This is a genomic window from Alkalihalobacterium chitinilyticum (genome assembly GCF_029028005.1).
GTDB lineage: Bacteria > Bacillota > Bacilli > Bacillales > Bacillaceae_F > Alkalihalobacterium > Alkalihalobacterium chitinilyticum.
This window is the reverse complement of record NZ_JAOTPO010000003.1, coordinates 1-57,671: the sequence shown is the minus strand read 5'-3', so window position 1 is coordinate 57,671 and position 57,671 is coordinate 1. Positions and strand designations below refer to the sequence as shown.

55 protein-coding genes (1 of these 55 running past the window's edge) are annotated in these 57,671 nt (G+C 37.1%); 36 read left to right on the top strand and 19 right to left on the bottom strand.

Features of this window, described 5'->3' with window-relative positions:
• Positions 1 to 34 carry the 5' portion of a DNA ligase D gene (locus N7Z68_RS05215; RefSeq protein ID WP_275117414.1) on the bottom strand. The gene continues 1,778 nt to the left of window position 1, outside the view, so only the first 34 of its 1,812 coding nucleotides appear in the window; its start codon is at positions 32 to 34; the stop codon falls past the left edge of the window.
• Between the two features lie 174 nt (positions 35 to 208).
• Between N7Z68_RS05215 and ku the strand changes: the two genes are divergently transcribed.
• Positions 209 to 1,057 (top strand): non-homologous end joining protein Ku, encoded by an 849-nt coding sequence (gene ku, locus N7Z68_RS05210; protein ID WP_275117413.1) that lies wholly within the window; start codon positions 209 to 211, stop codon positions 1,055 to 1,057.
• A 64-nt stretch (positions 1,058 to 1,121) separates the two neighbouring features.
• On the opposite strand, the gene N7Z68_RS05205 is transcribed toward ku, so the two are convergent.
• Entirely contained in the window at positions 1,122 to 1,910 is a 789-nt protein-coding gene (locus N7Z68_RS05205) for an HAD family hydrolase (protein ID WP_275117412.1), read from the bottom strand.
• Between the two features lie 275 nt (positions 1,911 to 2,185).
• Between N7Z68_RS05205 and N7Z68_RS05200 the strand changes: the two genes are divergently transcribed.
• Together N7Z68_RS05200 and odhB are read left to right on the top strand one after the other, a co-directional pair.
• On the top strand, positions 2,186 to 5,011 hold the full coding sequence (locus N7Z68_RS05200; protein WP_275117411.1) for a 2-oxoglutarate dehydrogenase E1 component: 2,826 nt from the start codon (positions 2,186 to 2,188) through the stop codon (positions 5,009 to 5,011).
• The gene (odhB, locus tag N7Z68_RS05195; protein WP_373323117.1) at positions 5,008 to 6,246 is read left to right on the top strand and encodes a 2-oxoglutarate dehydrogenase complex dihydrolipoyllysine-residue succinyltransferase; all 1,239 of its coding nucleotides are present in this window, start codon (positions 5,008 to 5,010) and stop codon (positions 6,244 to 6,246) included. Before N7Z68_RS05200 ends, odhB begins: the two co-directional genes overlap by 4 nt.
• A 431-nt stretch (positions 6,247 to 6,677) precedes the next feature.
• On the opposite strand, the gene splB is transcribed toward odhB, so the two are convergent.
• Both splB and N7Z68_RS05185 read right to left on the bottom strand, forming a co-directional pair.
• On the bottom strand, positions 6,678 to 7,706 hold the full coding sequence (splB, locus tag N7Z68_RS05190) for a spore photoproduct lyase (protein WP_275117409.1): 1,029 nt from the start codon (positions 7,704 to 7,706) through the stop codon (positions 6,678 to 6,680).
• Positions 7,707 to 7,734: 28 nt separating this feature from the next.
• Positions 7,735 to 7,971 (bottom strand): transcriptional regulator SplA domain-containing protein, encoded by a 237-nt coding sequence (locus tag N7Z68_RS05185; protein WP_275117408.1) that lies wholly within the window; start codon positions 7,969 to 7,971, stop codon positions 7,735 to 7,737.
• Between the two features lie 278 nt (positions 7,972 to 8,249).
• Between N7Z68_RS05185 and N7Z68_RS05180 the strand changes: the two genes are divergently transcribed.
• The 6 genes from N7Z68_RS05180 (at position 8,250) to N7Z68_RS05155 (ending at position 14,228) form a co-directional block, all read left to right on the top strand.
• Positions 8,250 to 9,332 carry an endospore germination permease gene (locus tag N7Z68_RS05180; protein WP_275117407.1) on the top strand — a complete coding sequence of 361 codons (1,083 nt, stop codon included), beginning with the start codon at positions 8,250 to 8,252 and terminating at the stop codon, positions 9,330 to 9,332.
• A complete protein-coding gene (locus N7Z68_RS05175) occupies positions 9,329 to 10,801 on the top strand; it encodes a spore germination protein (protein WP_275117406.1) in 1,473 nt (490 codons plus the stop codon). Before N7Z68_RS05180 ends, N7Z68_RS05175 begins: the two co-directional genes overlap by 4 nt.
• Positions 10,798 to 11,967 carry a Ger(x)C family spore germination protein gene (locus tag N7Z68_RS05170; protein ID WP_275117405.1) on the top strand — a complete coding sequence of 390 codons (1,170 nt, stop codon included), beginning with the start codon at positions 10,798 to 10,800 and terminating at the stop codon, positions 11,965 to 11,967. Before N7Z68_RS05175 ends, N7Z68_RS05170 begins: the two co-directional genes overlap by 4 nt.
• 64 nt (positions 11,968 to 12,031) lie before the next feature.
• A complete protein-coding gene (locus N7Z68_RS05165) occupies positions 12,032 to 12,838 on the top strand; it encodes a DUF169 domain-containing protein (protein WP_275117404.1) in 807 nt (268 codons plus the stop codon).
• Between the two features lie 512 nt (positions 12,839 to 13,350).
• Complete coding sequence (locus tag N7Z68_RS05160; protein WP_275117403.1) at positions 13,351 to 13,938, top strand: hypothetical protein; 588 nt, start codon at positions 13,351 to 13,353, stop codon at positions 13,936 to 13,938.
• A gap of 86 nt (positions 13,939 to 14,024) precedes the next feature.
• On the top strand, positions 14,025 to 14,228 hold the full coding sequence (locus N7Z68_RS05155; protein ID WP_275117402.1) for a DUF6501 family protein: 204 nt from the start codon (positions 14,025 to 14,027) through the stop codon (positions 14,226 to 14,228).
• A 127-nt stretch (positions 14,229 to 14,355) separates the two neighbouring features.
• On the opposite strand, the gene N7Z68_RS05150 is transcribed toward N7Z68_RS05155, so the two are convergent.
• Entirely contained in the window at positions 14,356 to 15,264 is a 909-nt protein-coding gene (locus tag N7Z68_RS05150) for a CobW family GTP-binding protein (protein ID WP_275117401.1), read from the bottom strand.
• A 113-nt stretch (positions 15,265 to 15,377) separates the two neighbouring features.
• Between N7Z68_RS05150 and N7Z68_RS05145 the strand changes: the two genes are divergently transcribed.
• Positions 15,378 to 15,503, top strand: a complete 126-nt coding sequence (locus N7Z68_RS05145) for a hypothetical protein (protein WP_275117810.1) — start codon at positions 15,378 to 15,380, stop codon at positions 15,501 to 15,503.
• 128 nt (positions 15,504 to 15,631) lie between these two features.
• Here the strand turns inward: N7Z68_RS05145 and N7Z68_RS24330 are convergent, their stop codons facing one another.
• Both N7Z68_RS24330 and N7Z68_RS05135 read right to left on the bottom strand, forming a co-directional pair.
• Positions 15,632 to 16,462 (bottom strand): site-2 protease family protein, encoded by an 831-nt coding sequence (locus N7Z68_RS24330; RefSeq protein WP_373323110.1) that lies wholly within the window; start codon positions 16,460 to 16,462, stop codon positions 15,632 to 15,634.
• Positions 16,463 to 16,596: 134 nt separating this feature from the next.
• A complete protein-coding gene (locus N7Z68_RS05135) occupies positions 16,597 to 17,139 on the bottom strand; it encodes a YpiB family protein (protein WP_275117399.1) in 543 nt (180 codons plus the stop codon).
• A 134-nt stretch (positions 17,140 to 17,273) separates the two neighbouring features.
• Between N7Z68_RS05135 and N7Z68_RS05130 the strand changes: the two genes are divergently transcribed.
• The 3 genes from N7Z68_RS05130 (at position 17,274) to N7Z68_RS05120 (ending at position 20,406) form a co-directional block, all read left to right on the top strand.
• A complete protein-coding gene (locus tag N7Z68_RS05130) occupies positions 17,274 to 17,513 on the top strand; it encodes a hypothetical protein (protein ID WP_275117398.1) in 240 nt (79 codons plus the stop codon).
• Between the two features lie 421 nt (positions 17,514 to 17,934).
• Positions 17,935 to 20,004 carry an AMP-binding protein gene (locus N7Z68_RS05125; RefSeq protein WP_275117397.1) on the top strand — a complete coding sequence of 690 codons (2,070 nt, stop codon included), beginning with the start codon at positions 17,935 to 17,937 and terminating at the stop codon, positions 20,002 to 20,004.
• Between the two features lie 6 nt (positions 20,005 to 20,010).
• Positions 20,011 to 20,406, top strand: coding sequence for a (deoxy)nucleoside triphosphate pyrophosphohydrolase (locus N7Z68_RS05120; RefSeq protein WP_275117396.1), 396 nt, complete (start codon positions 20,011 to 20,013; stop codon positions 20,404 to 20,406).
• 58 nt (positions 20,407 to 20,464) lie between these two features.
• Here the strand turns inward: N7Z68_RS05120 and N7Z68_RS05115 are convergent, their stop codons facing one another.
• The gene (locus tag N7Z68_RS05115; protein WP_275117795.1) at positions 20,465 to 20,962 is read right to left on the bottom strand and encodes an arsinothricin resistance N-acetyltransferase ArsN1 family A; all 498 of its coding nucleotides are present in this window, start codon (positions 20,960 to 20,962) and stop codon (positions 20,465 to 20,467) included.
• Between the two features lie 150 nt (positions 20,963 to 21,112).
• Between N7Z68_RS05115 and N7Z68_RS05110 the strand changes: the two genes are divergently transcribed.
• Positions 21,113 to 22,036 carry an NAD-dependent epimerase/dehydratase family protein gene (locus N7Z68_RS05110; RefSeq protein ID WP_275117395.1) on the top strand — a complete coding sequence of 308 codons (924 nt, stop codon included), beginning with the start codon at positions 21,113 to 21,115 and terminating at the stop codon, positions 22,034 to 22,036.
• A gap of 70 nt (positions 22,037 to 22,106) precedes the next feature.
• Entirely contained in the window at positions 22,107 to 22,463 is a 357-nt protein-coding gene (locus N7Z68_RS05105) for a hypothetical protein (protein WP_275117394.1), read from the top strand.
• A gap of 28 nt (positions 22,464 to 22,491) precedes the next feature.
• Here the strand turns inward: N7Z68_RS05105 and N7Z68_RS05100 are convergent, their stop codons facing one another.
• A complete protein-coding gene (locus tag N7Z68_RS05100; protein WP_275117794.1) occupies positions 22,492 to 23,271 on the bottom strand; it encodes a sulfite exporter TauE/SafE family protein in 780 nt (259 codons plus the stop codon).
• An 857-nt stretch (positions 23,272 to 24,128) separates the two neighbouring features.
• Positions 24,129 to 24,512 (bottom strand): DUF2512 family protein, encoded by a 384-nt coding sequence (locus N7Z68_RS05095; protein ID WP_275117393.1) that lies wholly within the window; start codon positions 24,510 to 24,512, stop codon positions 24,129 to 24,131.
• Positions 24,513 to 24,583: 71 nt separating this feature from the next.
• On the opposite strand from N7Z68_RS05095, the gene N7Z68_RS05090 reads away from it, so the two are divergent.
• The 6 genes from N7Z68_RS05090 (at position 24,584) to N7Z68_RS05065 (ending at position 31,015) form a co-directional block, all read left to right on the top strand.
• A complete protein-coding gene (locus N7Z68_RS05090) occupies positions 24,584 to 24,820 on the top strand; it encodes a hypothetical protein (RefSeq protein ID WP_308447210.1) in 237 nt (78 codons plus the stop codon).
• 137 nt (positions 24,821 to 24,957) lie between these two features.
• Positions 24,958 to 27,441 carry a U32 family peptidase gene (locus N7Z68_RS05085; RefSeq protein ID WP_275117392.1) on the top strand — a complete coding sequence of 828 codons (2,484 nt, stop codon included), beginning with the start codon at positions 24,958 to 24,960 and terminating at the stop codon, positions 27,439 to 27,441.
• A 217-nt stretch (positions 27,442 to 27,658) separates the two neighbouring features.
• Positions 27,659 to 28,459: a S1C family serine protease gene (locus N7Z68_RS05080; protein ID WP_275117391.1), complete on the top strand. Its 801-nt coding sequence runs from the start codon at positions 27,659 to 27,661 to the stop codon at positions 28,457 to 28,459.
• 25 nt (positions 28,460 to 28,484) lie between these two features.
• The gene (locus tag N7Z68_RS05075; RefSeq protein WP_275117390.1) at positions 28,485 to 29,225 is read left to right on the top strand and encodes a metallophosphoesterase family protein; all 741 of its coding nucleotides are present in this window, start codon (positions 28,485 to 28,487) and stop codon (positions 29,223 to 29,225) included.
• A 19-nt stretch (positions 29,226 to 29,244) separates the two neighbouring features.
• Positions 29,245 to 30,108 (top strand): UV DNA damage repair endonuclease UvsE, encoded by an 864-nt coding sequence (gene uvsE, locus N7Z68_RS05070; RefSeq protein ID WP_275117389.1) that lies wholly within the window; start codon positions 29,245 to 29,247, stop codon positions 30,106 to 30,108.
• Between the two features lie 43 nt (positions 30,109 to 30,151).
• Entirely contained in the window at positions 30,152 to 31,015 is an 864-nt protein-coding gene (locus N7Z68_RS05065) for a DUF6671 family protein (RefSeq protein WP_275117388.1), read from the top strand.
• A gap of 61 nt (positions 31,016 to 31,076) precedes the next feature.
• Here the strand turns inward: N7Z68_RS05065 and N7Z68_RS05060 are convergent, their stop codons facing one another.
• Together N7Z68_RS05060 and N7Z68_RS05055 are read right to left on the bottom strand one after the other, a co-directional pair.
• Entirely contained in the window at positions 31,077 to 32,678 is a 1,602-nt protein-coding gene (locus N7Z68_RS05060; protein WP_275117387.1) for an ABC-F family ATP-binding cassette domain-containing protein, read from the bottom strand.
• 150 nt (positions 32,679 to 32,828) lie between these two features.
• Positions 32,829 to 33,929: a GGDEF domain-containing protein gene (locus tag N7Z68_RS05055; RefSeq protein ID WP_275117386.1), complete on the bottom strand. Its 1,101-nt coding sequence runs from the start codon at positions 33,927 to 33,929 to the stop codon at positions 32,829 to 32,831.
• A gap of 258 nt (positions 33,930 to 34,187) precedes the next feature.
• On the opposite strand from N7Z68_RS05055, the gene N7Z68_RS05050 reads away from it, so the two are divergent.
• Positions 34,188 to 34,499 carry a hypothetical protein gene (locus tag N7Z68_RS05050; protein WP_275117385.1) on the top strand — a complete coding sequence of 104 codons (312 nt, stop codon included), beginning with the start codon at positions 34,188 to 34,190 and terminating at the stop codon, positions 34,497 to 34,499.
• 80 nt (positions 34,500 to 34,579) lie between these two features.
• Here the strand turns inward: N7Z68_RS05050 and N7Z68_RS05045 are convergent, their stop codons facing one another.
• Positions 34,580 to 35,743: an acyl-CoA dehydrogenase family protein gene (locus N7Z68_RS05045; RefSeq protein WP_275117384.1), complete on the bottom strand. Its 1,164-nt coding sequence runs from the start codon at positions 35,741 to 35,743 to the stop codon at positions 34,580 to 34,582.
• 300 nt (positions 35,744 to 36,043) lie between these two features.
• Between N7Z68_RS05045 and N7Z68_RS05040 the strand changes: the two genes are divergently transcribed.
• From N7Z68_RS05040 to N7Z68_RS05025, 4 genes are all read left to right on the top strand, one after another.
• Complete coding sequence (locus N7Z68_RS05040; RefSeq protein ID WP_275117383.1) at positions 36,044 to 36,580, top strand: RNA polymerase sigma factor; 537 nt, start codon at positions 36,044 to 36,046, stop codon at positions 36,578 to 36,580.
• A 1-nt stretch (position 36,581) separates the two neighbouring features.
• Positions 36,582 to 37,460 (top strand): stage II sporulation protein P, encoded by an 879-nt coding sequence (locus N7Z68_RS05035; RefSeq protein WP_275117382.1) that lies wholly within the window; start codon positions 36,582 to 36,584, stop codon positions 37,458 to 37,460.
• Positions 37,461 to 37,614: 154 nt separating this feature from the next.
• Positions 37,615 to 38,913 (top strand): FAD-dependent oxidoreductase, encoded by a 1,299-nt coding sequence (locus N7Z68_RS05030; protein ID WP_275117381.1) that lies wholly within the window; start codon positions 37,615 to 37,617, stop codon positions 38,911 to 38,913.
• A gap of 21 nt (positions 38,914 to 38,934) precedes the next feature.
• Entirely contained in the window at positions 38,935 to 39,939 is a 1,005-nt protein-coding gene (locus tag N7Z68_RS05025) for a class I SAM-dependent methyltransferase (protein ID WP_275117380.1), read from the top strand.
• A 122-nt stretch (positions 39,940 to 40,061) separates the two neighbouring features.
• On the opposite strand, the gene N7Z68_RS05020 is transcribed toward N7Z68_RS05025, so the two are convergent.
• Positions 40,062 to 41,618, bottom strand: a complete 1,557-nt coding sequence (locus tag N7Z68_RS05020) for an ABC-F family ATP-binding cassette domain-containing protein (RefSeq protein WP_275117379.1) — start codon at positions 41,616 to 41,618, stop codon at positions 40,062 to 40,064.
• A gap of 393 nt (positions 41,619 to 42,011) precedes the next feature.
• On the opposite strand from N7Z68_RS05020, the gene recQ reads away from it, so the two are divergent.
• On the top strand, positions 42,012 to 44,120 hold the full coding sequence (recQ, locus tag N7Z68_RS05015; protein WP_275117378.1) for a DNA helicase RecQ: 2,109 nt from the start codon (positions 42,012 to 42,014) through the stop codon (positions 44,118 to 44,120).
• Positions 44,121 to 44,366: 246 nt separating this feature from the next.
• Here recQ and N7Z68_RS05010 read toward each other — a convergent pair whose 3' ends face one another.
• Positions 44,367 to 44,846: a CarD family transcriptional regulator gene (locus N7Z68_RS05010; RefSeq protein ID WP_275117377.1), complete on the bottom strand. Its 480-nt coding sequence runs from the start codon at positions 44,844 to 44,846 to the stop codon at positions 44,367 to 44,369.
• Between the two features lie 145 nt (positions 44,847 to 44,991).
• Here N7Z68_RS05010 and N7Z68_RS05005 point away from each other — a divergent pair, with 145 nt between their 5' ends.
• The 7 genes from N7Z68_RS05005 (at position 44,992) to N7Z68_RS04975 (ending at position 54,053) form a co-directional block, all read left to right on the top strand.
• Positions 44,992 to 47,178, top strand: coding sequence for a DNA topoisomerase III (locus N7Z68_RS05005; RefSeq protein ID WP_275117376.1), 2,187 nt, complete (start codon positions 44,992 to 44,994; stop codon positions 47,176 to 47,178).
• A 215-nt stretch (positions 47,179 to 47,393) separates the two neighbouring features.
• The gene (locus tag N7Z68_RS05000; RefSeq protein ID WP_275117375.1) at positions 47,394 to 48,401 is read left to right on the top strand and encodes a LacI family DNA-binding transcriptional regulator; all 1,008 of its coding nucleotides are present in this window, start codon (positions 47,394 to 47,396) and stop codon (positions 48,399 to 48,401) included.
• Between the two features lie 167 nt (positions 48,402 to 48,568).
• Positions 48,569 to 49,789, top strand: coding sequence for an ABC transporter substrate-binding protein (locus N7Z68_RS04995; protein WP_275117374.1), 1,221 nt, complete (start codon positions 48,569 to 48,571; stop codon positions 49,787 to 49,789).
• Positions 49,790 to 50,030: 241 nt separating this feature from the next.
• Positions 50,031 to 50,897, top strand: coding sequence for a carbohydrate ABC transporter permease (locus tag N7Z68_RS04990; protein ID WP_275117373.1), 867 nt, complete (start codon positions 50,031 to 50,033; stop codon positions 50,895 to 50,897).
• A complete protein-coding gene (locus N7Z68_RS04985; RefSeq protein ID WP_275117372.1) occupies positions 50,897 to 51,718 on the top strand; it encodes a carbohydrate ABC transporter permease in 822 nt (273 codons plus the stop codon). Before N7Z68_RS04990 ends, N7Z68_RS04985 begins: the two co-directional genes overlap by 1 nt.
• A 20-nt stretch (positions 51,719 to 51,738) precedes the next feature.
• Positions 51,739 to 53,418 carry a glycoside hydrolase family 13 protein gene (locus tag N7Z68_RS04980; RefSeq protein ID WP_275117371.1) on the top strand — a complete coding sequence of 560 codons (1,680 nt, stop codon included), beginning with the start codon at positions 51,739 to 51,741 and terminating at the stop codon, positions 53,416 to 53,418.
• A 182-nt stretch (positions 53,419 to 53,600) separates the two neighbouring features.
• Positions 53,601 to 54,053: a hypothetical protein gene (locus N7Z68_RS04975; RefSeq protein WP_275117370.1), complete on the top strand. Its 453-nt coding sequence runs from the start codon at positions 53,601 to 53,603 to the stop codon at positions 54,051 to 54,053.
• Positions 54,054 to 54,102: 49 nt separating this feature from the next.
• Here the strand turns inward: N7Z68_RS04975 and N7Z68_RS04970 are convergent, their stop codons facing one another.
• Together N7Z68_RS04970 and N7Z68_RS04965 are read right to left on the bottom strand one after the other, a co-directional pair.
• Positions 54,103 to 54,291, bottom strand: a complete 189-nt coding sequence (locus N7Z68_RS04970; protein ID WP_275117369.1) for a hypothetical protein — start codon at positions 54,289 to 54,291, stop codon at positions 54,103 to 54,105.
• Positions 54,292 to 54,302: 11 nt separating this feature from the next.
• Positions 54,303 to 54,563, bottom strand: coding sequence for a DUF2524 family protein (locus tag N7Z68_RS04965; RefSeq protein WP_275117368.1), 261 nt, complete (start codon positions 54,561 to 54,563; stop codon positions 54,303 to 54,305).
• A 210-nt stretch (positions 54,564 to 54,773) separates the two neighbouring features.
• Here N7Z68_RS04965 and N7Z68_RS04960 point away from each other — a divergent pair, with 210 nt between their 5' ends.
• Both N7Z68_RS04960 and N7Z68_RS04955 read left to right on the top strand, forming a co-directional pair.
• Positions 54,774 to 56,066, top strand: a complete 1,293-nt coding sequence (locus N7Z68_RS04960) for a DHH family phosphoesterase (RefSeq protein ID WP_275117367.1) — start codon at positions 54,774 to 54,776, stop codon at positions 56,064 to 56,066.
• 276 nt (positions 56,067 to 56,342) lie between these two features.
• On the top strand, positions 56,343 to 57,278 hold the full coding sequence (locus N7Z68_RS04955; protein WP_275117366.1) for a DUF4349 domain-containing protein: 936 nt from the start codon (positions 56,343 to 56,345) through the stop codon (positions 57,276 to 57,278).
• A gap of 113 nt (positions 57,279 to 57,391) precedes the next feature.
• Here N7Z68_RS04955 and N7Z68_RS04950 read toward each other — a convergent pair whose 3' ends face one another.
• Positions 57,392 to 57,544 (bottom strand): hypothetical protein, encoded by a 153-nt coding sequence (locus tag N7Z68_RS04950; RefSeq protein WP_275117365.1) that lies wholly within the window; start codon positions 57,542 to 57,544, stop codon positions 57,392 to 57,394.
• Between the two features lie 45 nt (positions 57,545 to 57,589).
• Positions 57,590 to 57,670, bottom strand: a complete 81-nt coding sequence (locus N7Z68_RS24325) for an IS3 family transposase (protein WP_371316473.1) — start codon at positions 57,668 to 57,670, stop codon at positions 57,590 to 57,592.
• Position 57,671: the final 1 nt, after the last annotated feature.

Below are 57,671 nucleotides of genomic sequence, written 5' to 3'. Positions count from 1 at the left end.
CAAATGACAACGTCGGACTCATCGGTTTTTTCATGATTTACGATCCTTTCTCTTCCTAATCGTTATTAGTTTACCCAGATGATCGAGTACTAAGTGGTAAAGAACTGAAATTGCCATTAAGATACTGCAATTATCAATGAACGTTTTACATAATTCATACCAAGCACCAAATACTAATGAGTAAAATGACAGAAAGAAGGCGCTATAAATGCATACAGTCTGGAGAGGCAGCATTAGTTTTGGCTTAGTTAACATACCAATCAAGCTTCATGCGGCAACAGAAAATAAAGATATTAAATTGCGTAATTTACATGCAGAGTGCAAATCCCCTTTAAAATACGAAAAAAAATGTCCGGTTTGTGAAAAAGAAGTAGAAAATGATGAAATTGTGAAAGCGTATGAATATGCAAAAAATAAATTCGTTATTCTTGATGAAGAAGACCTTGAAAAATTAAGAAAAGAAAATGAAGATAAAGCTGTTGAAATTATTGATTTTGTAAAGCTAGAAGAAATTGATCCGATTTACTTCGAACGTAGCTACTTTATTGCACCGAATGAAGGAGGTACGAAAGCTTACACGTTATTACGGAAAGCACTTCAAGATTCGGGCAAGATCGGTATAGCGAAAATTATTATTCGTTCCAAAGAACATCTAGCGGTTGTTCGTGTTTATAATAATACACTCGTGATGGAAACGATTCATTTTCCAGATGAAGTTCGAAATGTCGCTGAGGTTCCAAATGTACCGAGCAGTGATGAGGTGACCGATAAAGAACTAGAGACTGCAAAGATGTTAATCGATCAGTTGACGACAGATTTTGATCCCGAAAAGTATCACGATGAGTACCGAAATGCGTTAATGGAATTAATTGAACAGAAGAAAAATGGTGAAGAGGTCGTTACGGCTGCAGATAAGAAAACCCCAGCTGCAACAGGAAATGTAACAGATCTAATGGCTGCCTTGCAAGCATCCATAGACAAAACGAAAACAAAAACGAAACCAGCGGCAACTACAACAACAAAAAAGAAAATGGTGAAAGCAAAAAAGAACGCATAATGAAAAAGAACTAAAAGAGGCTCGCCGTACAATAGGCAAGCCTCTTTATCTTTTTGAGTGTTGTTTAGAGCTGTTTTAACAAAGGTGGAAGCTCTGACAATTCTTTTATCGTGTAGGTTGGAAAAATATCGTCAACGATGTCTTTATTGTCACGGTTAATCCATACATTTCTCATTCCGATTTTGTTAGAACCAATTATATCCGTATGGAGATTATCACCGACCATCACAGCTTCATCTTTCGTTAGTCCAGTTAAATATAAGCAGTGCTCAAATATGGCAGGGTCCGGTTTTCCGCGGCCGAATGCACCAGAAATGATGATGTGGTCAAAATAAGGTATTAATTCAGGGGTCATGTCCAGTTTTTCGTTTTGTAATTCTGGAGAGCCGTTTGTTAGTAATAATAGTTGATAGTCTTCTTTTAAATCTTCTAAGAGTGTGAACGTATCCTCATATAGGAATGGCAATGTTCTTCGGTTTTTCGCAAATAATTCACCGAGTTCAGCGCCGAATTCCGGGTCTTCAATTCCTAGTGTTTTTAACCCTTGTGTCCAAGCATCTGTTCGGTATTGAGGGACAATTTCCTTCATTTTTCGGAAATTTACATCGATCTTATCACCAAAGTTCCCCCATAAACCTTCAAATGGATTGATCCCAATCATTTGCGTGAATTCATACGTTTCATATTGACTGTATAACTGACGAGCTGCTTCTCTTACCGCCTCTTCCAATTGATCAATATTTACATCGTATTTATCCGTCGCTGCCTCACAAGTAGCTTTGAATGATTCCGCTACGCTTTTTTTATCCCATAATAATGTATCATCTAAGTCGAAAATTACAGCTTTTACCACCTTTAACTCCACTCCTTTAGAAATTCTTTATGTCTACTATTGATTGTACTACAAAAAATGAATTTGAAAATTAGAAAAACTTCTAATTTTTATTTTGACTAAAAATATTGTTTGTATTTTGGCATAACGGTAATTGTATTTATGTATTCATTATAGTAATAGTAGAAATTTTATTATTGATTAAAGGCTGTTTTCGTAAATTCTGAGAAAAGAGCTAGTTTAAAAAGAATCATAAAAAGACCATCAAACCAATGTCTTATGATGGAGGAATTGATATGAACAAAAAACAGTCAAAGCAAAAGAAGCTTTGGCAACAGTTTCACGGTCCAAATTTAGGGTATGTTCTAGAAAAGCACGAGGAATTATCAAAGGAGCTTAATGAAGAAACTGACACCTTTTACGAGTGGACCAGTACAGCTGAGCAAGAAAATGAAGGACAAAAGACCGAGTTATCTTCCATTCCGTTTGAAAAGGTAGCATCAGCTATCAAGATGGCAGATGCGATACGACAAAATGGTCACATGGTGGCTAATATTTACCCATTTTCGGTTATGAAAAAGGAAGGTCATAAATTTAATTTAGAGAGGTTTCAGTTAACGGAAGAGGATTTATTAAAGATACCATATCAATTGTTATGTCCTTATGCACCGCCTCAAGTTTCTACGGGGAAAGAAGCAATTGAATATTTAAAGGATGTGTATACAGACACATTGGCCTTTGAGTTTAGTCATGTGCATGAGGAATACGAGCATGAGTGGTTAATGGAAATGGTGGAGTCAGGTGCTATCTACCGTCCGCTGACAACTGAAGATCGGCAAGCGTTGCTTGAGCGGTTGACCGAAGTTGAAGAGTTCGAAGCTTTTTTACACAGAACTTTTGTAGGTCAAAAACGATTTTCGATTGAAGGTTTAGATACGCTCATACCGATTCTTGACAGCGTTGTTGAAGAAGCCGTTCAAGTAGGTGTTAAAAACATTATGGTCGGTATGGCTCATCGTGGTCGATTAAATGTGCTGGCTCATGTCCTAGGAAAACCGTATGAGTTGATTTTTTCAGAGTTTCTCCATGCACCAAATAAAAATCTAGTTCCATCAGAAGGATCGATAGGGATTAATTATGGATGGAGCGGAGATGTGAAGTACCATCTAGGTGCCAACCGGAAAATTTCAGACCGCAAAACGGAGCAAGCGAAATTAACATTAGCGAATAACCCAAGTCACCTTGAATTTGTTAATCCAGTGGTTGAAGGTTTTACGCGAGCTTCACAGGACGTCCGGACTAACCGAGGTTTTCCATCACATCACTCTTCTGAAGCCTTTTCGATTTTAATTCATGGTGACGCTGCATTCCCAGGTCAAGGAATTGTTGCGGAAACTCTCAATCTGAGCCGTTTGCAAGGCTATCAAACAGGCGGGACCATTCATATTATTGCCAATAACTTAATTGGCTTTACAACTGATACTGGAGATTCCCGTTCAACTCGGTACGCTAGTGATCTGGCCAAAGGATTTGAAATTCCCATCATCCATGTAAATGCTGATGACCCAGAAGCCTGTCTAGCTGCCATTCATTTAGCGTTTCAATATCGAATTCGCTTTGAAAAAGATATCATTATTGATTTAGTCGGCTATCGTCGTTACGGTCATAATGAAATGGATGAACCAATGATGACCCAGCCCAAAATGTACTCCAAAATTAAGGAGCATCCTACTGTAAAAACAATTTATGAAAATCATTTATTAAAAAGTGGTGTTATTACGAATGATGAAATGAAAGGGATGGAAACCCCCATTCGTGAAACGCTTGAAAGTGCATATGAAAAAATGAAACAAGTAAAACAACAAGGCAAGCGGGAAATAGACGTACCGAAAAAGATTAGAGAAGGTCTGCCGACAATTGAAACAAAAGTAGAAGCAAAGGAATTGAAAGAAATAAATGACGCTTTATTAACGTGGCCTGAACAATTCAAAGTCAATAAAAAACTAGAGCGTATCTTAAAGAGACGATCACAATCTTTCGAGGAACGAGGAAAAATGGATTGGGGATTCGCCGAAACTCTCGCCTTTGCAACGATTTTAAGAGATGGAACACCGATTAGAATTACCGGGCAAGACTCAGAACGGGGAACTTTTGCACAACGGCATCTTATATTACATGATCGAGAGACTGGAGAGAAGTATTCACCATTGCATCGTTTACCTCAAGCCAAAGCTTCTTTTGCGATCCATAATAGCCCGCTTTCTGAAGCCGCAGTCGTTGGCTTCGAGTATGGTTATAATGTTTTTGCACCAGAAACGTTAGTGCTGTGGGAGGCACAATATGGTGATTTTGCAAACTCAGCCCAAGTGTTAATGGACCAGTTTATTTCCGCAGGGAGAGCCAAGTGGGGGCAACGATCGGGGCTGGTCATGCTGTTGCCACATGGATACGAAGGTCAAGGACCTGAGCATTCAAGCGCTAGATTAGAACGCTTTCTTCAATTATCTGCAGAAAACAACTGGACGATCGCTAATGTATCTACAGCCGCTCAATATTTTCATATCTTGCGTCGACAGGCTGCGATTTTACAGAGGGATGAAGTAAGGCCGCTCATTATCATGACTCCTAAAAGCATGTTGCGTCATTCAAAAACAGCTTCGACTATCGAGGAACTGAGCAAAGGTTCTTTTCAATCATTTATCACCATGCTCCCTAAACAAAAAGGGCGTGAAGACCAAGTGAAGAGAATGATTTTTTCTACAGGGAAAATGTCTGTTGAACTGTTGGAGAAGATCGAAAAGTTAGAAAAAGAGGAACAAGAACCATTGCAACATATTAGTCTTGAAGAATTATATCCTTTTCCATTCGAGTCGTTAAAAGAACTATTGGAGAAATACACTAACGTGGAAGAAGTATTTTGGGTACAAGAGGAACCGAAAAATATGGGAGCCTGGACTTATATTGAGCCGAAATTAAGAAGCCTTTTTCAAGAAAGAAAACCTATTCAATATATCGGAAGGGTTTCGAGATCAAGTCCTGCAGAAGGAGATCCTAATATTCATAAAAAAGATCAAGAACGGATTATAAGTGAGGCGATACAGTTCAAAGAGAAAGGAGAATAAAGGTGGAGATAAAAGTACCTGAACTAGCTGAATCAATAACCGAAGGAACCATAATTAAATGGTTAAAACAGCCTGGAGAATTTGTTGATAAAGGAGAATATGTCGTTGAGTTAGAGACAGATAAAGTAAATGTAGAGATTACTAGTGAAGTATCGGGTGTTATAGAAGAGCATAGCAAGGAAGAAGGAGATACAGTTTCAGTAGGCGAAACGCTTGCTATCGTAAAAGAAGGTAAAAACGAAGATCAGAACAGCACCAATGATGACACTAGTTCTACAGAGGACCGGGAACATACTAAAGATAACAAAGACTCTAAACATAAAGAAGGGGAAAAAGATAAACGTAAGGACCCGATTGCTTCTCCTGCAGCAAGAAAATTAGCTCGGGAAAAAGGAATCAACTTAGAGGAGGTTCCTGCAAAAGATCCTTTAGGCCGTTTAAGGAAATCAGACATTGAGCTCTATGATAAAAGTTCAAGCGAAGAAAAAAAACAACCATATCAAGAAAATCCATCTGTCGTAAAAGAAAATAAGGAAAATATCGAGAGAATACCAATGTCTAGAAGACGGCAGACAATCGCGAAACGTCTCGTTGAAGCTCAACAATCTGCAGCCATGTTAACGACGTTTAATGAAGTCGACATGACAGCTGTAATGGAGATGAGAAATCGACATAAAGAAGAATTTCAAGAAGAGTACGGAATTAAATTAGGGTTTATGTCATTCTTTACAAAAGCCATTATTGCCGCATTGAAAAAGTTCCCTTTGCTAAACGCAGAAATTGAAGGAACAGATATCATTAAGAAAAACTTCTTTGATATTGGTGTGGCTGTTTCTACTGATGAAGGATTAGTCGTTCCTGTTGTCCGAAATGCAGATCAACGGGATTTTGGTGAACTAGAAAAGGAGATTGCAAGACTTGCAGAAGCAGCTAGAAACCAAAGCTTAAAAATACAAGATTTGCAAGGTGGTACATTTACGATTACAAATGGCGGGATTTTCGGATCTTTACTATCTACACCGATACTTAATACACCTCAAGTTGGAATATTAGGTATGCATAAAATACAATGGAGACCTGTCGCTGTAGACAAAGAGCAAATGGAGAATCGGCCGATGATGTATATTGCTCTTTCTTATGATCATCGCATTATAGACGGAAAAGAAGCTGTCAGTTTTCTTGTGAAAGTTAAAGAACTATTAGAGACCCCTGAAAAATTAATGCTGCAAAGTTGAGTGAAAAACAACCTCCATGTGATCAAGCCATGGAGGTTGTTTTTTGATGTTATAAAAAAGGGACAAAATGTAATATAACAATTTTTAAAAACTAGTTGACTATTATATAACAGGGTAATATAATAGAAAACAAGAAGAAGGAATAAATAAAAAATTCAAACAAGGAGTTGTTTTTAATGAGAATGTCAACTGAGAATAAGAATAAAGGCCAATTTGAAGAAGTACAGGAAGAGCAAACAATCCTTGATATGATCAACGATTACTACGCAAGAAACTAATTATTGTTTTCAATTTCCATTTACCATAAATCACATACTTACCTCAACAAAAAAGCCGTCTAATCCAGACGGCTTTTTTGTATTTAGAAGGCTAATGTTGTTATATTATTCTTCTTTTTAATGTGTTAATTGTTTTTCTGTTATATTACAATTCTAAGTAAAATACTCGATTTTTGCATCAGGGAAATATTCATGAATATAGCTGTAAAGCGTCTCTTTTATTTCTTCCTGTTCATCTGTTTGATAAACATACTTCCCAATCCCGTACTTTCCCCATTTGTATTTTCGTTTTTCTTCATCCAATTCTAATTTCGTCATTGGATAATTTTTTTCGATAACACGTTTCGCAGGCTTCGTAAAGCGATGTTGGATTAACTCAAAGGTCACATCTTTTTTTGCTTCTGCTGGTAACGTTTCATTTAAGGTCACAAACATTTTTTTGTATCCTTCTTGCCATCCTTCATGAAGATAGATAGGCGCGACAATAAAACCCAACGGATAACCTGCATGAGCCACTTTAGCGGCGGCTTCAATACGTTGTTGTAACGGAGACGTTCCCGGTTCGAAATTTTTTATAATAAAATCAGCGTTTACGCTAAAGCGAAAGCGAGTACGGCCATTATGTTCAGCATCAAGTAAATGGTCAACATGGTGAAACTTTGTAACGAAACGCAGCTTACCAAAATCAGATTTTCCAAAAAATTCGATCGCTCGCTTTAATGAATGAGTAAGGTGATCAATTCCTACAATATCAGATGTACAAGATGCTTCAAATCGAGTGATCTCAGGAGCACGTTCATCCATATATTTTTGAGCAGCTTCTAGAATTTCATCAGTATTTACATACGTTCGTATATACGGTTTACTGCCCATCGTCGTTTGCAAATAGCAATAATGACAGTGTCCCATACAGCCTGTTGCAAACGGAATAGCATATTCAGCTGAAGGTTTGGACGTATCAAACTTTAACGTCCGTCTCACCCCGACAACTAAAGTAGACTTGGCTGTACGGTATTTTTGAAAGTCATTATCACCAGGGATATTGCGAACTTGGTTATGTGACGTCGTTTCTCTAATTTCAAGCCCCATTTTCTCAAATTTCTCTTTAAGTTCTCTGCCGAGTTCATATTCGAGTGCTTGCGGTTCAATATAGACGAGTTGTGGCACGAATGGTTTGATCATAAGTCACATCCTTCATTGGCCGTATTTATTACATGGTTGGGCCAAAATAATATTCATACATTTGTTCAGCTTCTTCAGAGGTTTGATACATCGCATATTCATCTGTTAGAGGATAGTATGTATCGTACATAAAAAGAGATAATTCATGTGGATTTTCAGGATTAGTTGTAACTGTTGCTTCTTGAACTGTGGCCACATTTTGTGTATGAGGATTTCGGTAGATTACATAGACAGAGTCTCCATCTTGTAACTCGTTAATATTCATCTTTTATGATCATCCTTTCATCAAACCAAACAATGATTTTCTTTTTGAATAGTAATAATTTTTCCTATAGGGCTTGTTTTATTTGTTTAAAATTTAAGTATTTATTGGGATGAAAGGGAGAGATTGAAGGAGATTAATGATGAAGAAAGTATAGCAGTTTACTGGCTTATGATCGGTGTAAGTAAAAGATTTTAATATAAAATTTTTAATTAAAAGTGTATAGCTTACATCATCAAAGAGAAAATAACCATAACTTCCTTGAATTGGGTGAACAAGTTATGAAGTTTTCTCGTCTGCAATTAATGTTTGTTCTTATTTTAACTCTAGGTATATCTAATCATGTTCTTTTACTCCCGCATTTATTAAAAACTGCCAAACGTGATGCTTGGGTTTGCGTTATTATTGCTTATTTCATTTTAATTTTCTGGGGTTGGCTGATACATCTAATCATAAAAAAGAATGGCAAAGAAAAATTATCCAGTTGGTTAAAGTATCGAACAAATAGCTTTACTTCCGGTGTCATAACTTTATTGCTTTTTATTTACATAGCGGTATCAGGAATAATAACTTTTGAGGATTTCATAAAAAAAGTACATATTTATTTTCTTCCGCTTACACCTACTTGGATATTAGTCTTCACTTTTCTCTTGTTATGTATTGGAGCGGCATTCTATAACCTTAAGACGATCGTCTATATGTCAACCGTTCTTTTACCGTTTGTTTGGTTACTAGGGCATTTTGTTGCGGTTGCTACATTGCCCGAAAAAGATTATGCATACCTTTTTCCATTATTTACACACGGAATAGGACCAATTTTAGAAGGGATAGTGATTGTTTTAGGAGGTAGTGTTGATATACTCATTCTTCTTCTCTTGCAACATCATGTGAAAAAATCATTTAATTTTCTATCTATTTTTATATTAATTACTATACTAATGGGATTAGTTCTAGGACCAGCATTTGGCTCGATTTCAGCATTTGGTCCGAATGTAGCGGCTTTAATACGTTTTCCTGCTTTTGAACAATGGAGACTTGTAATGCTTGGGGAATATTTCTCTCATTTAGATTTTTTAGCGATTTTTCAATTACTTAGTGGGGCAACGTTACGAATTGCATTATTTTTATTCTTAATTTATGACTTATTTGATAATTTATCGACCTTCAAACAAAGGACTACTCTCATTTTGTATAGTATTTTACTCGCTATGTTTTCAATTTATCCTACAAGTGATATTTGGATGACCACAGTACTTAGAAACTACTTTTATCCAGTGGCACTTACATTTGGAGTTACTCTAACCTTAGTCCTCGTTGTGTTTAGTTATTTGCCACAAAGGAAAAACGTGGGTGAGAGCGTATGAAGTTAAATTGGAGCCGTGTGTCTCGAAAACACAAACCTGAAGATGAACTTCAAAAAGGAAAGCTCAATCAACAAATATTGAAGAAAATACTTAGTAGTTATGGAGAAATACAATTTATACCTAGTGAACCAGACTCAGAAATTACGGCTTTTTATTGTGAGGGAATGGTTGATGCAACCCAACTTAATGATTACTATCAAGTTGTAGTGAATCAAATAAAACATACAAATACATCACCTGACGAACAACATAACTCTGTTGAGTTTCCACCAATTGAACGTATTGTATCGTTTTCCAAACTGTTTGAAAAAGTCTTTTCGGGATTTCTAGTATTTTATAAAGTCAATGATCATTTCTTTTATGGTGTAGATATATCAAAAATTCCTCAAAGGGTTCCTGCCGAATCTTCTACAGAAGTTTCGATAAAAGGACCGAAAGATGCTTTCACTGAAGAACTGTTTGTTAACATATCACTACTTCGAAAACGTATGAAGACAAAGTATTTATATAATGAAATCTTTACAATAGGTTCACTTTCGCAAACAAAAGTAGCTTTGCTTTATTTGGAAAACAAGACAAATAAAGCTCTAATAAAGTCTGTGAGAAAAAGATTAGAAACATTTGAAATAGAGTCTGTTGTCAGTAGTGGCCAATTAGAACAATGGCTATCTGATCGTACTTTTTCTTTATTTCCATTATTTGACCATATTTTAAGGCCAGATTTTGTAATCGAGTGTTTACTTCGCGGACGATTTATCATTGTAGTTGACGGTTCTCCTGTAGTACTAATCGGACCCATTAATTTCTTTGAACTAATAAAATCACCAGAGGACGTACATTATCCATATTTTTATGTCATTTTTCAACGGCTTTTAAGAATTATTGGAGTAAATATTGCTATTTTTCTACCAGGTTTTTGGATTGCAATCTCTTCTGTGAACCTTGATCAACTTCCGTTCCCGTTATTAGCTACGGTTGTTGTTGCAAGAGATGGCTTACCATTCCCAGCAGCAGTTGAGGCATTCTTTATCCTAGGGTTGTTCGAATTACTTAGAGAAGCGGGGGTTCGAATGCCAAGAGCACTGGGACAAACCATCTCTATAGTTGGGGGGCTTATTATTGGAGATGCTGCAATACGTGCAGGATTAGCATCACCGGCACTTATTGTGGTCATCGCCCTTACAGCTGTAGCGACTTATACGCTTGTCAATCAATCATTAACTGGTACAGTGACGATTTTAAGAATATATTCATTGCTTTTTTCTGCGCTATTAGGGGTGTATGGTTTTTTTGTAACGATGTTTAGCATTCTTATCTACCTGTGCCGACTTGAGTCATTTAAGGTGGCTTATCTTGAGCCAATTACTTCTTTAGATTTTAAAGAATTCCTTTCTGCATTAGTCATCAATCCATTTAAAAGAAGTAAGTGGACAGCATCGATGTTAAGGAAGTGGAGAAAGTCGGAATGAAGCAAAATTACAAGATTCTGGTCATTATTTGTTTGTGTGTCGTGTGCATTTCTGGATGTAAAGATGTTAAAGAAATTCAGCATTTGAGCTATGCAACAGCTATTGGCGTAGATTACAAGGATGGAAAATACCATAGTTATATCCAATTAGTTTCTTTTGAAGGCATTGCGAGGACTGAAGGGCAAACATCAGAAGGGAGTGTGTGGGTCTCAGAAGCGGTAGCTGATACATTTGAAGATTCTTTCTTTGTAGTATACAAAACTGCACAAGAAAGAATTATATGGGCTCATGTCACAACGATTTTATTAAGTGAGACAGCTATTGAGAAAGGGTTTGATAACATATTTGATTCTTTAACGAGATATTATGAATTTCGTTTAACCCCATGGGTTTTTGGTACGAACGAGTCGGTTGAAAAAGTTCTGTCAACACCTGGTTTTTTTGGACAAACGACTTTAGATACAATATTACATGCACCGAAAAGAATATATGAGCAAAGCTCTGTTATTCGTCCGATTAAATTACAAAGGTTGGCGAGAGAAATATTCGAACCAGCAGAAACGACCCACGTTGCTTCAGTTGCCATAGATCATACTATGTGGGAAAAAGATCAAGTAACAGATCCGAAGATTCTACTTAATGGGGCTTATTTCATTAAGAATGATGAATTTAAAGGGTTCTATGAAACGGAACAACTTAATGGCCTCAGGTGGTTAACACCTGAGACAGTTCGAGCAGACGTAGCAGTCCAAGGGGATAATGAGGATGTCGAATACCATGTTGTATTTGAATACCCGTCCGCTAATGTCGAAGTTTTATTTATTGAAAACACCCCTAAATTCAATATCCAACTTGATGTAACAGGGTATTTCGTTAATCGTAACGTCAATGAGACGATGAAGCTACAAGAAATTGAGAAGAAAACGAAGGAAACTATTACGGATGAAATAAAGAACTTATATTTATTAGGGGTGGATGAGGGGGTTGATTTTTGTAACTTAGAGCATGAGTTGTTCCGTAAAAACTTTCCTGCCTGGCAAAGGCTAAAGAAGAATGGCGATCCAATACTCACAGAAACTTCTTTACACGATATAAGTATTCATTTAACGATTGAGCATACAGGCGTAAAGAAAAATCCAAGTGTTGATATAAAGGATATTCGCTAAAAGAAAGGGTTTTCACTGTTGTTTGCAGAATAATCTAACTATTATAGTTGAGGGGGAGAGTTAGATGGAGAATGCAGTAAATCACAGTGGAACGGTAGGTTTATTAGGGAAAGCGATTGAAAAATTTGTAAGACCTGATACGTTTCCTATAGGGATAAGGGTCATGAAAGAAGGCGAAGTACTGCCCGAGAAAGTAAAGCGTCCATTAAGGGATTTAGGGTCGAGGTTTAGTATTTGTCAAGCCATTACAATGTCAAGAAGATACGGCTGGTCATTGGCTATGGGGAGTGAGGACCAGTCCTGTCCTATCGCAAAAGTAGCTTTCGCTTATGAGGATGAAGTAGATTTTTATTCTGATGGGAATCTTGCTCATGGAATGTATGCGAAGACTTGTGAAATAGGCGCAGAAACTGAAAAAGCGGTGCCGAAGTTTTCAAAAGCTGAAGCAGGTACAATAGTGATTGCGCCATTAAACCGGGCAACGTTTGAACCGCAAATTGTGGTTACTTACGGTAATTCTGCTCAGGTCATGCGTATGGTTGCAGCATCGTTATATACAACAGGCGGGGAAATCACTTCGCATTTTTCAGCGCGTGCTGATTGCGCAGATATTATCATTCGAACGATGCAAACCGATAAGCCGCAAGTTATTTTACCGTGCTATGGTGACCGAGTGTTTGGTCAAACCCATGACCATGAAATGGCTTTTTCTTTTCCTTATTCCGGTGTATTGTCTTTTATGGAAGGGTTAGAAGGCACCCACCGAGGCGGTGTTCGTTACCCCGTTCCATCGTTCTTACGGTATGAAAATCAATATCCAGCCACATATGAACGATTAAATGATATGTTTGATGATCGCAGCGGGGACTAGGGGCATGGTATAAGTTAATAGTTGAAAGATCATCAACGAAGCTGATGAAGGACAAACGAAGGAAGAGCTAGAGGGGAAGTGTCCTTCATGAAGGTGATGAGGGACAAACGAAGGAAGAGCTAAAAGGGAAGTGTCCTTCATGAAGCTGATGAAGGACAAACGAAGGTAGAGTTAAAAGGGAAATGTCCTTCATAAAGGTGATGAAGGACAAACGAAGGTAGAGTTAAAAGGGAAATGGCCTTCATAAAGGTGATGAAGGACAAACTAGGGAAGAGCTATAAGGGAAATGTCCTTCATATGAATAACGTACGGACGAGGGTTTCATTTAAATAAGCGCAATAAACATTCAATTTAAAAAGGTTGGGGGAAATACAAGAAACCCTAACCTTTTTTGTAATTAAGTGATAGCTCATCATACTACAGGTGTTATTTTTAGTTAAATAAATAATACTAATCTCCTGATAAAGCAGGTATAATTTTTATAAGTTATAGGAAAAAGGGAGTGTTTTGGTGTGACTACCAATAAATCGTTAATCCTGGTGTTTAGCTTTATATTTATTGTATCGGCTTGTGGTACCGGTGAATCCGTAACAGGAAATAGTGTAGATGAAAAAGATGTTATTGATGAACTAACAGCAGATGAAATGTTAAGTGATCTAAAAGATGAGTTAAAAGAAGAATTGCGTAAAGAGTTAAAAGAAGAGCTTGAAAATGAGTTGCGAGAACAAATGATGGATGAAGAGACAAAATCAGAGGCCATAGAAGACAATGTACCGCACACTGACATTCAAAAAGAAGAGTTGACTTGGGAAGGACAGTGGGAGATTAATGATCACCCAGATGTAGGTGGATACTTACATATTTATGACGAAACTGATGAGGGCTTTAACTTTGATATTCATGTAGCTTATACGCATGTCGGTGAAATTGAAGGGGCATATGCGATTAAGAATGGTAATGTCGCAAAGTCTGTTGAAGACGAATATGGATGTGTAATGACTCTTACGCAAAACGGAAACTTTATTACATCTGAAGAAGGACCAGAATGTTATGTTTGGAGTGGAATGGCGATTGATTTAAATCGGGAATTTACAAGATAAATGCTTTGAGATGATTTGCGGTTATTCTATCTTTTGCCTTTTTTTGATATGATAAGGTTTATACGTACTAAAAGGAGGTAAAAGTCATGATCCATCAAACATGGAGTGAGAGTCAAACGATCAAAAAAGTAAAATGCGTACATACAAATGCAAAAAAATATATGGTTGACCGTGCATTAACTGCTGATAAAGTGTACGATGTAAAAAATGAAACAGAAGAGTTTTATTTTGTTGTCGACAACACAGGTAAAGTTGGCGGCTACTACAAAGATTATTTTCAAGAAGTTTAACTAGTAGAACTTATCGATACTAGGTATACGAATCCGTGTAAAAGACTGACTCCGTCGCTCTCCTTTTCAGGCGTTATTATGTGATCTAACGCTAAAAGAGGTTTGAGGTCAAGGGAGTCAGTCTTTTTTATAGTAAATCTAATGCTTCCTTTAAATCTTCTTTGTTTAAGTGTGAACCGATAAACACAATCGTTGTCGGGTGGTCGGACAGGTCGGGCAAGAGAATGGGTTGTCCATTTGTATATTGAAACGAATATAGTAAGTTGGACTCCTTAAAGCGAATAAAGCCTTTCACCCGATAGGTGGATGCCGGTAGTGTGGAGATAAAATGTTCAAACCGCTCGTGATGAACAGGGTAATTGAACGTATGGACATATGTTTGTAATGCTAATTTATCGATAGTTACTGAAGACTTTTCGTCTTTCTCATTTAATGAGAGGCCAGTTACCATTGCTGGGTTAATATCCGCATTTGATGTGAGTATCGCTAGTGCCTTAGAGTTCAAACCCTGAATTGAATATAGAACAGACCCTTGATCACTCTCTTGAAGCAGCAGATCACTTTTATTTAATAGTAATAAATCGGCATGCTTTACTTGTTCAATGATTAGGTGCTCTACATTGGGGTCAAGTGAATGACGCTGCATCCAAAGTCGGAGATCAACGACCGTGATGATCCCTTTCATTTGAATTTTAGCTGCGACCGATGGAGACATGCATGCATCAAATACTTCTAATGGGTGAGCAGCTCCTGTTGTTTCTATATATATGGCATCGAGTTGGTGTTCCTCAAGTAATTGGGCTAACTGATCTTCAAATTGGTCAATAATTGTACAGCAAACACATCCATCAAGTAATTCTCTCAATGGTAAATCCTCTGATACAGCAGTACTATCAATTGAAACCTTTCCAATTTCATTCATCACCACACCGACGTTTCTGGCGGTTTCTTTTTCGTGCTGTAATAACTTTCTCAATAGAGTGGTCTTTCCGCTACCTAAAAACCCCGAAAGGATGTAAATTTCTGTTTGTTTCATTTATGGCTCCTCATTCATTCAAGTGGATTTTCATTTTATTATACACTAGCTGGTCTTTAGATGTATTGAGACAAACTGTAAATCCCATAAACATATGAGGAGGGGGGATCAGCATGATAAAAGGGATTGACCTGCAAATGCTATCGTTTGTCGGGATTTCATTAGTGCAAGATTACTTAACATACATTCATTTTCCAAAGGTTTATTATTGGAATGTCGAGCCATCCAAAACAGAGTGAGACTCCAAAAAGTCTGCTTTTTTTATAAAACTGCAGGATTGAATATTCTAGGCTAAGGGCTAAGCAGAAGGAACATGACAACATAAAAATAGGAGGGCGATTGTCGCTCTCCTATTTTTATGTTTTTTTTAGCGCTTTCTTAAAACTTCTTGTTTTTCTAAAAAAATATGGATATTCATAAAGATACTTATAAGCAGCATGATCCAAAGGATGATTTCTATAAATGGCAGCCCAAGCTCCAGACTTATCGACCAGATGTTATTAATAATGAATGGTGAAAAAAGAAAAAAGGTTCCTGTTATAAGACAAGCTTTCATACTCTTCTGTAAAAAACTTTCTTTTAAACCGAGCTGAGTTCCGATCTCTTCAAGGAAAAGTAAAACCAACCGTCCGCCGTCAAGGCCAGGGATGGGGAGCAGGTTAATCATCGCATATAGTAAACTTAGAAGTGCTAAACCGAGTACAGTACTGTTCATTAGTTGCGCTAAAGAAGTATATAATTCAAGCTGGCCGATTAAGTCGCGCTCTGGTGAGTAGATCGTAGATATTTTTATAGAAGGTATAAGTAATAATAGATGATAAATCCCTCTTATTGCCTGGACGATGCCTCCCAAAAATGCACCGGTCTGCTGAAAACTGAAGTAACCATAACATAGTACATAAAGCATTAGATTGGCTAGTGAACCCGAAAGAATATACCCTACCTTAATACTTATGTGGGATCGTTGGAATTGTATGGGGTGAACCGACACTTTTCCGCTTACGGGGAACAACTGAAAAGACCATTTGCAATGGTTTTTAACGGTATGATATATGATGGGTCCACGCCCTACGTTGAAATTAGTGATTTTTAAACCAGTGAAACGGGCAAAGCAGTAATGTCCCCATTTGTGAATAAAAAGAATGAGATAGACTGCTAAAACCAATTTCAGGAAGAGGAATATCTCATACCAGGTCACATTCTAATGCCTCCTTATCCCTTTGCTGCGTATAACGAATCCTTCCTAAAGAGAGATAAAGGAAGCCTTTTGATTCGTGATTTCTATTTCATCATATGAAGGCAAGAGAGAACTAAGACTATAATTCAGAGGACTTAATTATAGTTTTGTAGTTGCTTTACGAGCTGTTGAAAGAGCTCTTCATCTTTCTCATCTAAAGCTTTATCGATTTGACGCAGTAATATTTCTTTTTTATTTTCATGGAGGGATTGCCCAATCACTCGTTCGGCTTCTTTCGTGACTTTTTCATAGTATTCATAACGCCTGATATTGTCGATCATTTTGTTCTCAATCAGGTGTAAGTATCGCTGGTTGTTTAGTTTACCGTAAAAATGTAATAAAAGATAAACGGGTTCCGTTGGATTGGTAGTGATGTCATTGTAAGCAACGGCAACCTCTTCATAAACTCGTCCTGATTGATAATATTTAAATCCCATTTCATCTGAGTTGATGCTGGAAATGACAACGGTTTTTCGATTGGTTTTTAACTCGTCTGTGAAATGGACATGGTCTAAGATATGAAAGTTTTTTATTAAAACTTCTAACAGCCGTCTGGCATCCGCTTTTTTTAATCGATGGTTTTCAATAAACCACATTAAGAACGCTTTCTTTTCGTGTGCAGAAACCCATTTGCTCATAAAAAAACCCCTTGATAAAACTTTGATCATTTAATTTTACTCAAGAATTTAGAATTAAGACTACATGATTGTTAGATTTTGTGACACGTTTATTTAGTTAGCCTTCATACCATACTAGTAGTGGAGGGATGATGATGGAAGATGAGCAAGTTGGTGACGTGTTTAAACTTTACGGTTACGGCCAGTTATTTGAACAAATTCGCAGCTATATCCTGCAAGAATCTATTTTGATGAGCGTGGAAGAAGAAGCGCTGGAGTCTTTCTTTAGTTACTTTTCATTTGAAGACTATGATTACTTGTCAATCAAAGAACTTAAAACGTATTTTTCACTTTTCCTATATATTAACGAGAAAAATAACAATGCGTTTATGTAATGCTACCTTCTACACTTTTACGCTTTAACGATTTAAATTAACAGTGGTACCTGACACCCCAAAAAGGTGTCAGGTACCACTGCCTCAATATAAATAATTTTAAAGGTATTTCACGTGACGTGGGGTACCTTTTCTACCGATTTCTTAATAATTCTAAATAATTACTGCGCTGCACTTTTACGTATGGAAGTAGTAGAACCTGATGCCTTCTCCTTGGTTAATTAAAGTAATTTACAGCTTTAGTGATTGTGAATATTGAAAACATTGAAATGGACAGATGAAGTATGGGAGAAAGAAAATTCAGTAAAACGTTACTTTTTATTAGTTTAAACAGTGTGACATTTTTCAATTTACCTGTAAAATACTATAATGGATATAATTAAAACTTTGTATAAGGGTAGACAAGACTGGAGGACTTCCATTGTTTGGATTATTTAAAAAGAAAACAGAAAAAAAGATAGAGAAACCAAAAACAAATCGAGTCATATACATGTCAAACCATGTTTCCAAAAATGATTTAGTTTATTTGCATCGGGAACTTCCGTTACATGTACATTTTTTTATTTTTAATAAAGAAGAGTATGAACTGAATGAAAAGAACTTGGTCGGACGAAAAGTTACATACTTTGAAGAGATTACGCCTGATGTGTTAAAAAAAGCAATCTCGATCATAGAGTCAGAAGAGCCTGTACTTGTATTTCCAGAGATCAGAATTTCACGAACGGGTAATATCATGAAGATCTATGAAGAAATTGCATTTATTGCTAATCGCACTGAAGCGACGATTTACCCGGTTATCATTCAAACGAATGACACCAAGAACGCCTTGATAAATTTCACATCGTTAAATCCATTTTCAGAAAAAGATGCATCGATACATATAGGAGAACCTTTTCAAATTAATATTGAGAAGAAGCCTGGTGTGAATGAAAAGCAACTGGCAACATCTATTATTTACCAAAAGATGACGGACCTCTATGCAAAATCAATGTACAAATATAATGTCAATTTATTTAACGAACTTCTTGAAGCATCTAAGGTACATGATCCAAACAAAATTATTATTAAGGATCCTACAAATGCACTAACGTACAAAAAGTTTTTACTAGGAGTTCAAGTGTTAAGCTCAAAGTTAGAAACGATCTTAGACGAAGAAAGAGTCGGGGTATTCTTGCCTTCCTCTATTGGGCAAGCTGTTTGCTTGTTCTCTTTATTTAAAATCGGTATAACACCAGCGGTATTAAACTTTACGATGGGGCATTCAACCTTGATTGATTGTTGTGAAACAGCAAGTGTAAAAACGATCTTAACTTCAAAAGTATTTATTGAAAAAGCAGAATTAGATGAGATCATTGATGTATTTAAGAACCATGGCCTGTCAATCATTTATCTTGAAGATGTAAAAGAAAGCTTGAATTCAAAAGATAAAATTGTCGGCTTAAAAAATCACGCAAGTTCACAGCGTTCTGCGCATGCTAAAAATGAGGTTATATTATTTACTTCTGGTAGTGAGAATAAGCCAAAAGGTGTTATTTTAACCCACGACAATATTTATGCAAACATACACCAAGCTTTATCTGTAATCGATTTACATACCGGGGATCGAATGTTAAACCCGCTACCGATGTTTCATAGTTTTGGGTTATCAATTGGAACATTCTTACCGTTATTATCAGGTATTCCTGTTGTCATACATCCATCACCAATTCAATATAAGGTCATTCCGGAACTTCTTTATAATGAAGACATTACAATTATTTTAAGTACACCAACGTTTTTAAATGGTTATGGTAAAAATGGTCATCCATTTGATTTTCACACCGTTCGCTATGTCATTGCTGGAGCGGAAAGTGTTAAGGAAGAAATTAAAGAGTTGTTTCAACAAAAATTTGGAATTCGGATATTAGAAGGTTACGGTGCAACAGAAGCTTCACCTTTATTAGCAGTAAATACGCCAATGCATGCAAAAGAACAGTCTGTAGGAAAAATGATCCCTGGTGTTCAATACAAACTCCAAAAGGTGGAAGGGATCGAAAATGGTGGAAGCTTGTTAATCAAAGGACCGAACTTAATGAAAGGATATTTAATTCACGGAAAAGGGTTTGTGCCGCTGAATGATTGGTATGATACGGGAGATGTTGTTGAAATCGATGATTACGGCTACATAACGATCAAATCTCGATTGAAACGATTTGCAAAAATCGGTGGTGAGATGGTTTCATTAAATCTCGTCGAAGAAATTGTGGCCCAATGTTTCGATGATATCGGGTTTGCTGCTGTCAGTATTCCAGATAAGCGAAAAGGTGAAAAGATCGTATTGTTTACGAATAAAGAAGATTTTAATATGCGTGAACTAAAGCGGTATGTCAAAGCTAATAAATATTCGGCTCTATTAATTCCAGCTGAAGTAAAGCAAGTTGAAGAAATTCCACTTTTGGGAAGCGGGAAAACAGATTATGTCACACTGGAAAAAATAGCTAAAAGTGAGTGATTTTAATTGAAAACGATTGAAGTAGTCGGAGCCGTTATGATCAATGAAAACAATCATATTCTTTGTGCATTACGGTCTGAAACGATGTCGATGGCGAATTATTGGGAGTTTCCAGGCGGGAAAATAGAAAAGGGCGAGAACATGGAAGATGCGTTAATTCGAGAAATTGATGAAGAACTGGGTTCTCAGATTGAAGTAGTAGAAAAGATTACGGATACCCATCATCAAACCGACTCCGTGATCGTTCATTTACACACTTACTTAGCAAAAATTATTGAGGGTACGCCTGAACCGATAGAACACGCGGAGTTAAGGTGGGTGCCTATAGAAAACCTTCATCAATTAAACTGGGCGCCAGCTGATATTCCGACAGTTGACCGGTTACAGCAAAAGATGCTCTAGTGATATTGATGGTTATAACCATAAAAACGGCACTTCTCTGAGTGCCGTTTTAGCTATATTATACGAAGCATTTTTCCATTGCCATAATATCAATAAATTTTCCGTCCAATTTGCCCTGGTTGTGGAAGATACCTACTTCGCGATAACCATTTTTACGATAAAGAGATTGTGCCATCCCATTATGAGGAAATGTAAAGAGAACAATTTTATAAAAATCATTTTGTCTCGCGAACTGTTCAATCGCTTGCAAGAGGTGGCTGCCAACGCCTTTTCCACGAAAATCTCTGTCGATGTATATCGATAAACTAGCTACTCCATCATAAGCGGCGCGAGGGGAATATTGATTAAGAGAAGCCCACCCGGCAATCATTCCTTCAGTCTCTGCGACAATGACGCCATATCGCCCTTGGTGGTTGATAAACCAGTCTTGCATATAGGCATGGTCTTTTGTTTCGGTTTCTAATGTAGCAATTCGATCTTCAATTCCTTGGTTATAAATAATTCTTAATACTTCTATGTCTGTTTCAGCAGCTAATCGAGTTGTTACAGTTTTAATCACAACCATGCACCCTTTCATTTTTCTTATCTATTTCATTTTACGATATCATAATTCTAGTGATTCGGGTGAGTTAAAATTAACAATTTGTTTGCAAGTATACATACTAGAATAGGAACAGACAAAAAATGACTGAAAGTAGGGAAAAAAATGAAAACAGCACTAGTATTAGGTGGGACGATGTTTTTTGGGAAAAAGCTCGTTGAACGCTTATTAGAAGAAGGAGTAGCTGTAACGATTGCAACTCGGGGACAGGCGAGTGATGACTTTGGTGACCGTGTGGAACGTTTAATCGTTGATCGTGAAGATAAAAATACATTAGAGGAGGCCCTATCTAAGCGATCATTTGATATCGTCTATGATCAGAGCTGTTTTTCGCCACAAGAGGCATTAGATATTTGTGATACTTTGAATGGCAAGATTTCTAAACTAGTTTTCACATCGAGTGGGGCGGTATATGATTTTGGTGTCAATAAAATTGAGGGTGATTTTGACCCGTATACGTATTCTACTTCTGAGCTGAAAGGAAGAAGAGAATACAAAGGTATCTTTGGATATCAGGAAGCCAAACGTGTGGCTGAAGCCGTTTATTTTCAAAAAGCAAGCTTTCCAGTCGTCGCAGTCAGGTTGCCGATTGTTGTTGGAGAAGCTGATTATACAGAACGCTTAAAGTTTCATGTCGAAAAAGTAGTTAAGGAAGAACCTCTCCATATTCCCAACCTTGATAATATCCTTGATTTCATCACTTCGGATGAAGCAGCTAACTTTTTATTTGAATTAGGGCTCAGTTCGTTTGAAGGTCCGATTAACGGCTCGGCACCTGATGATGTAAGCTTTAGAGACCTTATGAAACAAATTGAAGACATAGTCGGTACTAAGGCTGTTTATACAGATGAACAGAATGAGAACACAATGTCGCCGTATGCTTTACCTGCCTCGTATTCACTATGTTCTAAAAAGGCAGAACAGTTAGGCTTTACCTTCAGAAGTGTGAACGATTATATACCTGAACTTGTACAATTTTATTTTAAAAAAGTAAATGGAACGAGAGATGAAACACAAGAAAATAAATGATATGCTATAAAAAGCTTGTAAAAGAAGCAATAATGGAACAATTGTGGCACCTAGAGGAGGGACTCAATACATGAGCGTAATGCGAACGATAACTGGGATTTGGAAAAGTTCAGAAGAAACGAGTGAACAACCTAAAGTTCCAGAATTAAAAACACGATATTTCAGTAAAAATCAGCGAGCAATGATCGAACATGTTACAACAACGATCAATCAAAAGTTTTCCGATTGGGAGATAAAGAAAGTCGATTTGGAGCGTGGTGAAATTATCGTAGAAAAGAAAAAAGGTACACCTTATCTAATGATAATTACAGTGTTTAAAATAGACCCAGTTAAAAGTGCAATTGATATTCTCTGTTCGAAACAAGGCTCACTAGGCGATCTCGGACAAAGCTATCGGTACATTCAACAATTTTTCAACCAAATTTAAAAACATGGTGCCAGGCACCTTTAACGCTTTATTGTGTTAAAGGTTCCTTTTGTTTATAGATGAGGTAGGTTAGGAAAGCTAGGAAGTATAGGAGCAGTGTGATAACTCCAAATGCAGGCGGGAAAAACAGACGGATAGCCATACTGAGTGCTAATGATAGATAAAGAAAACTTAGCAGCTTTTTCATTTCATTATTAGTAAGGAAATTTGTTAGTCTTGCCCCTAATGGACTGCCGAAAAGCGTCCCTGCGATTAGCAGGAGACCAACCATATATTCAATTGGTGTTGTTAACGAGTATTTAACAAAACCTAAGAGAACAATGAGAACGACAGAAGCGAGACTTGTTCCGACTGCTGTCTTTACTGGGAAACGTAAGAGACCGATTAACAAAGGAACGATAATAAAACCGCCACTGACACCTAACATAACAGAGAAAACGCCAGCAATTAAGCCAATACCAATAAAGTATATGTATTCTGGCATAATAAGCTTCTTCTCCGTATGAGGTTCTTTCTCAGGGCGTTTAATCCATAAAAACAAGGCAAAAGAAAGCAACAGAACGATAAAAACGAGCGGTATAAGAAAATCATCTAACCCGCGACTCTCCAAAAATAACACATACGGTTGAGTGAATTGAACCGCAATCATTCCTGCTACGGAAATGATCCCGGCGACTCTCCACCTAATATTTTTTAAGCGCAGATGGGCAGCTGATCCAATCAAAGATGTGGCTAGTGATAGCATTAAGCTCGTACCAATAGCCACTGTTGGCGGAGTTCCTAAAATAAGCAGTAAAGGAGCTAAGATAACTCCGCCACCATACCAAACAAACCAGAAAAGGTCCCGATCACCAGACCAATTAACGCAAATATCAGATATTCCATAGACCTCTCCTTTCTATAATTACTATTAAAGTACAGTGGATTTATGAGTTGAGTATTAAGCTGGTGTTATTTTTTGTATAAAAATCGTCATGTCCAAGTAATATAGGCTGTTAGAAGATCTTCGTTTGATACTATTATTTAATTGTATGCTAATTTAGTTGTGAAAGAAAGATAGAGGGTGATGAACGTGCGGAGAGGAAGTAAACGAATGAAGGAAAGCAATTTATATAAAAAACCGTACATTACAACGAAACCATAAAAGCCTGTTGTAACTGAGTCTATATCCGTACTGGATGATAATGGTCTACCGACTGGTGTCGTCGGAATGGATGTTAAAATAGAAGGGTGATACGGTCGTATGTAAGAGGGGTTACATATATTTAACGGCACTCATAAACAGAAAAAACGCTACAGATAGTGACATTCCAATCACAAGGCTCTTTTCTTGAAGATCTAGACGTTTCCATTTTGTAATCATTTGACTACCTCCTAATTGGTTTGTTCTAGACTATGAGGGAATCTAGTAATTTATACTTTTATTTTTAAAAAAATTACTAGATTAGATTTGGCGATTTGTGATGAAGGAATTAAAGCTAAATGGTTAGTTCATTCAATGTTGTACATTATTAAAGAGATGTTTACTAAAGCTGTTCTTGTTTTTCGTTGTTAATAGATGATCTATTCAATGCATTTTCTAGATGTATATGAAATTATAGAAAGGCATGGAGAGTTTTTCTCCATGCCTAATTTTGAATTGTGCATTGTTGTATGTTCAGAATATTAATTTGGATATTTAGGGTTATGATGGATATCTTTTCTGTAATTCACCATGTACTTATGAAAAAACCACTCTCCACCTGTAATGAGCAGGGCGGATAAAAAGGCAACGAAAAATGGAATTCGTAAGCCCTGGAACAGAGGTCCAATGATCCAAATTAACCAAGTGGCCATAAAGAGATCTGCCAAGGAAGCGATCACGTTATTTGAAATCTTTAAGATGTACAAATCACCTACAGAATAGCTAACCGCTGCAACCAATATCCCAATCCCAATTGGCGTCCAAAGCGGGTAGTTATAGGCGACAGACATAACAAGAACGAGTACAATGATAGTCATAGCCATTTTTATGAGGATGGGGTTTAAATGTTTAAAAATGATAACCACTCCTTAACTCTTTTTCATTACCGTTAGTATGTACAAATGTCATTGAAATAACTATTCGTGGGGAGAAGCTGATGATACGGAATATAGCGCTTAATGATGCAGTTGAGTACGGCATTCTTTTGAAAAAATTAGAAGAAGAAACAGATTTTTTATTATTAGAACCGAACGAAAGAAATACGTCAAAAGAACAAACCGAAAAAATGATTGAAATGTTTTTAAAGCAAGAAAATTCGACCATACTAGTAAGTAGCAGAAAACAACGGAAGGGTTTGAACTTGAGGGAACGAAACGTCATTCATTACTCGTGAATGGAGAGTATGTGGACGAGTATTACATGTCTAAATTATTAGATAAATAAAAAAGCTTACAGAGCTGCAGATTATCGTTTAAAATAGAAAAGGTTGTTTAATAAAAATTGTTGTGATAATGAAAGGATGGTTCACTCTTGAATCCTTTTTTAAATAAAAGTGTTGAATTATTAGCACCTGTCGGAAATTGGGATTGTTTACGTGCAGCTGTTGCCAACGGGGCAGATGCTGTTTTTTTTGGTATTGGAAAATATAACGCCAGAGTCCGAGCGGATAATTTCCAAATGGAAGAGCTCCCTCATATTATGGCGTACTTACACAAATATAATGTACGGGGTTATGTAACTTTTAACATTTTAGTGTTTGAAAACGAGCTGAATGATGCAAGACAACTCGTTACAGCCTGTATCGAAGCAGGTGTTGATGCATTAATTGTTCAAGATATGGGTCTTATGCAGATGATCCGCGAAATGTCACCTGACTTTCCGATCCATGGCTCTACCCAAATGACAGTTACTTCTGCAGAAGCAGTTGACTTTTTAGCACCATATGACATTGAAGTTGTCGTACTTGGACGTGAAAATAGTTTAAAACAGATTAAATCGATTTCCAATAAGACGGAAACGCCACTGGAAGTGTTTGTTCACGGTGCACTTTGTGTATCGTATTCCGGACAATGTTTAACTTCAGAAATGTGGGGAGGGCGTTCAGCCAATCGCGGCGAATGTGCTCAAGCCTGTCGTTTGCCATATGATCTAATGGTTGATGGGGAAAGAAAAGAAATGGGCAATATCGCTTACGTTCTATCGCCGAAAGACCTGGCAGCCATTGACCTCGTTCCAGAGCTGATTGAAGCTGGAGTTTCATCTTTTAAAATTGAAGGACGCTTAAAGTCTCCTGAGTATGTTGCTAACGTTGTTAGTAAATACCGTAAAGCCATTGATGAATATACGGCAGGGTCAGATTACCGCCCGTCAGTAGTTGATATTCGTGAACTAGAACAGAGTTTTAGCCGTGGATTTACACACGGATTCCTAGAAGGAACAAATCACAAAAAACTTCTAGATGGAACGTTCCCGAAAAAACGTGGTGTTTATTTAGGTACGGTTAAAAAAATATTAAAGGATGCGGTGCTTTGTGACATTGAAGCCCCATTAAAACGTGGCGATGGTATTGTATTTGATGCGGGTCGACCGGAAGAAAAAGAAGAAGGCGGACGTGTATATGACCTTCGAAAACGTGGAGAAAAAGTACCAGGAGAAATCCCGTCTGGTTTAATTGAAATTGTCCCAGGACGTCATGATGTAAACTTAACAAAAGTTAAAGTTGGGGATAAAATTTGGAAAACGAGTGACCAAGAACTTGAAAATCGCTTACGTAAAACATTTGAAGGTGAAATTACGTTTAAGTTATTCCCTGTCCGAATTGAAGCGAGCGGTGCAGAAGGACAACCGCTTGTTGCGAAATGGACCGATGTAGTTAACGGCAATTCGGTCGTTGTTCATTCTGAAAGGAACCTAGAAAAAGCGATGAAGCGACCTTTAACGAAAGAATATTTAGCGGAACAATGGGGGCGTTTAGGCGGGACCGTCTTTGAACTGGCACAGATAGAGCTTCAACTAGAAGGGGAGGTAATTGTTCCGGTAAAAGAACTTAATCGCATGCGCCGGGTTGCAACTGAACAATTGCTTGAACTTCGAGAAAGACCGCGTCAATACAAATTAAATGAAGAGTTACCACTTTCTGATAAAAATCAACGTGCTGATAAAGAAACAACTAGTGAGTTAATTGCGCTTTGCCGTTCAATGGAGCAAATCGAAGCAGCTTGTCAGACGGATGTCCATTATGTGTATGCGGACTTTGAGTTTACGACAGATTATCCGGCTGCGGTTGAAGTCGCAAGAAAATATAATAAGCCAATCGCGCTAGCAACACCTCGTATTCATATGCCTGGCGAAAATGGTATTTTAAATGGAATTTTAAAGGCCAAACCAGATGCTATCCTTGTTCGAAGCTTAGGTGCGGTGCAATATTATACTTCTCAAAATCTAGATTTACCATTGTTTGGTGATTTCTCACTTAATATCGCCAATCATAAAGCAGCTGAATTATTCTTAGGACGTGGATTAGAACGTGTAACGCCTTCTTATGACCTAAATGTTCAGCAAATGGTTGATATGCTTGAGGTGGCACCAACCGATCAAATGGAGCTTGTTATTCATCAACATTTGCCGATGTTCCATACAGAACACTGCGTGTACTGCACATTCTTAAGTGAAGGAACAGATTTTACAAACTGTGGTCGTCCTTGTGAGGAACATCGTATCTCCTTACAAGACCGTGTCGGCTTTTCTCACCCAGTTCGTGTGGATATCGGTTGTAGAAATACGGTCTACAATGCGATAGAACAATCTGGAGCAGAGTATTTACCGCAATTCTTACAATTAGGGATTCAACATTATCGCGTTGAATTTTTAGAAGAAACAGGTGAGAAGGTAAAAGAAGTCTTATCATTGTACCGTGAAGCCTTAGACGGAAAGCGTTCTGGCGGTAGTGTTTGGAGAGAATTAAAAGCTACAAACCAGCTGGGCGTAACAAGAGGGCAATTGGTGAAGAAATAACTTGATTATACTTTCCTAAGACTTGCTACGGTAGCTATTAGCCTTAGGGATACGAAAAGACAGGGGGGAACTCTTGTCTTTTTTTTATGAACAAAAAGTTCAGGATAGGGATTACATTTTTGTTCCTCGATAGCGATAGCGAGTACAGTGATACTTCGTGTTTTCTAAATAAAAATGATATTATTAGAATAGTATTTATAAGAGGGTGGAGGAGCGTATGAACGATAAAGAAAAGGAAAATATAGAAGAGCATCAATACGAGGAACCGTCGCCGGAAGACTTTTTATTTGAAGAAGACGAAGAAGATCTAGATCGAGTTGAAAAGCAAAAAAAGCGTAAAGTCTTTATTATAAAAACAGTTGCAATAGGTGTTTCTTTTTTATTAGTTCTAAACGTGTTAGGTGTATGGTTAAATATGTTTAATTTAAATGCACTGCAATTTTTAAGAACGTCTAACGAACTATCCAAACAAGAAGATATTCAATTATATAAAGAAGCCGTTGTCACCATCCAAGGTAACAGTTCAAGAGGAACGGGCTTCGCTGTGTCACCGGACGGGATGATCATTACCAATCACCACGTAGTGGATGGGAAAGGACAACTTGTCGTTAGTTTTCCAAATGGAGATTTGTACGAAGGAACGGTAATTAATTCCAATGAAGACTTGGATCTCGCTTTTGTATCTGTTCCTGCCAATGATGTTCCGCACCTTACTCTAGATGAAAACAGTGGATCAATTGGAGATCCGATTTATGTCATCGGTAATCCATTGATGCATTCTCAAATTGTGACTGACGGGGAAATCGTGGAAAATGAAGACCGTTTACATGTGCTAAAAATTTCGGCACCGATTTATAGCGGTAATAGCGGAAGTCCTGTTATTAATGAAGATGGAAAGGTTATTGGCGTTGTCTATGCTAGAACGATTCCGCGATTACTTGATGATAAAAACTCAGTAGGTTTAGCCATTCCAATCCAATATGTAAATGATGAATTACAGCAGCTCATTCGTCCATAATTAATAGAAAGAGAGAGGAGATACGATGGAAAAAATCGCAGTCATATCCGATATACATGGCAATACACCAGCTTTAGGTGCTGTTTTAGCCGATATTGAAAGTCGAGAGATATCTCATATTATTTGTCTTGGAGACCTTGTTGGTAAAGGTCCGCATTCCAGTTTAGTCATTGATAAAATTAAAGCTAGTTGTGATCTGACAATTATGGGGAACTGGGATGATATTATTACGAAAGAACCACAGTTTGAAACGCTTCGCTGGCACCAAGCTCAATTACGTGACGATCAAGTCGTTTTTTTAGAACAACTTCCTTTCTCTTATGACTTTTATATGAGCGGCAGGTTGATTCGGCTATTTCATGCTTCACCAAGAAGTGTACATGAACGAATTCAACCGTGGGATCCGATTGAAAAAAGACTGACGATGTTCCATAATTCACACCAGACGGAAAATATTGAGGGTGAAAAAGAGCCAGATGTTGTTGGATACGGTGATGTACACAATGCTTATGTGCAAAACTTCCAAGGGAAAACGTTATTCAACTGTGGAAGTGTCGGAAACCCGTTAGAAATAACACAAGCTTCGTATGCGATACTTGAAGGTCAGTATCAGTCAAAACAAATGAGTAGTTTTTCGATTCAATTTATACGAGTTCCCTACGACATTGAGTTAGCGATAGCGCATGCGAAAGATGTGAATATGCCAGAGCTAGAAGAGTATATGAAAGAATTAACAACTGCAAAGTACCGAGGTTTGAAAGACTGATAAAAAGGATGGAGAATAATTGCGATTAGGGTATGCTTGTCAAAATATTAGCTTGAAATCAAAGATGAGGACATGTCGTTTAGCTACAGTTGAAAAAGAAGGAATGGCAAAGATTAAGGAACTTGCTTTACTTAATTTCAAAGAAGTCTTAAAAATGGTTCAATGGAATGCAGAACATGATATTCTTTTCTTTCGCTTGAGCAGTGATATTATACCTTTTGGCAGTCACGATATTCTCGATTGGAATTGGTGGGAAGATGAAGACGTTCTTCAGCTCACGAATCAAATCGTTGAAATCAAACAAACACATGACATGAGGCTTAGTATCCATCCGGGGCAATATACCGTACTCAATTCACCAAATGAAAATGTGGTAAGTAATGCATTGAAAGACCTAGCGTACCATGCTAAGTTAATGGATCTCGTCAACGGGACAGATATCATTATTCATACTGGCGGTGCTTATGGAAATAAAGAAGAAAGTAAACAAAGATTTATTAAAGTCTTTAATCAGTTAAGCCCAAACATAAAGAACAAAGTTCGCCTCGAAAATGATGATAAAGTTTATAATGTTAATGACGTGCTGGACGTTCATAAAGAAACAGGAGTACCGATATGTTTCGATATCCATCACCACTTTTGTAATCCTGTTGATACTGAAATCCGTGAAGTGATAGCGAAAGTAGTTAAAACGTGGGACGAAGCAGGTAAACCGAAAATGCATATAAGTTCGGGAAGAACGTGTAAGACGGATACGGCTCATCACGATTTCATCCACGAGGAAGATATGGATTTTTTCTTGTCAGTTTTAGACGGTTATGATGTAGACATAATGATCGAAGCTAAAATGAAAGAACAAGCTATCCTGCAGCTGAGAAAGTAGTGTAGATCTTTTTCATTCTGTTAGAAAGTGCAGTTGATATTTAGTGAAAAAAAACAATAATCTATATAAAAATCAAAAAGCGGTCCTAGCAACGATGCATAAAAAAGAACAGGTGATGGCTCCTGTCTTGAAGCGAGAGTTAGGCATTGAAGTAGTAGTTCCTGAACATTTAAATACGGATGATTTTGGTACGTTTACTAATGATGTGGAGAGAGTGGGCGACCAGCTGGAAGCAGCTCGAACAAAGCTAGAAACAGCAATGCTCCAAAGTGGCCTAAGTATAGGATTAGCTAGTGAAGGATCATTTAGTTCGCACCCAATTATTTCGTTTTTGCCTTTTAACCGAGAACTTGTTTTGTTTGTTGATAAGGAACGAGACCTTGAAATTACAGGATTTGTGGCAAATGGTAACACGAATTACGCAGGGAAAGTCGTTGGTAGTTTTGAAGAAGCGTATGAGTTTGCTCTAGCTCAGGGATTTCCCGATCATGGAGTGATTGTAAAAGCAACTGAAGATACTTTAAATCCAAAAGAAATGGAAAAAGGGATTGTAAATGCTGAGCGATTGAAACAAGCTGTTTCTGATATGCTGTCCGTTTCAGGAAAATCAGTTTTTATCCAAACCGATATGCGAGCGATGTTTAATCCGACCCGGATGAAGAATATTGAGTTAGCCACGTTGGATCTTGTCCAAAAACTACAGACGTTGTGTCCGGCTTGTTCAACGCCTGGATATGAGGTCGTTGAATACAAAAAAGGATTAGAATGTGAATGTTGCGGTAACGCCACCGAAGCTGTTCGGTCTCATTTGTATAAATGTAAAAAGTGTACACATGAAGAAGAAATTCAGTTTCCAAATGGTAAAGAGTACGCGGACCCGGCTCGCTGTAATTGGTGCAACCCGTAAAGTTTACAATGTTAGAATACAAAACACACCGCCCAATTGAATTGGGCGGTGTGTGTTTTGACTAAGCACTAGCATTTGCTGCTTCTAAGTACTCATCATATGTCATGAGTTTATCGACAATTGTACCTTCTGATGTAATATCAATAATGCGGTTAGCAATCGTTTGAATAAACTGATGGTCATGTGAAGTAAAGATCATTGACCCTTTATAGTTGATGAGTCCGTTGTTTACAGCTGTAATTGATTCTAAATCTAAGTGGTTCGTCGGCTCATCTAATAGGAGAACGTTAGCACCACTTAACATCATTTTTGAAAGCATACAACGTACTTTTTCTCCTCCAGATAGAACACTTGCTTTTTTCATCACTTCTTCACCTGAGAAAAGCATTCGACCAAGGAATCCTCTTAAGAAGCTTTCCGTTTGATCGTTTGGTGAAAATTGACGTAACCAATCAACCAGATTAAGGTCACAGCCTTCGAAATACTTCGAGTTATCTTTAGGGAAGTAAGCTTGAGAAGTTGTTAAGCCCCATTTATACGTTCCGCTGTCAGCTTCCATTTCACCCATTAAGATTTTAAATAAAGTCGATTTTGCAACTTCATTTGTACCGACTAAAGCAATTTTGTCATCTTTACTCATCGTAAAGCTAACGTTATCTAACACTTTTACACCATCAATCGTTTTAGAAAGACCTTCTACACGTAATAAGTCATTTCCAATTTCGCGTTCTGGAGCAAAGTGTACATACGGGTAGCGGCGAGATGATGGTTTAATGTCATCTAATGAAATCTTCTCTAATGATTTCTTACGAGAAGTTGCTTGCTTCGATTTAGATGCATTCGCCGAGAAACGCGCAATAAAGTTTTGTAGTTCTTTAATCTTCTCTTCTTTTTTCTTATTTTGATCTTGAGCCATTCTTAAAGCTAATTGGCTTGACTCATACCAGAAGTCATAGTTTCCAACATAAATTTGAATTTTACCAAAGTCTAAGTCGGCAATATGAGTACACACTTTATTTAAGAAGTGACGGTCATGGGATACAACGATAACGGTATTTTCGAAGTTAATTAAAAACTCTTCTAACCATTGGATCGCTTTAATGTCTAAGTGGTTCGTAGGCTCATCAAGTAAAAGAACATCAGGCTTACCGAATAAAGTTTGTGCAAGGAGTACTTTGACTTTATCGCCACCTGTAAGATCTGCCATTTTTTTGTAGTGAAGATCTTCGCCAATACCAAGACCTTTTAGAAGGATAGCTGCTTCAGACTCAGCTTCCCAACCGTTCATTTCGGCGAATTCACCTTCGAGTTCAGCTGCTTTAATTCCATCTTCGTCGCTAAAATCTTCTTTCATGTAAATCGCATCTTTTTCTTGCATAACTTCATATAAACGAGCATGGCCCATAATTACACACTTAAGGACTTCATGTTCTTCATATTCGAAGTGATTCTGTTTTAAAACCGCAAGACGCTCGCCTGGATTCATATGTACTTCACCTTGTTGAGGTTCAATTTCTCCAGAAAGAATTTTGATAAACGTTGATTTCCCAGCACCGTTCGCACCGATAAGACCGTAACAGTTACCTGGTGTAAATTTAATATTTACTTCTTCAAACAGTTTTCTATCTCCGTAACGTAAACCTACATTTTGTACTGTAATCATTCAATAATACCCTCCAAAAACAATATCTATAAAATTATACCATTAATTCAGTTGATAAAAAACTATAGTTGACTGCGACAATGGAATAAATGTAAAAAGCCTGATCGATCCAATCAGGCATAACGGGGTTCGGTTGATACTTGTAACTAATTATTTTTCAGTCATAAACTTATCGTCTAGTCGGAATCCAACTAGATTTCGACCAGATCGTTTAGCAAAATATAGGCATTCATCTGCCTCTTGAACGAGCTGTTCAGGTGTCATGTCTATACTTGTTAAGCTCGAAACACCAATTGAAACAGTAACATTAAGTTGTGTACTGTTTATATGAAACAAAGCTCCCTCTACCGATTTGCGGATCCTCTTGGCAATTTGAACAGCATCCTCTTTTTCACAGTTAGGAAGTAAAATAGAAAATTCCTCGCCACCATTTCTTGATACGATATCTGTACCACGGGATTCCAATTGAAGGATCTGGCCTAACCTTTTTAATACAAGGTCACCATTTAGATGCCCGTAAGTATCATTAATCATCTTAAAATGGTCAATGTCGATGAGTAGAAAAGAGTGCTTCTTTTCCTCACTGTCGCGAAAATCACTCATGAACTCCTTCATAGCCTTATTAAACCCTCGAACATTAGTTAATCCTGTAAGCTCATCTTCGTATGAATGCTGCTTCATAGCACGGTAATTCTCATTTGCATCGCGGACATATCGTAAGCAATACATAAGGAAAATTCCAGTTAATATAAAAATGAAGCTGATTTGGAAAAGGATAACCAGATCTTTTACTAGGATATATAATGTGCAAATTCCAATAAGAGTTGAATAAAGAGTCATATACAGCCATTTTCTGCTATGTTGTTTAGCGAAATACTCCCCACAAACACCGCAACCTATTCCGACAAGCAGCATGGTGCTAAAAGCGATAATTCCACCAAGATTTAAGCCCCAAAACAATAAACGTGCAAAACCGACAATAAGAGCTGCGATTATAGCAGGAATAAATCCGGCTATGTAGGCTGCAAGCATAATTGAAAAATAGCGTAAGTCGATGACAGCTTCTGAGATTTGAATGCTATATTGCATCAGAATAATACCTAATAGGCTTGACAATACCCCGACTAGCAATTTTGTGCGTAGTGGCGAGTGCACTGACAACGCAACATCTCTATTTAAATAGCCCGCAAAAAAAATAAAGGACGATAAAATAGCAGCGTTTGCAAACATTTCATGAATAAAGTAGTACATTCAATTATAAATTCTCACTTTCATCTAAAGATAGGACAAGTTCATTATAAACAATTGAGTTATTAAAACAATAGGAAATAATGTGAAAAAATAAAGTGGATTTTTATAAATACGAGTTGACAGGTAGGAATTGTTTGAATAATATATAGTTAGATAAACAACCGTTGGATAAACAGTAATTATAGTAGAAAAAATAAGTGTGTTTAAGATTAAGGGAAAAACAGATAAATTTAGTATGAATTAAAGGGGATGTCTGGTATGTTAAAATCAGTAATTTCTAGTTTACAAAAAATGTTTGTTGAACAATATTCTACAACAATTGCACCTTATCATCTCTTATTTAATGAACAATTTATGGAGCGTTACACTTCGTATTATTCATGGCAACAATTCTTAAGAAATGGCAACTTCGATACAGTCAATATACAAGAAATTATTAAGAGTAATAGAGGAGAATGGGATCAATTTATCGCACAAACAACACATTTTAGTGCATGGAGCGAAATGTTAAATAAAGCTGAGGAACAATATGTGTTGGAGCGTCCCGATGGACCGTATCAATTTATGTAAGCTGCATGAACTGTTGACTAAGAATTTAATACAAACACAAAAAGATGATTCCTAAACTAGGATTCATCTTTTTTTTATGCTTACAGTGATCTTGTCGACTTTGAACTTCTTTGAATTGCACTTTGAGCAAGGATTTGAATTGTTGCGTCGTCCATCGGAGGGTTATGCAGTCCAGCGCGGACATCGCGGTAGTAGCGCTGAAGTGGATTTTTTTCAGATAAACTTCTCGCGCCGACGACCCGCATCGCTTGATCGACCACTTCAATAGCTGAATTCGTTACGACATGTTTAGCCGCGGCAAGATCAGGAATCGTAACTGTTTTATCCGTCAACTCATCCCAATTGTCTGCAACCGATAAAAGAAAGTGCCGTGCGTGTTTTAACTTAAGCTCCATTTCTCCAATCTGTCTTTGTACATTGGGTAATTCGATAATCGGATGATGAAGGCTGTTTGGTTGATAGGACCTAGCAAACTGAATTGCATAGTTACATGCTGCTTGTGCGATTCCTAAATAGCAAGCAGGAATATGAAGCAGCCAACCATTCGCCCTGTTTTTTGGTCTAGAAGAAACCATTTCTAATAAATGATCTTCCTCTACTGTTACATTCTCTAATATTAAATCATGACTTTCCGTTGCCCTCATCGCAATACTATCCCACGTTTCCTCAATACGAACACCTGGTGTATCACGGGGAACTAAAAACTCACCAACATCTTCACTGCCTTCGATAGCTGCTGAAACTAAAAAGAAATCAAGGGCAGGAGCCATCGTTGTAAATGTTTTTCGACCATTCATTCTCCATTGGTCCCCATCTTTTACTGCCGTCGTTTGTGGTTTACCACCTCGTGTAGGTGAGCCAGTTTGTGCCTCTGTGGCTGCACGGTTAAGTAAGGCATTTTCTTTTACCTTTGCCATAACCGCTGCGTAGTTATCTTTTGACCATGGACGAGTGGTGGCCAAATCTAAAATAATTCCAACATGCCAACCAATCGAAAGAGCAGTCGGCCCGCACCCTTGAGCTAATCGCTCATGCAGTAAAATAAATTCATATAAAGAAGCGCCCTTACCACCAAACTCTACTGGCAGTGTTAATGTCGTATAACCGATTTGTTTTAAGTCATTTATATTTTCAATTGGAAATGAACCTTCAAGATCATGCAGTTGAGCTCGTTTTGAAAACTGATCTGCCAATTGACCAATTTGTTCGTATCGTTTCTTTTGTTCTGCGGTTTTAAAAAACATATATATCGCCCTCCCAGGTCCTTACTTATTAACTACCATGAGTTTGTTTGGAATGCAAATCTTAAGAGTAATAATTGTGCTCACAATCTATAGATACGAACAGTTTCAAGTTGATAACTATTATAAAATGGTAAAATAATGAATAACTATTTTGTTGTACGAAATATACAGGCATATTTTTTTGGGAAAGAAATTAAATAATTGTTGTTCGATGTGATTTCAAATTTATTTTAATAGATTGTAACCTTATGAAGCTGAAATAAGACTAATCAGTATCAATGAAAAAGGGGAGGTTGAGTTTTGGAACAAGAACATGTAAAAGAAGAGATTAAACAAATTTACCGTGCACATTACAACGATGTGTATAAGTTTCTTGTAGCTTTTACAAATACGAGAAATGAATCGGAAGATTTAACGCAGGAAGTCTTTATCCGTCTGTTTAAATCGTTGCCAAAGTTTAAAGGAGAATCACATTTAAAAACATGGATATTCTCTATTGCAAGACATGTTGCCATCGATCATTCAAAAAAATGCAGAAGACAGCAGTTGGTGAGTGACATTGTTTTAAAATTTATGCCTTCCAAAGAAAAGACAACCGAAGAGCTGGTTGAAGCGAAAGAAGAGATTGATACCGTGTATGCTTCACTAAAAAAGTTCAAGTATGAATATCGGATGGTGATTATACTAAGAGGAATACAAGAGTTTTCTGTGAAAGAGACTGCTCAAATCATGAATTGGAGCGAGTCTAAAGTAAAAGTTAATTATCATCGAGCTTTAAAACAATTAAAACAAGAACTACAGTCAGATACGAGTCTAGTAAGTGAAAGGTGGGTTTGAAATGGACCGAAATGAAGAATTAGAACTTTTACGAGAATTGAAGAAGAGCCATTCAAACATAACGCCAAACGAAGAGTTTGTAGAGCGATTGGAAGGAAAGCTCGTTCAAAGATTTTCAGCACGATCAAAAAATAAATTAATGCTTCCTGTAACGGGCGCCATTTTTGCAAGTATTTTATTTTTATTACTGGTTTTCAATATAGATGGATTGTTCCAACAGCCTGCTGAGTATGAAGAGGAAGTAGAGGTTTATATTTATCATACTCATACGTGGGAAGCGTTCCTCCCAGAGTTGGAGATAGAAGTAAACGAGGATGACGAATTTCCAGGAGCTCATGCTTGGGACCGTGAAAATAATATTACGGCTGTCGGAGAACATTTAAGTAATGAGTTAACGAAGAGAGGAATTGTTACAATCCATGATTCTACTGATTTTCAATCGATACTTGACGAGCGCGGACTGAAATACACGGACTCTTATGATGTGTCGAGGGAAAATGTAGAGGAAGTACTCACACAGCATGACAACATTCAAATGGTGTTTGATATCCACCGGGATTCTTTATCAAGAAACCAAACAACAACTACTATCAATGGTGAAGAAGTTGCTAGAATTTATTTTAACGTCGGAGGGGAGTTGCAACAAAAGCGCAATCTCGATTTTGCTAGAGAACTTCATCTATTTGCAGAAGAAATGTACCCTGGTTTATCAAGAGGTGTTGTCGAAACAGGAGGGCTAGGACGCAATGGAATATACAATCAAGACCTTCACGATCAAGCGATATTAATAGACATTGGCGGTTATGAAAATTCATTAGAAGAGGCAATGAGAGCGGCTACTTATCTTGCGGATGTGGTAGAGGTGCTTCTTGAAAAATAGCATATTTTATAAGCAGGGGATGAAGAATCTCTTGCTTTTTTTCTTTTTTTTTTTGTTTTAAGTATATAAAAAGGGGGAAGCTTTAATATACATAGATTGTAAATGCATACTTCAGTACTAGGATAATATTCACAGGATTGTAGGAAGTGATGTCATGAATGTTTTTATTTCAGGTGGAGGTATCGCAGGTTTAACGTTAGCGTTGAAACTTCTTCAGAATAACATAAATGTAACCGTCGTTGAAAAAAATGCAAAACCATCACCGAAGTATAAAGGTGAGCTATTACAACCAAAAAGTATAGAAATTTTGAGTCACTTAGGTTTAGGTGACCAATTATTGAAGTATGGTGAAAAAATAGAGCAGATGATAGTAAAAGAAATAGAACCGACACATCAGGTGAAGTATGCCAAATGGGATTATCGTATTTTAGATCATTCTTTTAATTATGCCATGATGATTCCGCATGAAAAATTAAAAGAAATTTTACTAGATGCTTGTCACCAATTGAATGATCATTTTTACTTCGGGGATACAAAGTTTATAACACTCGAACCAGAAGGAACGGGCTTAAAACAAGTAGCTGTAATTGAACAGGCTGGTGAGGAGAAGAGAATACCTAGTGATTTTTTTGTTGGGGCTGAAGGGAGGATGTCTCCTGTTCGTCAAACCCTTGGGATTGGTCTGAAACGCAAGAAATATAATCATCATTTTCTAACAGTATCTTTTCCTAAACCGTCACAATTAAAGGAAGCAACGATTATCACAAAAGGAGATCAACTATTAGGTGTTTTTCCATTGCCAAACGATTTAGTTCGAACCGTGTTGCTTATAAAGTCAGGTGAATATAAACAATTGCTTCGAAGTGGTTTAGACACTCTTCATCAAAGATACATCGATTTAATGCCAGCGATGGATGGGTTTGTCCAAAGTGTCGACAGCTTTAAGAAAATTCAACTGATGATTCCAGTTAATCACCACGCTGAAACCTATGTATTTGAAAATACAGCGATAATTGGTGATGCAGCTCATAGTGTCCACCCAATTGCTGGAGAGGGAATGAATTTAGCGATCCAGGATTCGGATGTACTTGGTGAGCTGTTAACATGGATGGACCGTACAAATCAATTAGATCCAACACTTCTGCGTTGGTTTGAACGTGTAAGAAGACCTAGGGTGGAATACATTTCTAACTTAAGTCACCTTTCTGCGCTCGTATACTCATATGATTTTGCTTTGTGGAGGAAGTTTAGAATGCAAGTCCTGCAAAGAATAGAGAAAAACTCTTATCTTCACTTTAAGCAAATACTAAATATTTCAGGCTTAGGAGCATGGAAAGAAAATATGTTTGATCGCTTAATGCAAGCTGGTTTTCCTTTAGCTCAACATCTAGGCCCATCTTTTAACCAAAAAGAGCATTTTTACACTAAAGAGGACGATTATCCGTGGTACTAGAAACAGGGAGGGGGATTTAAGTTGTTTAAGGAGTGGAAAAGAGTATGGGAAGCAAGGAAGTGGATGAAGAAAAATGAAGGGTTTCTTCCGACATGGCACGCCTATATTGGTTTTAAAATGAAATTATTTGATGAACTTGCTAAGGGTAAGACGCTCACTGAACTTCAACAGTCTACTAGTATGGACGAACAGTTACTCACCTGTTGGGTAGACGTAGGAACGGTTATCGGCCATTTATATATAGGGGATAACCAAAAGATTTATCCTACTAAACATATGATCACGTATTTCTCAGCTACTAGTCGCTATTCTGTTGGCGAATTATTAAGAGAAATGATGGAGTTACACATACCGACTCTATTAAACTACCCTCATTTATTGACAAACGAGGCTGCTAGAAAGAATTATGATCATGACGGATTTGGTCAGACTGTTGCAGAAACTTCAGCACTCATTGAAAAGTTCGCCTTTCCTAAAGTGAAAAAGAAAATAAAGAAGTCAAAGGCTACTTCTGTTTTGGATATTGGTTGTGGTCATGCCGGTTACCTTGTTCGTTTATCTAAACTTTATAAAAATAAGGAGTTCACCGGAATTGATATAAATAGAAGTGTAGTAGACGAAGCACAGAAAAAAGTAAAAGAAAACAAGATTAGTAATGTTAATATTTATCAAAAAGACATTACAACCGGAGATAAAATCAATCAAGCCTTTGATTACATTATGATGAATAACCTTCTGCATTATTTTAGTAGAGAGGGTAGAGAAGAATTGTTTCAATTAACATATGATAGCTTAGAAAAAAATGGTTCATTAACCATTATTACTCCACTGTACTTAAGTAAAAATGGAAAGGCATTTTCGGTAGCATTCAATAGTTTTATGACTGCACATGAAAATTTACACCCGATTCCTACTGAAGATGAACTTAGAGTTTATGCCCAAAATACCGGTTACTACATAGATGAAATTACTCCTGTTGTAAAAGAAGGAAGCTGGTACATGATTGCAATGAAAAAAGAGGCCTAGTAAATTTTTCTTCAGTACTGGACATGCTTATTTAATGCGTTTTAAGCAAACCTAAGAAATGCGCTCAAACCATAAAAGGTTTAGGCGCATTTCTATTTCCAACTAATTTTTAAATGAGAAAATTAAATAACCTTCGTCGTCCAAGTCTCACAATTCCATTTTTCAGTAACGATATCATTATAGAATTCAGGTTCGTGGCTAATGAGAAGAATGCTTCCTTTGTAAGCTTTTAAGGCACGCTTTAATTCTTCTTTTGCATCGACATCAAGGTGGTTCGTCGGCTCATCGAGTACGAGTAAGTTCGTTTCATTGTTAATCAGCTTACATAGACGAACTTTTGCTTTTTCTCCACCGCTTAATACCATAATTTTACTTTCGATATGCTTCGTCGTTAATCCGCATTTTGCTAATGCAGCACGAACTTCAGCTTGGCTATAAGAAGGGAACTCTCTCCAAATTTCGTCGATACACGAATTTTGATTATCTGCTTTTGCTTCTTGTTCAAAATAGCCAATATGCAAATAGTCACCACGTTCAACCGAACCTGAAACAGGTTTAATCTCACCTAAAATGCTGCGTAATAACGTCGTTTTACCGATACCGTTTGCCCCGTACAATGCGACTTTTTGTCCGCGTTCCATACGCAGGTTTAACGGTCTTGATAGTGGTTCATCATATCCAATTACTAAATCCTTCGTTTCGAAGATCACTTTTCCAGATGCACGAGACTCTTTAAAATTAAACTCTGGTTTTGGCTTCTCTTTAGCAAGTTCAATGACTTCCATCTTATCTAGCTTTTTCTGGCGGGACATTGCCATATTACGTGTGGACACACGGGCTTTGTTTCTCGCAACGAAGTCTTTAAGTTCAGAAATTTCTTGTTGTTGCTTTTTATAGGCTGCTTCTAATTGTTGTTTTTTCATTTCATGAACTTCTAGGAAGTGGTCGTAATCACCGACGTAGCGACTTAACTCTTGGTTTTCCATATGATAGATAAGGTTAATAACGCTGTTTAAGAACGGGATGTCATGTGAGATTAAGATAAACGCATTTTCATATTCATTTAAGTAACGCTTTAACCACTCAATATGCTGCTCATCTAAATAGTTTGTCGGCTCGTCCAATAGTAAGATATCAGGCTTTTCTAGTAATAGTTTAGCCAGAAGGACTTTTGTTCGTTGCCCACCGCTTAAATCATCAACATCACGATCTAGTCCAATATCTGTTAGTCCAAGACCGCGAGCAATTTCTTCGACTTTAGCATCAATCGTATAAAAATCATTATTCGTTAAAATATCTTGGATCGTTCCTGTTTCTTCAAGCAACTTTTCTAGTTCCTCTGGAGAAACATCACCCATTTTATCAAAAAGCTCATTCATTTGTGTTTCTAAGTCAAATAAATATTGAAATGCACTTTTTAATACATCGCGCATCGTCATGCCTTTTGACAGAACTGTATGTTGATCTAAGTACCCAACACGTACTCGTTTCGACCACTCTACTTTTCCAGCGTCAGGTTGCAGTTTTCCTGTAATGATATTCATAAACGTCGATTTACCTTCGCCGTTTGCTCCGATCAGACCAATATGTTCTCCCCTTAAAAGGCGGAAAGATACATCATTAAAAATCGCGCGGTCACCAAATCCGTGACTTAAGTTTTGCACCGTTAATACACTCATGAATGGACAACACTCTTTCTATATAAATTTATAGATAATCAATTTAATTTTTTGCACCTTACCTATTATAAAACGAATGAAGCTATTTTAACATACTTTGAAAATATCCAATTTATTTTTTTGTAAATGAGAGCTTTAAAGAGAAGTGCTTTTTCTTTACAAAAAGTTTGCACTAGGAGTCATTGAACTACTGTAAAATAAAAGTATTGAGGTTAAATGAGAAGGCTCTATTTTTCAAAAAACCATACTATGTGTAAAGATCCGAGCATCCGCTCCTGTAAATTACGAGACCCCCTTTAGTTCTCTTAACCACCACAAGTAATTTTCCTCCATTTATAAAATTAATAATTTCCTTTACAATAGAAAAAGCAGTTGTTAGGAAGGAGTTCATTCATGCAGACAAAAGCAGTTGAACTTTTAAAACAATATTTTGGCTATGAAGCTTTTCGGAAAGGCCAAAATGATATTGTTGAGAAAGTTTTAGAAGAAAAAAATACACTTGGAATTATGCCGACAGGTGGAGGTAAATCTATCTGTTATCAAGTTCCCGCGCTTATTTATTCTGGAATGACGGTCGTTGTTTCACCACTTATTTCATTAATGAAAGACCAGGTGGACGGTTTAAATCAGCTTGGAATTCCGAGTACATATATTAATAGTTCTCTCTCGAATAGTGAATTAAATGAACGGATCGAGAATATGAGAAATGAAAAATATAAGTTAATCTATATTGCACCTGAGCGGTTAGAAGACGTTCGTTTCTTTTATTTATTAAATGAGCTGCCGATTTCTCTCGTTGCAATCGATGAAGCGCACTGTCTTTCACAATGGGGACATGATTTCCGCCCGAGTTATTTAAATATATCATCACTCATCAGGAAATTGCCGACCAATCCGGTTGTATTAGCGTTAACGGCAACGGCAACGCCTCAAGTAAGAGAAGATATATGCCGGCACTTAAGCATTGAAGAAGAGAATACGATTGTGAATGGAGCGAGAAGAGATAACTTATCGTTACAAGTGGTCAAAGGTCACGATAAATTTTCTTATGTCTCGCAATATTTAAAGAAGCATGCCGCAAGCTCAGGAATTATCTATGCTTCAACGCGGAAAGTCGTAGAGCAACTGTATGATAAATTAACCGAAAAGGGCATAGCTGTTGGAAAATATCACGGTGGCTTATCAGATATAGAACGCGCAAAGTATCAGGATGATTTTATCCGTGACGATATAACGGTTATGATCGCAACGAATGCATTCGGAATGGGAATTGACAAATCTAATGTGAGATTCGTCCTGCATTATAATTTGCCAAGAAATATTGAATCGTATTATCAAGAAGCGGGAAGAGCTGGACGTGATGGTGAAGAAAGTGAATGTGTGCTGCTTTTTGCTCCTGATGATATTCGCATTCAGAAGTTTTTAATCGAACAGTCTGATCTAGAAGAAACAAGAAGAACGAATGAATACCAAAAGTTGCAGCAGATGGTAGATTATTGCCATACGGAGTCGTGTCTCCAACAATATATCGGACACTATTTTGAAGATGAAGAATTTGAAAAATGTAAGAAGTGTTCGAATTGCCTAGATGATGGAGAGACTTCAAATGTAACTAGAGAAGCACAAATGGTCTTTTCCACGATTAAAAGAATGCGAGAAAAGTTCGGAAAAACGATCGTTGCTCAAGTTTTAGTTGGATCAGAAAGTAAAAAAGTGAAAGATTTTAAATTAGATCAATTGACGACCTATGGCCTGCTCAAAACGTGGACAGGGAAAAATCTATCTCAATTCATTGATTACCTGACAGCAGAACAATACTTAAAGCCGTCTGAAGGTAATTTCCCGACATTGCGTTTAACAGATAAAGCAGTTGCCGTTTTAAAAGGAGAGCTGCAAGTTTACAGAAAAGAAAAGGTAGCCCATGTAGCGATTGAAGCAAATGATGAAGTTTTTGAGAGTTTACGTCAGGTCCGTAAAGATATTGCAGATAAAGAAAAAGTCCCTCCTTACTTAATATTCTCAGATAAGACGCTTCGTGAAATGAGCCGGTCAATTCCTTCAAGTACAGAAGAATTATTACTTGTAAATGGAGTGGGGCAACAAAAACTAGAGAAATACGGTGAACCATTTTTAACGGCATTACAACCGTATCGGGATCAAAAAACAGACCAGCTGGTAACCGTCCAGAAAAAAGCTTCGTCCAAAATACCGAGTCACCATATTACGTATGAAAGGTATGAGCAAGGAAGTTCTGTCAAGGAAATCGCTGCTGAGCGGGAGTGTACTGAAGAAACAATCCTAAGTCATCTAGAAAAATGTGTGGATGAAGGAAAAAACATCGATCTTCGCCAATTTGTTAATGAGCACCACGAACAATTAATTGAAGAAGCCATCGAGAAGATCGGCGCAGAACGATTGAAGCCACTCAAGGAAAGCTTACCAGAAGAGGTAACCTATTTCGAAATCCGATATGTGATTGGAAAGAGAGTTAGCCAAGGTTAACTGAATAATTGTCTTTATGGTATTTTAGAGTGGGAGTGAGTTAGTGGAGATATAGTGAGGTATATAGAACTCTAGAAACAGTAATTCTCGATGTAAAAACATCAAGAGAAGAGGTTGGATAGCTCAGCCTCTTTTTTTGATGTCCTTGCAACTTGATAACCTCTTAAGGTTATCGGCTGCTCAAATAAAATTTTCTATTGAAGAAAAACAAAAAACCTCTTCACTGCGAAGAGGTTTTCAGGTCGATTAACCGTTAATTGCATTGTCTAAAAATTCAATCGCTTGTTCTTCTTCAAATCCTTTAACAAGAATGAGTTCGCTAATAAAAATGCGGCGAGCATTATCAAGCATGAACTTATCTTCAGTACCAAGCTTCTTATTTTTATTTAAGAACATTAAATCCCTAATTACTTGGGCACTTTCACAAATATCACCCGTTTTCATTTTTTTCATGTTTAAATGATAACGTTGGTGACGATTAACCGAGTCGTCTGGTTCGCCATCGTGAAGAATTAATAATGCTTTTTCTAACGTATCTGGGTCTACGACTTCACGTATACCGATAATTGATGTTTTCTCCATAGGAACCATTACTTGCATCGTACTATGAGACAAATTTAAGACATAGTATTGTTGGGTCTCCCCAAGAATTTCTCTTTCCTCGATATCTTCAATCACACCAGCGCCGTGCATTGGGTAAACAATCTTGTCTCCAATTTGAAACATAGCTCGACCTCCTAAATTTGAGTTCATCTTTATTATATCATACTTGTCTGATAATAGCAAAATTTATAATTTTATCATTCATTAATTTCGCTGTCAATCAATTTATGATATAGTTTTTATTAGTTGTTGTTGAAAGGGTGTTACCATGAAAAAAACAGTAGTATTAGCTGAAAAACCTTCAGTTGGAAGAGACATTGCAAAAGTTTTAAATTGTTCGAAAAAAGGAAACGGATTTTTTGAAGGTGACCGTTATATCGTGACTTGGGCGCTTGGTCATTTAGTGACATTAGCTGATCCTGAATCTTATGATGAAAAATATAAATCCTGGAATCTGGATGACCTTCCTATGTTACCCCAAAAATTAAAAATTATTGTAATTAAAAAAACAAATAAACAATTTCAGGCAGTGAAAGCTCAATTGAACCGCAAAGATGTTGGAGATATCGTAATCGCGACCGATGCAGGACGTGAAGGAGAGTTAGTCGCAAGGTGGATTATCGAAAAAGCGAGTGTGAAAAAGCCCATTAAACGTCTTTGGATTTCCTCTGTTACGGATAAGGCGATTAAAGAGGGATTTCAAAAGCTTCGCCCAGGTAAAGATTATGAAAACCTCTATTCAGCGGCGGTTGCACGAGCTGAAGCCGATTGGATTGTCGGATTAAATGGAACAAGAGCATTAACTTCAAAGTACAATGCCCAACTATCTTGTGGACGAGTCCAAACGCCTACGCTTGCCATCATCCATCAAAGAGAACGAGAAATTAATGAATTTAAACCGAAAAAATACTACGGTGTAACAGTTCGAGCTGATAAAACATTAAAGCTTACTTGGCAAGATACAAAGACGAAAGAGTTTAGAACATTCGACTTAAGTCAAGTAAAAAAAGTACAAGAGAAAATAAGTAATCAACCGATACAAATTATAGATATCGAGAAAAAGTCCAAAAAGACATACTCCCCACAACTGTTTGATTTAACTGAATTACAGCGTGAGGCAAATCGGATATTTGGCTTCTCGGCAAAAGAAACGCTAAATACGATGCAAAAATTATATGAGCAACATAAAGTTTTAACGTATCCACGAACAGATTCGCGTTACTTATCTGATGATATCGTAGAAACTCTAAAAGATCGTTTAGACGCTTGCGGGGTAGGCCCATATTCTAAACATGCGTTTAAAATTGCACAAAAGCCGATAAAGGCAAACCGTCATTTTGTTGATAATCAGAAGGTTTCGGACCACCATGCCATTATTCCGACAGAAGTCACTACTATTCTTTCTTCGTTAAGTGAGAAAGAACGTAAAATCTATGATTTAGTAGTGAAACGCTTTTTAGCAGTCCTTTCACCACCATATGAATATGAACAAACAACGGTTGTGACTAAAATCGGCGGAGAAACCTTTATAGCAAAAGGGAATGTTCTTCAATCTTTAGGCTGGAAAGAAATTTATGGTGATGATAGTGATGAAAAAAACAGTGACATGAGTAATGATATTCTTCTATTAACAAAGGGAGATACTTTATCACTCCAGTCTGTATCGCAAACCGAGGGAGAAACAGAGCCACCGGGATTATTTAACGAAGGAACCTTACTATCGGCAATGGAAAACCCAGCAAAATTTATGGCTGAAACAAATAAGGATCTTGCCAAAACGCTTGGAAAAACGGGTGGGCTAGGAACCGTTGCAACGCGAGCAGATATTATCGAAAAACTCTTTAATAGTTTCCTGATTGAGAAAAGAGGTAAGGATATCGTAACGACCTCAAAAGGAAGGCAGTTATTAGAGCTAGTGCCGTCGGATCTGAAGTCACCCGCGCTTACAGGCGAATGGGAGCAAAAGCTTGAAGCGATTGCAAAAGGAAAATTAACGCAACAAGCGTTTCTTGTTGAAATGAAAGAGTATACAAAAGCGATTATTCGTGAAATTAAAGTGAGTGAGCAGAAATTTAAGCATGATAACATTTCTGGAAGGACTTGTCCGGAATGTGGAAAAAATCTGCTGCAAGTGAACGGGAAAAAAGGGAAGATGCTCGTATGTGAAGACCGTGAATGTGGCCATCGAAAAGCAGTGGCGAAGAAAACGAATTCACGTTGTCCAAAGTGCTTCAAAAAACTAGAATTACGAGGACAAGGCGAGGGACAAGTCTTTGCTTGCAGCTGCGGTCATAAAGAGAAACTCTCAACTTTTAATGAGCGAAAGAAGAAAGAGAAAAATACGAAAGTCTCGAAAAAAGAAGTCAATCAATATTTAAAGAAGCAAGACAAACAAGAAGAGCCATTTAATCCAGCTCTAGCCGAAGCCTTAGCCAAGCTAAACCTAAAAAAATAAATGATCAAGTTCCATTAATTATTCGGTACCAGGCACCTTTACTTTATTACAGTGGTAAAGGTGCCTGGCACCATTTATGTGAATGAAGTCAGTGAGAAAAGTCACTTTGAAGGGAATTTTATTCTTCTTTTGTCTTTTTCGTGAAAGCCCTTGCAAAAAATGAAATGTAATTGTAATATAACTTACGTAAACGTTTTCGTAAAAAGGTGGATAATATGAAACCGACAATAAAGGATGTTGCACAAAAAGCTAATGTATCAATAGCTACCGTGTCTAGAATTTTGAATAACCAGCTTGGTTATTCTGAAAAGACGAAAGAAAGAGTCTTAGAAGTGATTAAGGAATTAGGCTTTCGTCCAAACGCAATTGCACGTGGATTGGTTAGCAAAAGAACAAAGACAATCGGCGTGCTGTTGCCAAATGTAACGAGCTCTTTTGCATCTAAGCTTTTAAAAGGAATTGAAGAAAGTGCCCATGAGAATGACTATAGTATGATTGTATGTAATACCGATCATAGCGGTTCGCGAACGCTAGATTACTTAAATATTCTCGGGGAGAAAAAGGTCGATGGTTTAGTCTTCTCCAGCCAAGAAATTAAAGAAGAATATTACGAAACGATTACAAGGTTAGGTATCCCGGTTATTTTAATTTCAACGATGTCTTATCGTTTTCCATTACCTTACGTAAAGGTTGATGATAGACAAGCAGCTTATCATGCGACATCTTATTTAATCGAAAACGGTCATGACAAGATAGCGATGATTAGTGGTAATGATGACTTAACAGGAAAGCCGAGAATGGAAGGTTATAAACAAGCCATTGAAGATCATGGTCTCACACTTGATGAGAAGCTTATTACGTATGGAGACTTTGATTTTGAGTCAGGGAAAAAGTGTTTGAAACAATTATTGCCATTAAAAGATGAGTTCACGGCAGTTTTTGCTGCTAGTGATGATATGGCAGTAGGTGCAATTTCCGCAGCTTACGAAAACAATTTAAAAGTGCCAGATGACTTTTCTATTATCGGTTTTGATAATACTTTAGTAGCTGAAATGGCGATCCCGCCATTAACGACGGTAGCGCAGCCGCTTCGGGAGATGGGGAAAGCTGCGATAGAAAAAGTAATTGAAATGATTGAGAAAGAAGATCATCACGCTTCAAGTTCGATTATGAACTTTCAAATCATTGAAAGAAATAGTGTGAAAAGTTTAAAGAGCACCTAGAAGGTGTTTTTTATACCAACGATACGTAAACGTTTACGTAAAAAATGATCTTATTACTAATAATACCAAGAAGTTTTATTGAAGACATTAACGTAAACGTTTTCTTATATCTATGTTTTACTAGTCATTCAGTTTTGAATGAACTCAAACAATTAGGAGGAGTAAAAATGAAAAAATTCAAAATGTTAATTGCAACCTCTGTAGCTGCTGTTACTTTAGCTGCTTGTGGTGGAGGTGGAGCTGATGACGGGACAGTAAAGCTTGAGTTTTTCCAAAATAAATCCGAAGCAGTAGGCACATATGATGAGTTAATTGCTAAGTTTACGGAAGAATACCCAGAAATTAAAATCGAGCAAAACCATGTTCCTGAGTCGGAAACAGTATTAAGATCTCGTTTAGCTCAAAATGATGTACCTGCTATTATGGGGATCAGTGGTAATGCAACATACGGTGAATTAGCTGCAGCTGGCGTTCTTCACGACTTTGCAGGAGATGAAAAAATCTCAAAAGTACAACCTGCTTATGTTGATATGTTAAACGCACTAGCTGGTAAAGACACTCCTAATGGAATTCCTTACGCAGCTAATGCAAACACAGTTTTATATAACAAAGACACTTTTGAAGAACTAGGATTAGACATTCCTACGACTTGGGATGAGTTCATCGCAGTTGCTGAGGAAGTGGAAGCAGCAGGAAAAACGCCTTTTTATCACACATATGGAGATGCTTGGACTGCAATGGTACCTTTTAATGCTTTAGCAGCTAACCTGCAAGGTGATGACTTCCTAGAAAAAAGAAATAACAACGAAATCACATTTCAAGAGCGTTACGAAGATGTTGCAGAAAACATGTTAACACTTTTAGGTTTTGCTAATAATGATATTTTCGGTGCTGGCTATGACCAAGGAAATGCAGCTTTTGCTAATGGCGATGTTGCAATGTATATTCAAGGAAACTGGGCTGTAGGTTCAATCTTAGATGCAAACCCAGAAGCAAATATTGGAGCATTTGCTCTTCCAGCTTCTAATGATGTGACGATGAACCGTCTTGTTTCTGGTGTAGACACTGTTTTAACAATTTCTGAAAATACAAAGCATAAAGAAGAGGCTCAACTGTTCATTGATTTCTTACTACGCGCTGAAAATGCACAATTCTATATTGATAGGGAAAAACAATTCTCAGCAGTTGAAGGTGTGCTTCAAGAAGATCCTACAGTTGTTGACTTATCAAGACATTTTGAAGAAGGTTCAATTACTAGTTTCCCAGATCACTATTATCCAACAGGAATGCAAGTAGAAAACTTAGTACAAGAGTTCTTAATTAAAAAAGATGTAGATGCATTCTTAAATACGTTAGACAGCGAGTGGGATAAAGTAAAAGATAGATAGTTTTAGAAATTAATAGAAGTAATAGAAACGTGAGCAGGCTTTCCTAAGCAACGTCCTAGTGTAACCACAGGGGGGAAGCCTTGCTCCTTCAATAATGGAAGGCCTCGGTTATAGGACAATTTCCTATGGAGGTTATCAATTAATCTTCGTAAGAAATTGTCTTATATAAAATATGATGATATGAAATTGCTTTCCATAGATAACTTAATTTTGACTTCATAAGAGGAGGAGAAGAAAAAATATGAAAAAGAAAAAAATAAGCCCCTACTTTTTGATGGTACTTCCAGCGGTCGTTTTATTTTTTACCTTTCATACATTCCCAGTGCTTCAAGGTATATTTTATAGTTTCACGAACTTTAAAGGATATGGTTCATGGGAGTTTGTAGGATTTAGAAACTACATTAACGTGTTTAAAGACTCACGTGCAATAGATGCTTATATTTTCACATTTAAATTTGCCGTTCTTTCTACGGTTTTAGTTAACATCATCAGTTTAGCCATTGCTTTAGGATTGAACTCAAAAATCAAATTTAAGAAGACACTACGAGGCATTTACTTCATGCCAAATATTTTAAGTATTTTAATCGTAGGATTTATCTTTAACTATATTTTTGCAATCTTTGTTCCTTCTATTGCAGAAAACCTAGGAATTAACGCATTAACAGCAAGTATATTAGGGAACCCTGATCTGGCATGGCTGGGAATCGTTGTTGTTGCAGTTTGGCAGGCAGCTGCGTTTAATACGATTTTGTATTTAGCAGGTCTTGCAACGATTTCACAAGATATTTATGAGGCATCAAGCATTGATGGTGCGAATAAATGGCAGGATTTCTGGAAAATTACATTCCCGCTCATCGCACCGTTCTTTACAATTAATATGGTACTCGCAATGAAAAACTTTTTAATGGTATTCGACCACATCATGGCATTAACTGGCGGTGGTCCTGGTAGATCAACAGAATCTATTTCTCTACTTATTTACCGTGGCGGTTTCCAAGGTGGAGAGTTTGCCTACCAGTCAGCTAACGCAGTCGTTTACTTTATTATCATTGTTACGATTTCAGTGATCCAAATCCGTTATTTACAAAAACGGGAGGTGCAGATGTAATGGATCGAAGAAAAATAAATTGGCCTGTAACTCTACTATTAATTATCGGTTCAATCGTCATTTTATTTCCAATCTATTTAACGGTAGTCAATGCCTTAAAAACGCCACAAGAAACGGCGCAGTCAATTTTAGCTTTACCGACTGAATTGCGATTAGATAATTTTACTAGAGCAATAGAAATGACGAACTTTTTTAATGCTTTAAAAAATAGTGCGTACATTACTTTCTTTACTGTCGTATTTACAATCTTAACGAATTCCTTGGTAGCTTACGCAATTGCGCGTAATCTGCACAAAAAAACGTATAAAGTGTTATTCTATTATTTTGTAAGTGCGATGTTTGTTCCGTTCCCGATCATCATGTTACCGATCGTAAAGCAAATGAGTGCGATTTCGATGATGAATCCCACCGGTTTAATTATTTTGTATATTGTTTACGGACTTGCTTTTAATATATTCTTATATGTTGGTTACATTAAATCGATTCCAGTAGAACTTGAAGAAGCAGCAATAATTGACGGGTGTTCACGTTGGGGTGTTTTCTGGAGAATCGTTTTCCCGCTATTGACTCCGATGAATGCAACGGTTGGCATTTTAACAGCCTTATGGGCATGGAACGACTTTATGCTGCCATTAGTAATCTTAAGTGATCGTAATGATATGACGTTACCACTTGTACAATATGTGTTCCAATCACAATTTAGTACAAATTACAACTTAGCTTTTGCTTCTTATTTACTAGCATTATTACCGATGTTACTCGTTTATATTTTCTTACAAAAATGGATCATTAGTGGAGTAACCAAAGGGGCAATTAAGTAAACAAAAAGGAGATGACAGCAATGGAAAAAGTATGGTGGAAAGAAAGTGTTGTATACCAAATTTATCCGAGAAGTTTTATGGACAGTAACGGGGACGGTATTGGTGACATTCAAGGAATTATTTCTAAGCTAGACCACTTAAAAGATTTAGGGATCGATATCATTTGGTTGTCACCTGTTTATAAATCACCGAATGATGATAACGGTTATGACATCAGTGATTATAAAGATATTATGGATGAGTTTGGAACCATGGCTGATTGGGAAGAGTTATTAGCTCAAATTCATAATCGTGGAATGAAACTAATAATGGATTTAGTGGTGAACCATAGCTCAGATGAACATGAATGGTTTATCGAAGCAAAGAAATCCAAAGACAATCCTTATCGTGACTATTACATTTGGAGAAAAGGCAAGGACGGAAAAGAGCCAAATAACTGGGAGTCGTGTTTTAGTGGATCCGCATGGAAATACGATGAAACAACGGATGAATATTTCCTGCATCTCTTCTCAAAAAAGCAGCCTGATTTAAACTGGGAAAATCCTACATTACGCGGTGAAGTATATGACATGATGAAATGGTGGCTGGATAAAGGAATTGACGGCTTCCGCATGGACGTTATTAACTTTATTTCAAAAGTAGACGGTTTACCAGATGGAGAGCCTCAAGAAGGCAAGAAGTATGTATCGGGTGCACCATACTTTATGAACGGACCCAAAATTCATGAGTATTTACAAGAGATGCATCAACAAGCATTGAGTGGCTACGATGTAATGACTGTAGGCGAAATGCCAGGTGTTTCGCCTGAACAAGCTCAGCTTTATACAGATGAGCAATGTAAAGAAGTAAATATGGTCTTTCAGTTTGAGCATGTCGACCTAGATTCAGGTCCGAATGGAAAATGGGATTTAAAACCTTTAGATTTAAAAGATTTAAAATGGAGCTTATCTAGATGGCAAAAAGGGTTAGAAAAAGCAGGATGGAATAGCTTGTACTGGAATAACCATGATCAGCCGCGGATTGTATCACGTTTTGGTGATGATCAAAATTATCATAATGAGTCTGCAAAAATGTTAGCGACGCTTCTTCACATGATGAAAGGAACACCTTATATCTATCAAGGTGAAGAAATTGGGATGACTAATGTGAAGTTCGATTCGATCGATGATTATCGTGATATTGAAATCCTAAACATGTATAAGGAAAAAGTTGAAGCTGGTGTTCCGGTTAAAGACATCATGAAGAGCATTTATGTAAAGGGTCGTGACAATGCCAGAACGCCAGTACAATGGAATAGCAGTGAAAATGCAGGATTTACGACGGGAACACCTTGGATTAAAGTGAATCCGAACTATCGTGAGATTAATGCAGAAAAAGTAGTAGCAGATTCCAATTCAATCTATCACTACTACCGCAAACTCATTCAATTGCGGAAACAGCATGAAATCATCGTATACGGAGACTATGATATTCTTCATGAAGATCACCCTCAAGTATTTGCTTATACAAGAACACTTGGAAATGAGAAATTAGTCGTCGTATGTAATTTCTACGGTGAAGACACTACATTTGAACTGCCAGAAGACCTATCTAGCAAGCATAACACTCTACTCATTAGTAACTATAATGTAGAAGAAAGTGAAGCAATCAGCCAAATCGCACTTCGCCCATACGAAGCAAGAGTATACAAACTATCATAATAACAATAATCGGTGCCATTATTTAATCGGTGCCAGGCACCTTTACTCTATCACAGTGGTAAAGGTGCCTGGCACCATTTTTATTGTGGTACCATTTTTTATTTCTCTTTTCTCTATTATTTATTCTAAAATCTATTTTTTTGAATAGAGTGATAGAAAAGAGATTGAAATGAGGTGTGGAGATGGTTTTTGTTCTACCATTTATATTCGTTATTTTTGGGTTTATTTTTGCATTTATTGGGGGCACTATTTCTAATCAAATGAATCATGTCCCGTTCTATCAAATGATTGATGAAATTCTTTTCTATTTTCAATCGATCCTAACGGGGGCAGGACAAGCCTCGTTTGTTTTTAGTTTTGATATTATTCATGAATTTTTAATACCGGGGAGTCTCTACTTTTTAGCAACGGCATGTTTGGTTTCAGCGTGTAAAATGCTGTATCAACAAATTGAGGCAGAAAAGCTGGAGGAGTCGTTTCTCCGAATTGCCATTATGACCGTGATTGGGTTGATGACGATTGTATTGTTCTATAAGGGTGGAGCAACACTCCTTATTATTTCCGTTTGTTTTGTATTTGTGATCAACATCTATCAGTGGCTAAAATTTTTATTTGTAAAGACGGTACAACCATAAAAGAAAGGCTGACAGAAGTGAACAATACACTTGTAAGTCAGCCTTTTTCTTAATCTTTTTTATCAAACTGATCCTCTAACCATTCATAGAAGTGATCTTCACTTTGAAAGGTTAATGTATCTTGAGCGTAAGTGTTGTCACGAGCTTTTAAATGACCTTCATCCATAAAAAATTCCCAACCTATATCAGTTGCATCTTGGGTTAATAAGACAATTTGTTTTAATTGATCGTAGTTCATTTTTTTGCCCCCTAATAAATTCCTTTAACCATTACTTCTTGAATTTCTTTAATTTTTCGTTGTAACTCGGCTAATCTGTTTCGTTGATCTGGATATTGGTCCATTAATTGATCGGCTTCTTCTACTAATTCATGTAGTTGATGTTGAATATACGAATAGTCAGAAAGGTCATTTTCACGAATGATTTTTGTTTCTAAAAGCTCATCTAGGCCATCATCAACCAAATCTTGTGCTTTATTTAAAAAACGTTCGATCTCCTCATTTGCTGTCACTTGAAAACCTCCCAGACTTCCTGTTTTTAATAACATGTGAATATTACGTTCAAGTTATTCCTTTTTGGATCTTCCGAGAAAAACAAATGGATCGTTTTAGCTGCAATTCCTTTACGTTTCTTTAAACGAAGTTGTTTTTTCAAAAATTGATGGTTTTGCATGATTTGTCACATAATAATGGAACAACATAGAATGAGGAGTGACAGCGAGATGTTTCATTTATTTACTCATAATGACTTAGACGGGGTTGGTTGTGGGATCTTGGCCAAGCTCGCCTTTCAAGATCAAGTGCGAGTTCGTTATAACTCTGTCAGCGGATTAGACTTTCAAGTCGAACGTTTTTTAGAGCGAGCGAAAAACGACGATTTTATCATAGTAACCGATCTATCAGTCAATGAACAAAATACAAAAAAAATCAATGAGTATTATAAAAAAACAAGCAAAGCTAAATTGATTGACCATCACAAGACGGCTCTTCATTTTAATGATTACGAATGGGGAAGTGTAAAAGTCGAGTACGATGATGGAAGGTTAACGGCAGCAACCTCATTATTTTATGAATATTTAGTTGCCAACGGACAGTTGGAGTCTTCTCCTGTGGTGGAAGAGTTTGTTGAATTAGTAAGACTCTATGATACATGGGAGTGGGAAAAAAATAATAACGAAACAGCAAAACGACTCAATGATCTTTTCTTTATGATTTCGATCGAAGATTTTGAAGAGCGAATGGCGGGTCGACTACAAGAAAGTGACAGTTTTTCTTTTGATGAATTTGAAACGAAAATTTTAGATATGGAAGAAAATAAAATTGAAAGATATGTTCGGAGAAAACGAAGAGAAATGGTACAGACTTTTATTGATAGTAAATGTGTCGGCATCGTCCATGCGGAAAACTATCATTCAGAATTAGGAAATGAACTCGGAAAAGAAAATCCTCATTTAGATTACATAGCAATAATGAATGTCGGCGGGAAAAAGATCAGTTTGCGTACCATTCATGATCATATCGATGTTTCAGAAGTGGCAGGGCAATTTGGCGGTGGAGGACATGCGAAAGCATCAGGGTGCCCTTTAACAGATCAGGCGTATCAACTGTTTGTTGCGGAGGCATTCCGTATTGAGCCGATGAAACCAGATGCGTTCCGTAATCAATATAACCTAAAAGCTGCTGAAAAAGGTTGTTACTATGAAAATCATTTTGAAGATCAATTTTTTGTTTATCGTGTCGGTGAGAATAAATGGTGTATTGACCGAAATGGTAAAGTGATTGAACAAACCTTTACAGCGTTTGACGAAGCAGAATACTTTCTAAAAAGAAATCACGCTGCTTGGTTAGCAAGGGACGAACAATATGTCGATTACCTCTCACAAACATTAATTCAAACAATTAAAAAAGAGCAAACGAATGAATACGAAAAATCGCCTGAGAAGGGTATGAGTTTTGCGACTTATGAACCGATTGTCCACTCTTCTGAGCAAGAAGATCGACCTTTATCACACTAACAGCACTTTTTATCTATTAACAAAAAAGATCGAACGAATCTAAAAAGAGGCTGCCTCAACAAGAGCAATTTCTCGTTGGGGCAGCCTTTTAAACTAAGTTAATAACAGCGGCGCAATTAGGATCTAATCTAACAGTGTTTTTTTCAAAAGAACAGTTCTATAGCCTTACCAAACAGCCCTTTTTCTAGTTCTTACATTGACTGTAAATCTATTGTAACTTTTTTTCGTTAAAGGTCGTCTAATGTTTAAACCGAAACGAATGGAGTGTGTAAGATCATGCAGAAAAGACACGTACAATTACTAGTTATAGTCACGATACTTGGTTTTAGCATCCTATTAGCAGCTTGCAGCAGCAACGAATATCGGACAGAAATGAGTGAAGACACTGGTGCAATGGATATGGTTGCTGAAGAAGCAAGCTATAGCGGCGTAGCTAGCCGAGGGTTGACCGGAGAAAAAGAGATGGTAGAGGAAGCTTCTGTTTCTACTGATCAATCTTCAAATAGTGAATCTTCAGAGAGAATGGTTATTTACAATGCACACTTATCACTTGAGGTGAACGATTACCATCAATCAGAAGCTGCAATTCAAAAACAAGTAAAAGAACTTGGAGGGTTTGTCATTGAGTCGTCAGTTTTTCGATCAGGAGAACAACAAATTCACGGAAATCTGATCGTAAAAGTACCGCAAAAACATTTCCAAGCGTTTTTAAATGATGTAGAGTCTGCAAGTGTAAAAGTAAACGAACGAATGATTAGTGGAAATGATGTAACGGAAGAATATGTGGATTTAGAATCTCGTTTACGTTCCAAACGAGTCGTAGAGAAACGTCTGCTTGCATTTATGGAAGACGCTGAAAATACGGAAGACTTATTAAAAATTTCTTCTGACTTAGCTAAGGTTCAAGAAGAAATTGAGCGAACCCTTGGGCGAATGAACTATTTAGAAAAAAATGTAGAGTTCTCAACAGTCACGATCTACTTACAAGAAAATAAAGTGAATGTTCCATCGATCCAAGGAAGTAGTGACCTAAATACTTGGGAAAAGTCGAAAAGTTTATTCATGTCATCCATCAATAATACGGTCGCTTTATTTTCAGGTCTTGTTGTTTTACTTATAGGTCTCTCACCAATTTTTATTCCAATGGGGATCATTGTACTTGTTGTCATCTATAAACTCCGAAAGCGAACTAAAAATACAGAGACTTTGTAGGAGTTTAAACGAGTTAACGAAAACAGTTTAAAATCGGTTATTAGTATAGATCCATAAATTTCTAATAGTTCCGTGATAAATATGAATAAAAGCTATAATCCTGTAAATACGGATCATAGCTTTTTATAATGGACAAATGCCTGCATAAAAAAGTAAATAAAGCCGATTGCAACGGCAGGGAGCATGACAAAATCAAAAACAGTGGCTTCATCTCGGCTGTAAATGATCACATCTAAGTATTTAAAAAAACTACTTAAAAGCAACAATGAACTGCCCCCTGTCAAGTAGACAGTGGAAATAATAAAAAGTATTTAAGCGGCTTTAGCTCTATATTCCATAGGGCTGAGGCCGTTTAATCTTTTTTGGTATCTTTCATGATTATAAAAATGGATG

Excerpts from the sequence above, each read along its gene's own strand:
- N7Z68_RS05175 (WP_275117406.1), top strand. The coding sequence starts at position 9,329 with ATGAAGTTAAATTGGAGCCGTGTGTCTCGAAAACACAAACCTGAAGAT.
- N7Z68_RS05130 (WP_275117398.1), top strand. The coding sequence starts at position 17,274 with ATGGAAGATGAGCAAGTTGGTGACGTGTTTAAACTTTACGGTTACGGC.
- N7Z68_RS05170 (WP_275117405.1), top strand. The coding sequence starts at position 10,798 with ATGAAGCAAAATTACAAGATTCTGGTCATTATTTGTTTGTGTGTCGTG.
- N7Z68_RS05180 (WP_275117407.1), top strand. The coding sequence starts at position 8,250 with ATGAAGTTTTCTCGTCTGCAATTAATGTTTGTTCTTATTTTAACTCTA.
- N7Z68_RS05200 (WP_275117411.1), top strand. The coding sequence starts at position 2,186 with ATGAACAAAAAACAGTCAAAGCAAAAGAAGCTTTGGCAACAGTTTCAC.
- N7Z68_RS05030 (WP_275117381.1), top strand. The coding sequence starts at position 37,615 with ATGAATGTTTTTATTTCAGGTGGAGGTATCGCAGGTTTAACGTTAGCG.
- N7Z68_RS04970 (WP_275117369.1), bottom strand. The coding sequence starts at position 54,291 with ATGAACTACGATCAATTAAAACAAATTGTCTTATTAACCCAAGATGCA.
- N7Z68_RS05075 (WP_275117390.1), top strand. The coding sequence starts at position 28,485 with ATGGAAAAAATCGCAGTCATATCCGATATACATGGCAATACACCAGCT.
- N7Z68_RS04980 (WP_275117371.1), top strand. The coding sequence starts at position 51,739 with ATGGAAAAAGTATGGTGGAAAGAAAGTGTTGTATACCAAATTTATCCG.
- N7Z68_RS05035 (WP_275117382.1), top strand. The coding sequence starts at position 36,582 with ATGGACCGAAATGAAGAATTAGAACTTTTACGAGAATTGAAGAAGAGC.
- N7Z68_RS05080 (WP_275117391.1), top strand. The coding sequence starts at position 27,659 with ATGAACGATAAAGAAAAGGAAAATATAGAAGAGCATCAATACGAGGAA.
- N7Z68_RS05145 (WP_275117810.1), top strand. The coding sequence starts at position 15,378 with ATGATAAAAGGGATTGACCTGCAAATGCTATCGTTTGTCGGGATTTCA.
- N7Z68_RS05110 (WP_275117395.1), top strand. The coding sequence starts at position 21,113 with ATGAAAACAGCACTAGTATTAGGTGGGACGATGTTTTTTGGGAAAAAG.
- N7Z68_RS05005 (WP_275117376.1), top strand. The coding sequence starts at position 44,992 with ATGAAAAAAACAGTAGTATTAGCTGAAAAACCTTCAGTTGGAAGAGAC.
- N7Z68_RS05000 (WP_275117375.1), top strand. The coding sequence starts at position 47,394 with ATGAAACCGACAATAAAGGATGTTGCACAAAAAGCTAATGTATCAATA.
- N7Z68_RS04960 (WP_275117367.1), top strand. The coding sequence starts at position 54,774 with ATGTTTCATTTATTTACTCATAATGACTTAGACGGGGTTGGTTGTGGG.
- N7Z68_RS05055 (WP_275117386.1), bottom strand. The coding sequence starts at position 33,929 with ATGTACTACTTTATTCATGAAATGTTTGCAAACGCTGCTATTTTATCG.
- N7Z68_RS05045 (WP_275117384.1), bottom strand. The coding sequence starts at position 35,743 with ATGTTTTTTAAAACCGCAGAACAAAAGAAACGATACGAACAAATTGGT.
- N7Z68_RS04985 (WP_275117372.1), top strand. The coding sequence starts at position 50,897 with ATGGATCGAAGAAAAATAAATTGGCCTGTAACTCTACTATTAATTATC.
- N7Z68_RS05135 (WP_275117399.1), bottom strand. The coding sequence starts at position 17,139 with ATGAGCAAATGGGTTTCTGCACACGAAAAGAAAGCGTTCTTAATGTGG.
- splB (WP_275117409.1), bottom strand. The coding sequence starts at position 7,706 with ATGATCAAACCATTCGTGCCACAACTCGTCTATATTGAACCGCAAGCA.
- N7Z68_RS05185 (WP_275117408.1), bottom strand. The coding sequence starts at position 7,971 with ATGAATATTAACGAGTTACAAGATGGAGACTCTGTCTATGTAATCTAC.
- N7Z68_RS05090 (WP_308447210.1), top strand. The coding sequence starts at position 24,584 with ATGATACGGAATATAGCGCTTAATGATGCAGTTGAGTACGGCATTCTT.
- ku (WP_275117413.1), top strand. The coding sequence starts at position 209 with ATGCATACAGTCTGGAGAGGCAGCATTAGTTTTGGCTTAGTTAACATA.
- recQ (WP_275117378.1), top strand. The coding sequence starts at position 42,012 with ATGCAGACAAAAGCAGTTGAACTTTTAAAACAATATTTTGGCTATGAA.
- N7Z68_RS04975 (WP_275117370.1), top strand. The coding sequence starts at position 53,601 with ATGGTTTTTGTTCTACCATTTATATTCGTTATTTTTGGGTTTATTTTT.
- N7Z68_RS05155 (WP_275117402.1), top strand. The coding sequence starts at position 14,025 with ATGATCCATCAAACATGGAGTGAGAGTCAAACGATCAAAAAAGTAAAA.
- N7Z68_RS05105 (WP_275117394.1), top strand. The coding sequence starts at position 22,107 with ATGAGCGTAATGCGAACGATAACTGGGATTTGGAAAAGTTCAGAAGAA.
- N7Z68_RS04990 (WP_275117373.1), top strand. The coding sequence starts at position 50,031 with ATGAAAAAGAAAAAAATAAGCCCCTACTTTTTGATGGTACTTCCAGCG.
- N7Z68_RS05060 (WP_275117387.1), bottom strand. The coding sequence starts at position 32,678 with ATGATTACAGTACAAAATGTAGGTTTACGTTACGGAGATAGAAAACTG.
- N7Z68_RS04955 (WP_275117366.1), top strand. The coding sequence starts at position 56,343 with ATGCAGAAAAGACACGTACAATTACTAGTTATAGTCACGATACTTGGT.
- N7Z68_RS05010 (WP_275117377.1), bottom strand. The coding sequence starts at position 44,846 with ATGTTTCAAATTGGAGACAAGATTGTTTACCCAATGCACGGCGCTGGT.
- N7Z68_RS05165 (WP_275117404.1), top strand. The coding sequence starts at position 12,032 with ATGGAGAATGCAGTAAATCACAGTGGAACGGTAGGTTTATTAGGGAAA.
- N7Z68_RS04995 (WP_275117374.1), top strand. The coding sequence starts at position 48,569 with ATGAAAAAATTCAAAATGTTAATTGCAACCTCTGTAGCTGCTGTTACT.
- N7Z68_RS05150 (WP_275117401.1), bottom strand. The coding sequence starts at position 15,264 with ATGAAACAAACAGAAATTTACATCCTTTCGGGGTTTTTAGGTAGCGGA.
- N7Z68_RS05020 (WP_275117379.1), bottom strand. The coding sequence starts at position 41,618 with ATGAGTGTATTAACGGTGCAAAACTTAAGTCACGGATTTGGTGACCGC.
- N7Z68_RS05050 (WP_275117385.1), top strand. The coding sequence starts at position 34,188 with ATGTTAAAATCAGTAATTTCTAGTTTACAAAAAATGTTTGTTGAACAA.